Source organism: Roseibium aggregatum (genome assembly GCF_017309185.1).
GTDB classification, from domain to species: domain Bacteria; phylum Pseudomonadota; class Alphaproteobacteria; order Rhizobiales; family Stappiaceae; genus Roseibium; species Roseibium aggregatum_B.
This window is the reverse complement of the sequence record NZ_JAEKJZ010000008.1, coordinates 1-57,040: the sequence shown is the minus strand read 5'-3', so window position 1 is coordinate 57,040 and position 57,040 is coordinate 1. Positions and strand designations below refer to the sequence as shown.

The following is a 57,040-nucleotide window of genomic DNA, read 5'->3' as shown; positions in this document are numbered from 1 at the left end:
AGTCTTCGTTCTTCTTCAGAAGGATATGGGAACCCTTGACCCATTCGACGAACTTGAACGGACCGGTGCCGATCGGCGTGTTGTTGGCCGGGTTGGTCTTGTAGTCGGTGCCTTCGTAGATGTGCTTGGGCACGATCGGCATGGTGCCGCCTTCGAAGATGCCGATGAACGGCCCGAAGGGTTCCTTCAGCTTGAAGACAACGGTGTTGGCGTCCGGCGCGGTGATCGACTCCACGTATTTCAGGGAGTTGCGAAGACGGGCATGGCTTTCGCGCAGGAAAATGTCGGCGGAAAAGACCACATCGTCAGCGGAGAAGGGCTCGCCGTCATGCCATTTGACATTGTCGTAGAGATGGAATGTGTAGGTCAGGCCGTCTTCCGCGATGTCCCAGGATTTCGCCAGCTGCGGCTGCGGTTCCAGGTTCTCGTCGTAGCGCAGAAGGCTTTCGTAGATGTTGCCTGCGACCATCTGGGTCGGTCCGTTCTGGACGAGACCCAGCATGAGGCTGGGCGGCTCGGGCTGGATGACGACATTCGCGCGTCCTCCGGAAACCGGCTCGGCGGACGCCGTCCCGGCGGCCACGGCGAGAATCGCGGCCATACTGGCAAGTCTTTTCAGCATTCTTGAGTTCCCCTCGGTTTCCGGCGCTCGGACCTGGTTCGATTTGGTCTCTTTTCGCGCCGTTTGCTGATGGTTCGGGTCTGGAAGTGCCGAACCTTGTGATCAGTTCACAAGGTCTGGATAGTGCTTGATGGCGAGACGCTGGAAGGCATCCCACTGTGGATCCGGTTTGTTGCCGGAATGGTGTTTGTCCCAGCTCTCGTATTGCTGGGCGGTCTTTTCGGCGAGTTCCGCGTCGATCTTTCGCGGGGTGCCGCCGGAGGACATGATGGCAAGCTGCGCCTTGCAGGCCCGCTCAAGGTTGAACATCAGGGCAAAGGCCTCGCCGACCGTGCGGCCGCAGGTCAGAAGGCCGTGATTGCGCAGGATCATGACATTGCGGTCCCCGAGATCGGCGACGAGCCGTTCCCGTTCGCCGAGATCGAGCGCGATACCCTCGTAGTCGTGGAAGGCGGTCCGGTTATGGAACTGAAGGGACCACTGGTTGAGCGGCAGGATGCCTTCCTCCATGGAGGAGATCGCGACGCCCGCCGAGGTGTGGGTGTGCAGCACGCAATGCACGTCCGGCCGGGCGGCGTGAACGGCGCTGTGAATGGTGAAGCCCGCCTTGTTGATGCCCGCGCCGTAGGCGTCGCGCAGGATGTTGCCGTCGATGTCGACGGTCGCCAGGGTCCCGGCCGAAACCTCGTCGAACCTGAGCCCGTAGGGATTGATCAGGAACGCGTTCTCGCCCTCGTCTTCCGGCGCCTTGGCGGAGATGTGGGTGAAGATACTGTCGTCCATGTTGAAATGGGCGATCAGCCGGTAAGCGGCGGCGAGTTCGATTCGTTCCTTGGCCTGGCCGTCCGTGCTGGGAATCGCTGAAATTTGTGTCATGACCTAAGATCTGCCCTGCTGCCGCGGATGCGGCATCTTGAAGGTTGTCCGGAGGCGGGTGCCCTGTTCCGTTCCGTATTTTTACGTGCTACGCAAACATAGCCGCGACAAACTGTCAATTGTCGACAAAAAACAATTTTTAGGCAAGGATAGCCGTCTTTCCCTTGAGCGCTGACCGCGATTGCACGGGAAATATGCAACCTTTCCGGCGCCTTTCTGCGCCGGCGAGACGCGTTTTGAGGGTGATCGGTCCCTTGAGGCGAAGCTGGAACGAACACGCTGTCCGGTTTTTGGGCAGCACCGGAACTGGGCAAATTAGGGCATGTTTTCAGCACTCGAAACAACGGACCTCGTGCAGCAGATCGCCCGGGAAATCGGCAACGCGATTGCCGAGGGACGATTGAAGCCCGGCGAGCGGCTGACGGAACTGAAGCTGTCGCGCGAATTCGGTACAAGCCGGGCCCCGGTTCGCGAGGCGGCACGGCTGCTGGAGAGCCAGGGCCTGGTCGTTTCGAGTCCCCGCCGCGGCTTCTTCGTGCGCACGCTGACCGCCGACGACCTCGACGACATTTACGAATTGCGCCTGGGGCTTGAAATCCATGCCGCCGACCTGGCCATGCAGCGGATTGGCGACACCGAGCTGGACGTTCTGACAGAGCAGGTGAACAAGCTGTTCAAGCTCGCCGACGCGGGGTCCATAGAAGAGCAGATCTTCGAGGATTTCACCTTTCACCGAATGCTGTGCGCCTTCGCCGGGAACGCGCGTCTGCTCAAGGTCTATGACGATCTCGCCGTGGAAATGCGCACCGGCATCACGCTGATCGGCAAGCTCTACGACGACCCGCACCGGATCGCCGAAACCCACCGGCCGATTCTGGAGGCGCTGGAAAAGCGCGACCGGGCGGAACTGAACGAGGCGCTGCGCCATCACATCGGCGTGGCGCAGGAGCATGTCGTCACGTTGTTCAAGGACACCGGGGTATAGAATTCGTTGATCGCACCATTGTGTTTCGCCGTGGTGCTATGGGATACAGACCGGCTAAAGCGTTTCCCTTCCCCTGGGTGTGAGGACAAGGTGCGTGGCAGTGATATCCGTTTTCGATATCGGCGGTTCCAAGATCGCGTCTTCAACGGTTTTTATGGCAGCATCCGGCCGTTTGCCCTCTGACGGCGTGTCCTCGATCCCGACACCCGTCGAGGACTATGCCGCATTGCTGCGGACGATCGTGGGGAACGTGCCCAGTGAGGCGGAGGCGGCCGGAGTTTCGATTGCCGGACTGGTCAATCCGAAAGCCGGCGTGGTCCGGGCGGCCAACATTCCCTGTCTCGCGGGGCGTCCATTCCGGGAGGATCTGGAGCGCGAGACGGGTAAGCCGGTGTTTCTGATCAACGATGCCAACGCCTTCGGTCTTGCGGAAGCAAGCCTTGGAGCGGGCGCGGATCACTCATCCGTTTTCGCGGTTATCCTGGGAACGGGTGTCGGTGGCGCCGTCGTCGTGGACGGGCATCTCCTGCAAGGGGCAGGCATGCTGGCCGGCGAATGGGGCCATGGACCGGCGTCCGCGATGCGGACGGGAAGACCTTTGCCGCGCTGGAGATGCGGTTGCGGCCAGACCGGGTGCATCGATGTCTATGGGGGCGCGCGCGGCCTGGAGCGGCTGCACCTGGAATTCACCGGTCGGCGGAGCTGCAGTTTCGAGATCTTGAGGGACTGGGAAGCCGGAGATGCTGGAGCGCTGGAGACGCTGGATATCTATCTGGACATCGTCGGCGGCGCGCTGGCCGGCATCGTCAACCTGATCGATCCCTCCATCCTCGTCGCAGGCGGGGGGCTCGCCGGAAACGACAAGCTCCTGCGTGCACTGGAACAGGAAATGCGCGCGCGCATTCTGACGCCGGACCAAGCCCCGTCTCTGGTCGCGGCCAGCCTCCCCGGAAACAGCGCGCTTCTGGGGGCGGCCCTTTTCGCCTCCGGCGAGCTGTCGAAAAGGTAAGCGGCGAGGGGGGCCGGGTCTGAGCTCTCCCATCCGTCAGCGTTGATACCGGCAAGGGTTTCGCGGATGCCGGGTCACGGGGTTTCAAAGAGAGCCTTCTCCGCGTTCAGATAGACGGACATCAGTTCGAGATCCTCAGACAGCAGTACCATGTCCGCCCGCGCGCCGGGCCGCAGCGTGCCGATGTCCGTGTCCCTGCCGATCAGGGCGGCCGGAACGGAGGTCGCCATGGCAAGCGCCTTTTCAAGGGGAAGGCCGCACAATTCGACCACGTTCCGGATCGCCGTGGTCAGGTCCAGATGCGCGCCTGCCAGCGTGCCGTCGGCAAGGGTCAGGCGGTTGGTCTCCCGCCGGATTTCGCGGCCATTAAGCGTGAAGCTGTCGATGTCCGACCCGGCGGTCGCCATGGCGTCGCTGACCAGAAAGATCTGTCCGGGTCCCTGTTTGGCGTGGAGCGCCACGGACATGGAGGCCGGATGGACATGGATCCCGTCGGCGATCAGTCCGGCGGACAGCGCGCCGAGTTGAAGGGCGGCGCCGACGACGCCCGGTTCGCGGTTGCCGAGTTGGCTCTGGGCGTTGAAGAGGTGGGTGACACATCTGGCGCCCGCCTCGGCAGCCGCCGCTAAGTCCGAATAGCAGCAATCCGTATGCCCGATCGAGACAAGAACACCGGCGTCGGAAAGAGCGCGGATCTGCTCAAGTGTCACGGCTTCCGGCGCAACCGTCACCTTCAGAACAGGAAGGCGCTTCGCCGCCTGAACGAGCGCGTCGAGGTCGCCTGCCGTCATCGGGCGGATCAGGGTTGCATCATGCGCCCCCTTGCGCGACAGGGCCAGATGAGGGCCTTCCAGATGAAGCCCGGCGATGCCCGGAACCTTGCTTGCCGCCAGCGCCACCGTCTCGACCGCCCGGGCCGTGACCTCGGGCGTATCGGTAATGAGCGTCGGCAGGATGGACGTCGCGCCGGAGCGCGCATGGGCCTGGGCCATTCGGGTCAGCGTCTCGACGGTCGGAGCGGAATTGAACATGACGCCACCGCCGCCATTCACCTGCAGATCCACGTAACCGGGGGCAAGAATGCCGCCGTCCAGCACGATTTTTTCGGTGGTGCCGGGAACTTCATTGAGCGCCTGGATTCCAAGAACCCTGCCGTTCCCGGTCACAAGCGCAGCGTCTTCATGAAACTGCGAACCGTCGAAGATCTCGGCGCCGACGAATGCTTTCCTGCTGCTGGTCATCGTGTTTCCGTGGCCCTGTTCGACTGGCCGGTCGGCTTTGCCGGTGACCGGAACCTTATACGACGGGCCGGTCGCGGCAAGGTCTAATACCAAGGATACGGGTCCACATCATTCAGCTTTCAGGGGGGGGGAGCCCACCCGCCCTGATGCCGGAGAAGAGCCTATCCAGGCGTGACGCGCTCGATGGCGATGTTAAGGAGAACCTGCCGCTTTTCGATCTGGGCGACCTCGATGGCCCGTTCGAGCGCCGCCGGCAGTGCTTCGCCGTCGGATACCGTCTCGGTATAGGCCCGGCTTGCCTCCGCCGTCTTGGTGAAATCCGGGCTCGGCCGGAGCGAGGTCAGTGGGACGTCGTTCGCCTGGCTGGCGAGACCGCCCCGGTAGGTTCCGACGACCGAGTGCCGCACGGCGCCCCATTCCTCGTTGTTCAGAACCAGTGTGATCACGGGCAGTTCGAGGGCCTCGGCGACCTGATGGCACGCGGTCGGATTGGCGAACATGTAGCTGCCGTCGCCCATGGTCGCGAAGATCAGGCGGTCGGGATCCGCGAGCTGGGCTCCGAGCGCGGCCGGAAGGCCCCAGCCAAGACCGCCCGAATGAGGTTCCTGGAAGTAGCTGTTGTGACTGTCCAGATCGAGCGGCTCGAGCGGGCAGCCAAGCTCCTGAAAGACGGTTGCCTTGTGTCCCTTGATCGCCTTGCCGAGGCAGTGGCTGACCCACTCCTTCGACATGGGGCTGCCCTTGCCCCGCTCCGCGATGTCCACGACGGTCTTGCGTCTGGCGGCGGAGTACTCCGAAATGCGCTGGCGGCGTTTTTCGAGCGAGGCGGCGTTGCGCGGCAGGCTGCTCATTTCCTCAATCAGCGCCACCAGTGAGGTCGCGGTGTCGCCGGCAAGCGCAAGGTCTGCCTGGAAGTTGCGGATCGGGGTGCGGCTGAACAGCGGGTCGGGGCCCAGGTGGATGACCTTCACATCGTCGCGAAGGGTGACCTTGTCCGGCCACCAGGGCGCGAGCGAATTGATCACCAGAACCACATCGGCCTGGGCCAGAAAATCCTCCGGTGCCGCGCCGATCTGCATCGGGTGGCTCAGAGGAACCGAGAGCTTGTTCGCCCAGTAGTGCGACAAGGGAATGGCCCACTCGCTCAGCAAGTCGCCGAGCGCGGCAAAGGCCTCTTCCGATCCGGCGCCGCGCTGGCTGATGACCAGCGGGTTTTCGGCCTCCGCCAGCAGCTTCGCGGCCTGTGCCAGCTCCTCCCGCGCGGGCGCGGTAACGGCCGGCGCCATGCGAGACGGCGCATCGAGCCCTTCCGGGGGTGTTTCCTCGCACAGGACTTCTCGCGGAAGGCTCAGGTAGACCGGGCCCTTCGGTGTGGAATTCGCGATGGCCCAGCCCCGGTCGAACAGTTCCGCGACCTGCTCGGGAAACCGCAGTTCGTAGTCCCATTTGGTGACCTCGCGCACCAGGGCGGTCTGGTCGAACATTTCCTGGCCCCAGCCGATGGGAACGGTGCGGGCACCGAACCGTGTGCTCTCCATCACCGGCGTGCGCCCGGACATCAGAAACATCGGGATCTGATCGCACCAGGCATTGATTGCCCCCGTGGCGCCGTTGGACAGGCCCACGTTGGTGTGCAGCATGACCGCCTGGATCTTTCCGGAGATGTGGTAGTGGCCGTGCGCCATGCCGAGCGCCACATGTTCGTGCGGCACCGTCACATGCGTGGGCAGTTCGATGCCGCTTTGCGAGGCCGCGATCAGACCTTCGATGATCGGCGGAAAATCGGTTCCGGAATTGACGAAGACATAGTCGATGCCGAGCGCTTTCAGCTTTCCGAACAGGGCGCCTCCGGCCGTGAGTTTCGGGTTTTCGGATAGTTCGGGCATGTCGGGTCTCCACTGAAGCGCTGTCGCCGGTTTTGCGCATGGTGAATGAGAGGCAGGATGAGATCGGATTAAAATCTCAAAATATAAGATTTATATTTCATATTTTGAGTTAGTTCGTTATGATCGTCAAGATTGTCCGGATCGATTCCGGGCGGTGCGAGACAACTCAACCGAAACACGAGGTTTGACCGGGTGAGCACGCCGTTAAACGGATCCCTGATCAAGGCGTTTGAAATACTGGCATTGTTCGACGAGGACCGGCCGGAAGCCTCTGCGGCGACCGTGGCCAGGCAGCTTGACCTCAATGCCTCCACGGCCCACCGGTTCCTGTTGACGCTGGAGCATGTCGGTGCCCTGACCTCCGTGCGCCGGGGTGTGTTCGGCCTGGGCCCCAGGCTGGAGCAGCTGGGACGTCTGGCCGAGCGCATGAATCCGTTGCCCGCCTTCGTCAAACCGCTTCTGGACGATTTGAGTCGCGAAATGGCTGAATCGGTCATGGTCTGCCGGTTGAGCCGTCTCGGCCCGGTTTGCGTCGCTGTCGCGGAAAGCGGCCGGCCTGTCTCGGTCGTCGTGAAAACGGGTACCGCCTTGCCGTTTCGGCACACGGCGCAAGGCAAGCTCTGGCTGGCCTTCATGCCGGAAGAGGAGCGTAGCGCGCTGCTCCAGCAGACAGCCATCTTGAACGGACAGGCGCCGGAGTCTTCCGACATGGAAAAGCTGGCGCGGGAGTTGAACGAAATCCGGGAAAGAGGCTACGCGCTGAACCTTGGCGACAATGAACCCGACATTGCCGCCGTCGCGGTTCCGGTAAGGAGCGGCACCGGGGAGATGATCATGTCCTTGTCCGTCTTCGGCATGTTAAGCCGCTTTGACAAGACTTTCACCGACCGGGCCAGGCGCAGGCTTCTGGAGGTGTCGGATGAAATCGGCGGAAACTTTGTTTCGAAATATGGAAAGTATAACGCTCGATAACTCAATTTACATCACCATTTCAATTAATAAAGATGGTGGTTGGAGGATTGGAAAGTGACTGTAAATCCGCTGGGCCGTCTGTTCCGGCATTTTCACTTTTCAAGACCGGCCGGACCGTGCTCCGTTTGTCGGATGGCGTCCGGCGGATCGTCGCAACGGGGAAATCGGACCGGCTGGAAACACACGAAGCCGGCCTGTAAACGGATTTCCCGAGGAGGAGGAAATATGATCAATCTGAAAAAAGCGCTCTTGAGCGCGGCGCTGTTCGCCTTGGGCGCGACATCGGCCGGAGCAGCCGAGTACGAGTTCAAGCTGCATCACTTCCTGGGTGAGAAGTCTCCGGCGAACACGAAGATGCTTGAGCCCTGGGCCAGGCAGGTCGAGGAAAATTCCGGCGGCAAGGTCGCGATCGAAATCTATCCCGCCATGACACTCGGCGGCCGTCCGCCGGAGCTGATCAACCAGGTCCGGGACGGTGTCGTCGATCTGATCTGGACTGTGAACGGCTACACGCCGGGTCTCTTCCCGCGCACGGAAGTGTTCGAACTTCCCGGCGTTCACACCAACGATGCCGCGGCCACCAACCAGGCGCTCATGGAGCTTTATGAGACGGACCTGAAGGGCGACTACAAGGGCGTCGAGGTCATGTTCCTGCACGTTCACGCCGGCCAGGGCATTCACATGACCGAAACTCCGGTGCGCAGCCCGGCGGACCTGGCGGGCAAGAAAATCCGCATCCCGACCCGGACCGGTGCCTGGGTCATCGAAGCGCTCGGCGCGGCGCCGGTCGCCATGCCGGTTCCGGAATTGCCGACCGCCCTGCAGAAGGGTGTGATTGACGGGGCGTTCATTCCCTGGGAAATCATCCCCCCGCTGAAGATTCAGGAGCAGACGAAATACCAGATCGAAGGCGCCGACAAGACGCGCTTCGGCAACACGACGTTTCAGGTTTCCATGAACAAGGATCGTTGGGAAAGTCTGCCGGAAGACGTCCAGAAGGCCTTCCGGGACGCGTCCGGAGGAGACTGGCCGGTCCAGGTCGGTAAGATCTGGGAAGGAGCCGACGATTTCGGCATCAACCTCGCTGTCGAAGCCGGCAACGAGCACATTGTTCTGACCCCGGAAGAAACCGCTGCCTTTGACGAGGCGCTCGCGCCGATCGTCGACCGGTGGGTGGAAGAAGTCTCCGCGAAGGGCATCGACGGCGCCGCACTGGTTGAAAAAGCCAAGGCCGCGGTCAAAAGCCACACGTCCAACTGATGTCGGCATCCTACGCTCAAAGCGGCTCCGGATTTTTCGGAGCCGCCGCCCGGCTGATTACCGTCTGGGCGCTGCTCGGCGGCATTGTTCTGCTTCTGGTGGTGGCGGTGAACATGATTTCCATCATCGGATCGTCGATCTTCGGCTCGCCCTTTCCGGGCGATTTCGAGCTCACCGAAATGGGCGTCGCCGTTGCGGTCTTTTCGTTCCTGCCCTATTGCCAGCTTGTCGGTGCGAATGTCTCCGCCGATATCTTCACTTCGGCGGCATCCAGGCGGACCGTCGCCTTCTTCACCATGCTGGGGTCCCTTGTTGCGCTCGGGTTCGCGGTCCTGCTCCTCTGGCGCATGTATTTCGGTATGCTGGACCAGAAGGAATACGACTACACCACGACGATCCTCCAGATCCCCCACTGGCTGGCTTTCGTGCCCATTCTGGTTTCTCTCGCGTTGCTGGCTCTCGCCGCCTTCGTCACCCTGACGCGTGACCTGACAGTGCTGTCGAAAGGACAATAAAAAAATGACGGACGCACTTGTGCTCGGGCTGGGCGGCCTCGCGGTTCTCGTTTTCCTGATCGCGATCCGGATGCCGATCGCCTACGCAATGATCCTGGTCGGCGGGACCGGTATCGTCATGGTCAACGGTTGGCGGCCGGTTCTCAGTCAGCTCAAGACCCTGGCTTATGGTCAGTTCTCCATCTACGACCTGTCGGTCGTGCCCATGTTCGTGCTGATGGGGGCGATTGCCTCCAAGACCGGGCTCAGCCAGGCCCTGTTCCGCGGCGCCAATGCCTGGCTCGGCTGGCTGCGCGGCGGCACGGCCATGGCCGCGATTGCGGGCTGTGCCGGCTTCGGCGCCGTTTGCGGCTCCTCTCTTGCGACCGCCTCGACCATGGGCAAGGTCGCCCTGCCGGAACTCAAGCGTTACAATTACTCCGGTGCGCTCGCGACCGGAACGCTTGCGGCCGGCGGTGTGCTTGGCATTCTCATTCCGCCTTCCGTGGTCCTGATCATCTACGCGGTCATCGTCGAGGCGAATATCGTCACGATGTTCATGGCGGCCTTTCTTCCCGGTTTTCTCGCCGTCATCCTGTTCCTTTTGACGATCGCGATCTACGTCGCGATCAAACCGGAATCCGGTCCGAAAGGCGGCGTTGCCGGCCGCCGGGAATTCGTGGAGGCAACCGCCGGCATGATCCCCGTCCTGGTCATTTTCGGCCTGGTGATCGGCGGCATCTATTTTGGCTTGTTCAACCCGACGCCGGCCGCCGCGGTTGGCGTATTCCTTGTGTTCGCCTTCGGTATTCTGCAGCGCAACCTGTCCTGGAAGGACTTCATCGCCGCGCTCAAGGAAACCGCGGGCACTTCCGGCATGATCTATCTGATTATCCTGGGCGCGGAACTTCTGAAGATCTTCATGTCGCGCGTCGGACTGCCGCAGGAAACCGCGGCCTGGATCGCTGGCTCCGGACTGGAGCCGATGACGGTGATGGTGCTGCTCCTGATCGCGCTGATCCTGCTCGGCTGTCTCATGGACAGTCTTTCCATGATCCTGCTGGTGATCCCCTTCTTCTGGCCGGTTCTGGTCGAGATCAACGGCGGCCTGTATCAGGGTGCCGACGGGGCGGGCTACGGCATGAGCACGGAGGACCTGAAAATCTGGTTTGGCGTTCTGGCGCTTATCGTTGTGGAACTGGGCTTGATCACACCGCCGGTCGGCATGAACGTCTTCGTGATTTCGTCGCTGGCCCGCGACACGCCGATGATCGAGACCTTCAAGGGGGTGGCCCCGTTTTTCTGCGCCGAAATCCTGCGCGTGGTCCTGCTGGTCAGCTTTCCGGCGATCACGCTCTGGCTGCCGCACGTACTGCGGTAGCGCGATCGGTACAATCCGACCAGCCGTTGAGTTATTGAACCGTCCCGGCCCTGCGCCGGGACTTTTTATTTACGGGAGAAAGGGGTGCCGGATCTCCGCTGTGGCTTCCTCAGGAGCAGGGTGATCAGGGCGCCTTTCGATGCCTCAGGGGCGTACGGTGGAGAGGGCCTGGTCCTTCACGCGCTTTGAAAAGATCCGGGCGGACATCTCCTTCGCGGGCGTGATCACCTCGCTCGGGTCGAGGGCCACCTGCCAGTCGATCCGCACGGGACAGTGTTTCGTTAGAGCCTCGACAAAGGGGAGAGGGTCGGAGCTGGCGGCGGCGACGAGGTCCTTGGCCTGCGCGCGGGGCACGCCGGCTTTCGCCAGCACGAAGCTCGCGGTCTCCGCCATGATTTCCGGATTGGCGGCGAAGGTCGCCGCGATGGCGTCCGGCTTGGGGGAAAGGGTTTCGGCGAGGCTCTGCGCGTGGCGCAGGGCGGTGCCCGTTGCGAGCAGCATTTGCGGCAGGAAGTGCCATTCGAGCGGCCACTTGGCGCCGTCGCGCTCCTCGTTGGGATTGGCGGTGGCGGTCAGGCCGGCATGGGCCGCAATGGCGATCTGGTTGAGCCCCAGGATGGTCTCGGCCTGGATCGGATTGGCCTTTTGCGGCATGGTCGAAGACCCGCCGCCCGTGCCGCTCGACACCTCGGCGATGTCGCTGCGGCCGAGCAGCACCAGATCGCCCGCCATCTTGGCGAGACCGGAACTCACCTGTTGCAGCCAGCAGGCGAGGGCGAGGAGCGGGGATCTGTTGAGATGCCAGGACGGGCTCGGCTGAAGACCGAGTTCCAGGGCAAGCTTGTCCGATACCAGCATCCCGTCCGGTGCGATGGCGCCATTCACACCCGAGGCACCGCCGAACTGCACCTTCAGGACCGTTTCGCGCAAGCCTGCAAGGGCCTGTTCAGCGTCAATAAGGGGGTGGGCCCACTGGGCGATCCGGTAGCCGAGGGTGATCGGCGTTGCGATCTGGCTGCGCGTGCGCCCGGCAAGGAGCTGATCGGAAAATCGGTTGCTTGCCGTCTCGAGCGTATCGATCAACCGGGCAAGTCTCGCCTCATAGAGCCCGAAACAGGCCCTGAGTTGCAGGACCAGCGCCGTATCCATCACGTCCTGGGTGGTGGCGCCCCAGTGGAGCCACTGGCCTGCCTCGCCGCCGACCAGTTTGCGCAGCTGGGCAACGAGGGCCGGAACCGGCACGCCGGCGGAAAGCGTTCCGGCAGTCAGTCCGGCGGGATCTGGAGCGGCAGTCTCAAGCTTGCTGTCGATTTCCTCGGCCGCGGCGTGGGGAATGACCCCAAGCCGCCCCTGCACCCGGGCGAGCGCGCGCTCGAACGCGATCATATGGGCGATATCGCTGGCATCGCCGAAAAGCTCCGAGAGCTCCTCGTCCGAGAAGAGACCGGAATAGATCGGGCTGGAAAACAGGGATACGGGCATGGGTCACACGGAGGCTTGAGGAAAGGAAGCCGGGATCAGGCCGCTTTCAGCGGGATCTCGAGAATCTCGCGCGCCTGCTGCCAGGTTGCGACCGGCCGCTCGTATTTGTCGCAAAGCTCGACGGCCCTTTTGACGAGAGTGGCATTGGACGGCGCAAGATGATCCTTGTCGAGCCGGATATTGTCCTCAAGTCCTGTGCGGGTGTGCCCGCCGGAGGCAATGCACCACTCGTTGACCGTAATCTGATGGCGCCCGATCCCGGCGGCGCACCATTCGGCCTCCGGAGCCAGGCGCTGAACCGTCTTGATGTAATAATCGAACACGTCCCGGTCGACGGGCGTGGCGTTTTTCACACCCATGACGAACTGCACATAAAGCTTGCCGGGAATGCGGCCGTCCCTGTTCATCGCCGCAGCCTGGTGGATGTGGCTGAGGTCGAAGGCTTCGATCTCCGGCTTGATGTGGTGTTCGCGCATTTCGCTCGCGAGCCAGTCCACCAGATCCGGCGGGTTTTCGTAGACGCGTGTCGGGAAATTGTTGGAGCCGACGGAAAGCGAGGCCATGTCAGGCTCAAGCGGCAGCATGCCGCCGCGTGTCTTGCCGGCGCCGGAGCGGCCGCCGGTCGAGAACTGAACGATCATTCCCGGGCAGTGCTTTTCCAGCCCTTCTTTGAGGCGAGCGAATTTTTCCGGGTCGGAGGACGGCGTCTCGTCGTCGTTGCGCACATGGGCATGCACGATGCTCGCGCCCGCCTCGAACGCCTCCTGGGTGCTTTCCACCTGCTCGGCAACCGTGATCGGCACTGCCGGATTGTTTTCCTTTTTGGGGAGCGATCCTGTGATCGCGACGCAGATGATGCAGGGTTTGGTCATTTCGCTCTCTTGTCACCCGTTCGATCGGTCCGCCGGCAGCCTCAGACAGGCCGGCCGCTTCCTCGCAACGCCGGATATTCCCATCCTGAGGAGACCCGGAAGGTTCGGCTCGAAGGTGGGCGGCAGGCCCGGACACCCGGTGCCGATCCTTCGAGGCAGTCTTGCCGGCTTCCTCGGGATGAGGTTTTTGCATGTCTCCCGCAGTCTAGGCTGCGGAAAACTCTTGTCTAGATATCGAAGAAGACCGTTTCGTCTTCCCCTTGCAGCTTGACGTCGAACCGGTAGACCGTCTTGCCGTCCCGTTCGGTCTTCTTCGCGATCAGGGTCGCCCTGCGCTTTTCCCACTCGATCGTGTTGATCACCGGGTCGGCCGCGTTGGCCGCCGCTTCGTCCTCGAAATAGATCCGGGTCTGAAGGCCGATATTGATGCCGCGCGCGACGATCCACAGACTGATATGCGGCGCGGAGACCTTGCCGTTCAGATCGGTGACCGGGCCCGGCTTGATCGTGTCGAAGCCCCATTCGCCGGTTTCGAAGTTTGTGATCACCCGGCCCCAGCCGCGGAAACCTTCCTCAACCTCGCCCGGATGTTCCGGATGAGCGTAGATGCCGTCCGCGTTGGCTTGCCAGGCCTCGAGCAGCACATCCTTGATCGGCGAGCCGGTCGCGTCGATGACGAGGCCTTCGATGCGGATGCGTTCGCCCTTGGCGTTCGGTCCCGCAATGTCCCAGCCCAGCTCCTGGCGGTAGATGTCGAAACCGGCGGCGCCCGGTGCCAGACCGATATGGACGTAGGGACCGGCGGTCTGGGAGGCGGTCTGTTTCAGATAGTTCAGCTCCTGCGGCATGATCAGTTGCCCTCCAGGCGGTTTTCGAACAGGGTCGAGCGGCGTCCGCGCAGCACGATGTCGAACTTGTAGGCGATGGTGTCGAGGGGGATGGTGCCGTTGTAGTCGAGCTTTGCGGTCAGCTGCTCGATGGCGTCCGGATCCGGGATCGTTTGCACGATCGGGCATCTCGGGATCAGCGGATCGCCCTCGAAATAGCACTGGGTGATCAGCCGCTGTGCGAAGGCCGAGCCGAAGATCGACATGTGAATATGGGCCGGGCGCCAGTCGTTCACCCAGTTGCGCCACGGATAGGCGCCGGGCTTCACAGTTCGGAAGTAATAGTAGCCGTTCTCGTCGGTCAGCGTGCGGCCGCAGCCGCCGAAATTCGGATCGATCGGCGCGAGATAGGTGTCCTTCTTGTGGCGGTAGCGGCCGCCCGCGTTGGCCTGCCAGATTTCCACCAGCGTGTTGGGGATCGGCTTCGCGTTTTCGTCCAGCACGCGCCCGTGCAGGATGATCCGCTCGCCGATGGGGCTCTCGCCCGGCTTGGCGTAGTTGCCAAGAAGGTCGTTGTCGAGCGGATCGATGTCGTTATGCCCGAACCGGGGCCCGGTCATCTCGTTGATCGATGTTTCCAGGCTGATCAGCGAATACTGCGGCGACCGGGAGACGCTGGTCTTGTAGTCCGGCGTCTTGGCTGGCGGGTGCAGTCGTCTGTCCCACTGGTAATATGGACCTGGTTTCATGATCTCTCCTCCTGCTCAGACCGGGTCACGGGTCTATTGGCTGTTCCGTTCCATCTCGGCGTAGGTTTCCCTGGCGATCTTGAGCGCCTGGTTGGCGCGCGGAACGCCCGCGTAAATGGCGACATGCTGAAAGGCTTCGAGCACGTCCTGCTTGCTGGCGCCGGTGCGGGCTGTCGCCCGGATATGCATGGCGATTTCCTCGAAGTTGCCGAGCGCGGCAAGCAGCGCGAGCGTGAGCATGGACCGCTCACGCCGGCTGATGCCGTCGGACGCCCAGACGTTGCCCCAGGCGCCTTCGGTGATCAGCGTCTGAAACGGTTCGTCGAACTCCGTCTTCGCGGCCTCCGCCCGGTCCACATGCTCCTCGCCCAGAACGGACCGACGAACCTCCATGCCGTTGGTAAATCGATCAGACATGGAGGTCCTCCTTCAAGAAAGTCATGAGATGGTCGAAAAAGGCATCGGGCCTTTCGACGCAGGGCAGGTGCCCCGCTCCGGCGATCTCCACATAGCGGCTGCCGGGAACAAGGTCGGTCGTGGCCCGCACCAGGGCGGGCGGGCTGGCGAGATCGTCCGAGCCGCCGATGCCGAGAACGGGAAGGCGCAAGGCCGATGTCGCGGCCGTCAGGTCGGTTCCCGCGATTGCCTCGCAGCAGCCTATATAACCTTCGGTCGGCGTCCGGGTCAGCATGTGCCGCCAGGCAAGGCATTCGTCGCCGTTTCGGAAGCCTTCGGAAAACCAGCGCTCCAGAATGGGGTCGGCAAGGCTTTCAATTCCGCCGTCGCGGATACGCCCTATCCGCTCCTGCCACATGGCGGCCTCGCCCATCTTGGCCGCGGTATTGGACAGAACCAGGCCCTTCACCCTCTCCGGCTGACGGCTGGCGAGGCTCTGCCCGATCATGCCGCCGATGGAAAGGCCGACGAAAACACAGGAACTCACGCCGAGCCTGTCCAGCAGCTCTTCCGTATCCCGAACCAGGTCGTCCATGGTGTACGGCGCCTGCGGGCAGGACGACAGGCCATGGCCGCGTTTGTCGAAACGGATCAGCCGGTAGCCTTCGCCGCCCAGCCTGTCGATGAGCTTGTCCCAGAGCCTCAACTCGGTGCCGAGCGAATTGGCGAACACGATCGGCAGGCCCTTGGCATCGCCGTCCTCACGCCAGTGCAGGTCCGCGGATGTCAGGCGCGCGATCCTCATCAGTAGGGCAGCCCGACATAATTCTGCGCGAACCAGGTCTGCGCGGTCTCATTGTGATGCAGCGACTCGATCTCCGCCCGCTGCATCTTCAAGTCGAACGCGGACTGGTCCGGGAACCGGTGCAGCATGTTGGTGGTCGACCAGCTGAAGCGCTCCGCCTTCCAGATCCGGGCCAGGGCCTTTTCGGAATAGCTGTCGAGGCCCTCGCTGTCCTTGTCCTTGTAATACCGCACGAGGCCTTCCTTGAGGTAGTGCACGTCGGAGGCGGCGGTGTTGAGGCCCTTGGCTCCGGTCGGCGGCACGATGTGGGCGGCGTCGCCGCACAGGAACAGCCGGCCCCAGCGCATCGGCTCGCTGACGAAGGAGCGGAGCGGCGCGATCGATTTCTCGATGGACGGTCCGGTCACCAGCTTGTCGGCGACAGCTTCCGGAAGGCGCCGTTTCAGCTCGTCCCAGAAGGCCTCGTCGCTCCAGTCTTCCACCTTGTCGGACAGCTCGCACTGGACGTAGTAGCGCGACAGCTTCTCGTTGCGCATCGAGCAGAGCGCGAAGCCGCGGCTGGAGTTGGCGTAGATCAGTTCGTCATGCACCGGCGGTGTCTCGGAGAGTATGCCGAGCCAGCCGAAGGGGAACACCTTCTCGTAGTCCGTACGCACATTGTCCGGGATCGTCTTGCGGCTGATACCGTGAAAGCCGTCGCAACCGGCGATGAAGTCGCAGTCAATCCTCTGCTCGGCGCCGTCGAGGGTGAAGGTCACATAGGGCGCGTCCCGGTCGGCGTCGTGGATCTGGACGTCTTCGGCCTCGAAGATCGTTTTGGCGCCGACGGCATCCCGGGCATCGTAAAGGTCCCGGGTCACTTCCGTCTGGCCGTAGACCACCACGTTCTTGCCGATCAGTTTGTGAAAATCGACCGCGAACAACTCGTTCTCGTAGGAAATGCAGGTGCCGTTATGGATGAAGCATTCCTTGTCCATACGCTCCGCCACGCCGGCCTCGCGCATCATGTCGACCAGCCCCGTTTCCAGGATACCGGCGCGGATGCGGGCGAGCACATAGTCGCGCGTCTTCCGTTCCAGAATGACGGTTTCGATGCCTTTGAGATGCAAGAGCTGTCCGAGCAGCAGCCCGGACGGGCCGCCCCCCACGATGACCACTTGGGTGCGCATGTTTTCCTCCACGTATTATCGGTATATTGAATGTTCAAAATTGAGAAGTAAAATGAGATATTGAGCGGTTTTGTTTCTGGAAAAGGAAAGTAAGGTCCCGTGATCGACCGGCGTATCAAATTCCGTCACATCCAGTGTTTCGTCGAGATCGCCCAGGAGCGCAGTCTCAAGCTGGCGGCCGACAAGCTGGCGCTGACCCAGCCGGCGATTTCAAAGACCCTGAAGGAGCTTGAGGACATCGTCGGCGCGACGCTGATGACCCGCAACCGGGCCGGCATCGCGCTGACGAGGCCAGGCAAGGTCTTCCTGCATTTCGCGCAGATTTCCCTTGCCAGCCTGCAGCAGGGCCTGGAAGGGGTCGAGCGCGAGGGCGACCTTGCGCGCCCCACCTTGAAGGTCGGCGCGCTGCCGAGTGTCGCCACGAGTTTCATCCCGCCGGTAATGATCGAGTTTTCCGATCTGGCGCCGGATGTGATTGTCCAGATCGTGGACGGACCGCATGCCTATCTGATCGAGCGGCTGAAGATGGGCGAACTCGACCTGGTCATCGGCCGCCTCGGCCGCCCGTCGACCATGGAGGGGGTTTCCTTCACCCAGCTCTATTCGGAGACGGTCGATCTCGTGGTCCGCGCCGGCCATCCGCTGTTGGAAGCCCCGGACATCAAGCGCATCGTCGAGTGGCCGGTCATCTATCCGCCGGAAGGCGCCGCCATTCGCCCGCTGGTCGAACGCTACCTGATCGCCTGCGGCGTCGGTGAGATCCCGAACCGGATCGAGACCGTCTCCGGCGCCTTCGGCCGCGTCCATACGCGCCGCACCGATGCGGTCTGGATCATCTCCTCCGGCGTGGTCCAGAACGAAACCGCCGACGGCCACCTCGTCCGCCTGCCGTTCGACACCGGCATGACCAAGGGCCCCGTCGGCATGATGACCCGCCCCGACGGGCAACCGAACGCGTCCGAACAGGTCTTCCGGATCGCGATGCAGACGGTGATCGGGAAACTGGGGTTGTCGTCGTGAGGGCGATTAAATGGATGCCTGACGCCCTAACTGACCACGCCGGCGGAAATCGCGTAGCGGATCAGTTCCGTTGTGCTCCTGGTGCCGAGTTTCTTCTTGATCGCGGAGGAGGCGTTGGCCGCGGTCTTGTAGCTGACCCGGAGCGCATCGGCGATCGACTGAAGGTCTTTTCCCTGTCCCAGCAGGCGCAGAACCTGATGCTCCCGGTCCGTCAGCATCGACAGCGGGTCGGCGTGGCCACCGATCCGGGTGGTGGCGACGGCGACGGCCATGTCATGGGCAAGATAGATCTTCCCCGCTTCCAGCGTCCGAACCGCCTCGAGGAAATCTTCCGGTCCCGAGTTCTTGGGCAGGTAACCGGACGCTCCTGCGGCCAGCGCCTTGGTGACGAAGGCAGCCTGTTCGTTCATCGAGAAGATCAGGATCCGTGCATCCGGCGCCAGGCGCAACAGGGGATCGATCAGGTTCAGCCCTCCCAGACCCGGCATGCCGAGATCGAGAACGATCAGGCCGGGGGCGTGCGACTTGGCCTGGGCCAGGGCTTCCTGGTCCGTCAGGGCACGCACGACCGGATCGTAGTCCAGTTCGCGAAGAAGCTGGCTGCATCCCAGATGGGTCACCGGGTGGTCGTCAACGACGAGAGCCGATTTCATGATGCCTCCTGCAGGTCTTCCCGGGTGTCGGAAGATAACAGCAGCGGAACCCTGGACAGCAGTCTCGTTCCGCCGCTCTCCGTTTTTTCAATGATCAGCTTGCCGCCCACGGCATTGATCCGGTCACGCATCGCGGTGAGGCCCCGTCCTTCGCTTGTGTTGTCGCTCATGCCCGAGCCGTCATCTTCCACCTGCAGCACCAGAATGGTGCCGGTGCCGGATGTTTTCTGACCCAGAGACACAAGGATTTGGGTGGGGCTGCCGTGGCGAAGGGCATTGGTCACGCCTTCCTGGAAGAAACGGTAGACGGTCAGGTCGACGATCTCCTGTGTCTCCGGCAGGGCATCCGGCAGGTCCACCCGCCAGCCGACAGCGGGATGGGTTTTTCGGAACGCCTGGAACAGATCGGCCAGGGCATCGACAAGCGGCAGTTGGCCGATCGTCATGGGTCTGAGCGTTGTCAGAAGCCGGCTGTTCGAGGCCTGAATCTGGGCGACGATCGACTGGATCGCCGCCGCATCCTGGCCCAGGTCGGGATCGTCGTTTCTTGCAGCTGTCCGTGCGATCGCGGAGGCCTTCACCTTCAGGCCGAACAGACAGGGGCCGAACTCGTCGTGCAGCTCCATGGCGATTGTGCGCCGTTCCGCGTCTCCAAGCTCCACGATGCGGCGGTTCAATCGCGCCCGGTCCGCCTCCGCTGTCTCCAGGGCTTCGGAGAGGTCGTCAAATCCCTGAAAGATCGGCACAAGATCCGCACAGGCGCTGTGTCCCAGTCTGACGGACTGATGTCCGCCACCGAGTTTGGCAAGGGCCAGGCGCATCATGTCCAGGGGGCGTAACGTGCGCCTGATCAGCGCCACCATGGTCAGCGCGGAAACCAGCGCGGTGCCGGCAACAATCCAGAAGATGCCCGAAACGTCGTGCCAGACTTCGGCAATCTCGTCGCCGGGCGCTGTCGTCAGGGAAACATAGCCGTGAAGCGTGCCGTTCGCCTCGACCGGAATTCGCGTTTCCCTCAGCCCGGGCGTCACCAGCCGCGCGAACCAGGCGGGCGCGGCATCGGGGGCTTCCGCCTTGTCCATATCCCTGAGCGGCAGAACGCCCCTGCGTGCGTCAACGAGTGCGATCTCGACATGCCGGGGTTTCACCAGGGTCTCGGCAAGACTGGGCAGGACGTTTGACGGGGAAGATTGCTGCAGCGCGTAACCCAGGGACGAAAGGACAAGCGCTCTCGCGCTTTTCGCGCCCGATCTGATTTCGAGCTCAACGGCGTCTCTTGCATTTGTTACGAGGAGCGCCGTTGTCAGGGTCAGCGCGACCATGTGAACCAGGCATAAGCTCAGGACGACCTGATTTTGCAGATGCATTCGTGCGAACACGACCGTTTTCCCCCCTACGTCATCGCGCGATGGTAGCGCCAGAAACGGCGTCCGTCGATCAGAGAAGGGAATTTGGGAACATTCGGCAACCGGATTGCCGAATGTTCCCGTGAGCTTTTGGGAGGCACGGCGCGCTGAGCGGGTGCTAGCTTCATGGCGGTGAAATGTTGGGAAGGAGTGGGGGACATCGAACATTCGGCCATACGCCCGAGACGTCTGGTAAGCAGGCCGCAATGCCTGGGACTGAGGCTTGTATCTTCCATCCTTATGATGTTTGTGGCGACACTCCCTGCCGCGGCATCAGAGATTCAGGCCGCCGTCCTTCGGATCGATTATCCCGCGCTCCTTCCCCTTTCCCGGCTCGATCTTCCAGAGGAGGACCGGGCGTTCGCCGGTGCCGAGCTGGCGACGGAGGACAACAATACCACCGGTCGTTTCCTCGGACACACATTCGAAACCAGGACGGTGGCCGCCACCCCGGAAAACGCGCTTGCCGAGTTCCAGGCCCTGGTTGATGCCGGATACCGGCTGATTGTCGTCCTGGCCGGGGCCGACGACCTGAACGCCCTGGCCGACGCGGCGCCTGACGATGCGCTCCTGCTCAATGCGCGGTCCGGAGATACTTCGCTGCGGTCCGAAAACTGCCGGGCGAACGTGGTTCACGTCGCGCCAAGCGATGCCATGCGTGCGGACGCGGTCAGCCAGTTTCTGGTCTGGAAGCGGTGGACGGATTGGTTTCTGATCGGTGGTTCGAACGAGAAGGACCTTCGTCTGGCCGAGGCCTACCGCAAGGCGGCGGAAAAGTTCGGCGCGCAAATCGTTGAAGAACGCACGTTTCAGGATACCGGCGGATCGCGGGTCTCCGATTCCGGGCATGTGCTGGTTCAGCGCCAGATCCCGACCTTCACCCAGAAGTCATCCGGGCACGATGTGGTCGTCGCCGCCGACGCAAGTGACGTTTTCGCCGAATACCTTCCCTATCATACCTGGGATGCCGCGCCTGTCGCCGGGGCGGCGGGCCTGCGTCCGGTCACCTGGGCTCCGACCCACGAAAGCTGGGGCGCGACCCAGATGCAGCGCCGGTTTGAGAAACTCGCCGGGAGGCACATGGGGGAGGAAGACTACCAGACCTGGCTCGCGCTCAGGATCCTTGGTGAAGCCGTGACGCGGACCGGGCAGGGCGATGCCGCGGCCTTGCGGGATTATATTCTCTCCGAGGAATTCGAACTGGCTGCCTTCAAGGGCGTGCCGGTGACCGTGCGCCCCTGGAACGGTCAGGTCCGTCAGCCGATCCTGCTGTCCAATGGCCGCATGACCGTGAGCGTCTCTCCGCAGGAGGGTTTCCTGCACCAGGCTTCGGTTCTCGACACGCTGGGGCTCGACGCTCCGGAATCCCAATGCAAGGAATTTCAATAAGGAGTACCCGATGACCGGACGCCTGCTCGCGACCGTCTGCCTTTCCGTGCTGCTCGCCTCGCCGGCCTGGGCCAACAAGGTTTTCGTCAGCAACGAAAGAGGAAACACCGTCACTGTCATCGACAGCGGCTCCTGGGAGGTTCTGAACGAGTTTCCGGCGGGGAACCGGCCGCGGGGAATAACGATCAGTCCGGACGGAAAACTGCTCTACGTCTGCGCGTCCGACGACGATACCGTGCGTGTCTTCGATACCGAAACCTACGAGCAGCTTTACACGTTGCCGTCAGGGCCGGATCCGGAACTCTTCATTCTCAATCCCTCGGGCAATCCCCTTTATATCGCCAACGAGGACGACAACCTCGTGACCGTGACCGACACGGAAAACCACTCGGTCATTGCCGAGGTGCCGGTCGGTGTCGAACCCGAGGGCATGGGCATCAGTCCCGACGGGAAGTGGGTCGTGAATACGTCGGAGACGACGAACATGGCGCATTTCATCTCCACCGAGGACTACCTGATCAAGCACAACGTGCTGGTCGACCAGCGCCCCCGCTACGCGCAGTTTTCAGCGGACGGAAAAAAGCTCTTCGTAACCGCGGAAATCGGCGGTACGGTCAGTGTCATCGAGTTCGATGAGGAGGGGACGCCGGGTATCACGCACAAGATCAGGTTCGAAGTCCCGGGAGTGTTGCCCGAATGGCTGCAGCCCGTCGGGGCCAAGATCACCGCGGACGGGAAATGGCTGTTTGTGGCGCTTGGACCGGCAAACCGGGTTGCGGTGGTGAACGCAGAAACCAATGAAGTCGAGAAATACATCATCGTTGGCCAGCGTGTCTGGCAACTCGCCTTCACGCCGGACGAGAAATACCTGCTCACGACGAACGGAAACTCCAACGACATCACCGTGATCGATGTCGAAGCGCAGGAGGCCATCAAATCCATTCAGGTGGGACAACAGCCTTGGGGCGTCGTCGTGCAGCCGAATTAATAGAATTAATAAATGATGGGGAGAGAAATCTTGATGAAATCGATATGTGCCGCCGTTCTTCTGACGGGTCTTGCGGCGCCAATGACGGCCTCGGCAGCACCCCTTTGCGACAATCTTGGTTTTGCGGGGCTGCTGGCCGCCTGTAACCGGGGGGAGCCGATCGAACTGACACTGGCGTCGGGCAAGCCGCTGTCGGAAAAAGGGACCTACACCCTTCAGTCGGGCGCCTATTACAAGCTCATGATCACCGCGGACGGATCGGCTGAACTTGCGATTTCCGGCCCCGATTTCTTTCGCGCCATCTGGATGAACGAGATCGTTATCAACCAGATCGAAGTTCGGCCCATGGCGGTGGACAGTCTCGAGTTCGATGCCGCGGGCACGGCTGAACTGTCGTTCGTCGCCATCAAGCCCGGCAGCCATGTGCTGAGAATTCCGGGGTCAACAGGTGACTCCCAAAAGGTCACATTCAACATTCAATAACGGGAGGTTTTTTCAATGAAGACAGGGATAGTCGCTATCGCCGCAACGCTGGCCTTTTCGGTCGCCGCCTATGCGGCGGGCAGCGGAGACGAAGAAGTCAGCGCGGAGACCGAAGCCGCGATCATGGCGAAACTCACCGCCATGGAGTGTCAGATGGCGCCGGATGACATCGAGGTCACTGAGGACGGTTACGAACTCGATGACGTGATCTGCAAGGGCGGCAAGCAGTTCGACATCGAACTCGACAAGCAACTGAACGAAACCGGTCGCCGGGCCGAATAAAGCGAGTCAGGCCGATCTCCCCGGGGCATGGGTTTTCCGGGGAGATCGGCGCAGTTTTCCATCCGGCCCTCTTCGCGGTCGCTGCCCAGCCACGGGCTCCATCCTTACCCCCGCCCCCGGTGCCCCCTCGGCGCCACGCCAAACTCCTGACGGTAGGCCCGCGTCATCGCGCTGGCGTTCCGGTAGCCGCAGCGTTCCGCGATTTCGGCGATGCTGAGCCGCGTCAGTTCCACCAGCCGGCGTGCCTCGCGCAGGCGGATGGCCTTGTAGACGGCGAGTGGGGTCATGCGCATGTCCTTCCGGAAGCATTCCTCCAGAACCTTCTGATCCACCTTCAGCCGGCGGGCCACGTCCGGAATGGGGAGCGGTGTCTCGATGGAGCGGCGCATCAGGGCGGTGGCGTTGCGCACCAGTGCGTCGGAGGTCAGCCGCTGGATCGGGTCGTGCAGGTCGAGCCGGTCGCCGTGCATGAACAGGGCGGCAACCTCCAGGGCGAACATCGGGCTGTGCCGGCGCTTGATCAGTTCAAGCGTGAGCTCGATGGCCGTGGATGCACCACCGCAGCTTGCCAGATCGGGTTCGATGACAAAGCGGTCCTCGACGGCGTCCACATGGGGAAAGGTTTCCGAAAAGGCGCGGAACTCGTCCCAGTGAATGGTCGCCCTGCGGCCGTCGAGCAGCCCGGCGGCGGCCAGGAGCCACGATCCGGCGTCCATGCCGACGAGGGTCTTGAAGCGCGTGCGGGCGGCCCTGAGCGACCGGCTCATCCGGGGTGTCGCATAGTCCGCGTAATGGTAGCTCGGAATAAGGAACAGGAAGTCGCCGCCGGGCTGCGCCGCGCTCAGCGATCCGGTCTCGATCGGCAAGCCGCTGGACGAACATACCGTTCCGCCGTCCAGGCTGAAGATCTCCCAGGCATAGAGCGGCTGCCTGGCGATTGCGTTGGCGGCGCGGAAGGGCTCTATGGTGTTGGCGAGGCAGTGGTTGGAAAAGGCCTCGAACAGCAGCACGGAGATTTTCTGGGTCGCTCGCGAATTTTCCGAAAACTGCATGATTTTGATCCAAAACGGCATGGTTATCCGAAGGCCCTTGTCACATGCTCCCGGCGACCAGGCAAGAGGAAGCGCACGATGCATTTTGGCTTGAGCGAAGAACAGGAAATGATCGTTTCGACGGTCCGGGCCTTCGTTGAAAACGAGATCTATCCCCACGAGCAGATGGTGGAGAAGACCGGCCAGGTGCCGCCGGAACTCGGCGAGGAGATCAAGCAAAAATGCATCGATCTCGGCTTCTATGCCTGCAACTTCCCCGAGGAGGTCGGCGGCGCCGGGCTCAGCCATCTGGACTTCACCCTGGTGGAGCGCGAACTCGGGCGCGGTTCCATGGCGCTCAATCACTTCTTCGGCCGGCCGCAGAACATCCTGATGGCCTGCAACGACGAGCAGCGTGAGCGCTATCTTCTGCCGGCCGTCAGGGGCGAGAAGATGGATGCGCTGGCCATGACCGAGCCGGATGCCGGTTCCGACGTGCGCGGCATGAAGTGCCAGGCCGTCCGCGACGGCGGGGACTGGGTGATTTCCGGATCGAAGCATTTCATCTCCGGAGCGGAACACGCGGATTTCTTCATCGTTTTCGTCGCGACCGGCGTCGATGAGACGCCGAAGGGCCCGAAGAAGCGGATCACCTGTTTTCTGGTGGACCGGGGCACCCCGGGTTTTGAGGTGCGCGACGGCTACAACTCCGTCAGCCATCGGGGCTACAAGAACTGCATTCTTTATTTCGACCAGTGCCGTCTTTCCGACGCGCAGGTGCTCGGCGAGGTCGACGGCGGCTTCGAGGTCATGAACGAATGGCTCTACGCCACCCGGCTGACGGTTGCCGCGATGAGCGTCGGCCGGGCGCGTCGCTGTTTCGACCACGCGCTGTCCTATGCCGCCGAGCGGAAGCAGTTCGGCCAGCCCATCGCCCGGTTCCAGGGGGTGAGTTTCCAGGTCGCCGACATGATTACGGAAATCGACGCGGCCGACTGGCTGACGCTTGCCGGGGCCTGGCGCCTGGACCAGGGCCTGCCCGCCAACCGGGAAATCGCCAGCGCCAAGGTCTACGCCACCGAGATGCTCGCCCGCGTCACCGACACCACACTCCAGATCCACGGCGGCATGGGGCTGATGGACGATTTTCCCATCGAGCGCTTCTGGCGGGACGCCCGTGTGGAGCGGATCTGGGACGGCACCAGCGAAATCCAGCGCCATATCATCAGCCGCGACCTCTTCCGCCCGCTGGGAGCCTGAGCCATGCGCCCGCTCGACCGGCTGCTCAGGCCCAAATCCATCGCCGTGATCGGCGGCGGCGCCTGGTGCGAGAACGTGCTCCGGGAATGCCGTAAGTTTGGCTTCGAGGGCGACCTCTGGGCGGTCCATCCGAAACGACAGGACTTCGGCGGCGTTCCGGCCTATCGCTCGGTCCGGGAGCTGCCATACGTCCCCGATGCCGCCTTTATCGGCGTCAACAGGCACGCCACGGTGGAGATCGTGCGTGAACTGGCTGAAGCCGGCGCGGGCGGGGCGATCTGCTTCGCGTCCGGCTTTCGTGAGGCGATCGCCGAGCTGGCCGACGGTGGCGACCTGCAGGCCGAACTGGTGGAAGCCGCCGGCGACATGCCGTTTCTCGGACCCAACTGCTACGGCCTCCTCAACGCCACCAACGGCGCCGCGATCTGGCCGGACCGGCACGGACTTCTCGGCGTGCCGCGCGGCGTGGCGATCCTGTCGCAATCCTCCAACATCGCGCTCAATCTGACCATGCAGACGCGCGGCCTGCCGATTGCCTGTCTCGTGACAGTCGGCAACCAGGCCCAGACCGGCCTGTCGAAGATCGGTGAAGCGCTGCTGGAGGACGAGCGGATCACGGCCATCGGCCTTCATATCGAGGGGATCGACGACCTCAAGGCCTTCGAGCGCTTCGCCCGTGAAGCCCGAAGGAAGGGCAAGCCGGTCGTCGCGCTGAAGGTCGGCAAGTCCGAGCAGGCCCAGGCCGCCGCCATTTCCCACACCGCCTCGCTGGCCGGCAGCACCGCCGGATCGGACGCTTTGATGACACGGCTGGGCGTCGCCCAGGTGCACAGCCTGCCGGCCCTGCTCGAAACGCTGAAGATCCTGCATGTGACGGGAGGACTGCCGGACGGAAAGCTCGTCTCGGTCTCCTGCTCCGGTGGCGAGGCCAGCCTGATCGCCGATATGGCCCATCACCGCAAGCTGAGTTTTCCGCCCTTGAGCAGCACCCAGAAGGAAAGACTGGCGGACGTGCTCGGTCCCAAGGTCGCGCTCGCCAATCCGCTCGACTACCACACCTATATCTGGGGCGACGCCGAGGCCACGGCCCGTATGGTTGCGGCCATGATGGCGGGTGAGGCCTCGCTCGGCATCGTCATCCTCGATTTTCCGCGCCCCGACCGCTGCACGTTCGAGGACTGGTTCAAGGTGATCGATGCGGCGGAGGCAGCCCAAAGGACGAGCGGCAAGCCGGTCGCGGTCGTCAGCACGCTTGGCGAAACGATGCCGGAATCCATCGCCGTCGATCTCATGGCGCGCGGCCTCATCCCCCTTGCCGGTCTGGACGAGGCGCTCGCGGCCATCGAGGCCGTTGCGGCGATTGCCGGGCCGTTACCGGAAGAAGAGATCTTTTTCGCCGAGGCTCCTGCGGAGCCTACGCTTCTGAGCGAACATGCGGCGAAGGCGGTGTTGAGCGAATTCGGGCTGAGCATACCGAAAAGCAGCCTGGCCGAAGGCGCCGACGCGGCTGCCGCAACGGCGGACGAAATCGGTTATCCCGTGGTTTTGAAGGGAACGGGGTCGGCGCATAAATCCGACATCGGTGCGGTTGCCTTGAACCTCCGTTCGGCGGACGAGGTCAGGGCGGCGGCGGCCCGGATGCCGGAGACCCGCTTCCTCGTGGAAGAGATGGTGACGGGCGCGCTCGCCGAGATATTGATCGGCGTGGTTCGAGATCCGGCCCACGGATATGTCCTGACCCTTGCGGCGGGCGGCGTCCTGACGGAACTTCTGACCGACTGTGCGTCGCTGCTCGTTCCCGTCTCCCGGGAGCAGGTGAAGGCCGCGCTCGGCGAATTGCGGCTGGCGCCGGTGCTCGGTGGCTACCGGGGAAGACCGGCCGCCGACATGGAAAAGATAGTCGATGCCGTCATGGCGGTGCAGGCCTGTGTCCTGCGCGGCAACGTGGCGGAAATAGAAGTCAATCCTCTGCTCTGCGGCCCGGATTTCGCCGTGGCCGCGGACGCATTGATCAGATGGGGAGAAGAACATGACGGATAACCCGGTCAAAACCCGGCGCGAGGGACCGATTCTGGAGGTCACGCTCGATCGGCCGAAGGCCAACGCCATCGATCTGGTGACCAGCCGGATCATGGGTGAGGTCTTTACCGAGTTCCGGGACGATCCGGAGGTGCGCGTGGCCATCGTCACGGGTGCCGGTGAAAAATTCTTCTGCCCCGGCTGGGACCTGAAAGCCGCGTCCGAGGGCGACGCGGTCGATGGCGATTACGGCAAGGGTGGCTTCGGCGGCCTGCAGGAGCTTCGCGGCCTCAACAAGCCGGTGATCGCCGCCGTCAACGGCATTTGCTGCGGCGGCGGTCTGGAGTTGGCGCTCTCCGCCGACATCATCCTGGCGGCGGACCACGCCACTTTCGCGCTGCCCGAGATCCGCTCCGGCACCGTCGCGGATGCCGCCACCGTCAAGCTGCCCAAGCGTATCCCCTATCACATCGCCATGGAAATGCTTCTGACCGGACGCTGGATCGACGTGGAGGAAGCCGCCCGCTGGGGCCTCGTCAATCACGTCTATCCCGGATCGGACCTGATGGCCGAGGCCTGGAAGCTGGCGGAGCTGCTCGCCTCCGGCCCGCCGCTGGTCTATGCCGCGATCAAGGAAGTGGTGCGCGAGGCGGAGGACATGAAGTTCCAGGACGCCATGAATCGCATCACCAAGAGCCAGTTCGCCACCGTCGAGCGCCTCTACCGCTCCGAAGACCAGCTCGAGGGCGCCAAGGCCTTCGCCGAAAAACGCGATCCGGTCTGGAAAGGCCGCTAGGAGAATAATATGCCATTGAATATGAACCGCGACGTCTTCATCACCTGCGCCATCACCGGCTCCGGCGGCACGCAGGACCGCTCGCCGCATGTGCCACGCAGCCCCAGGGAAATCGCCGACAGCGCGATTGACGCCGCCAAGGCGGGTGCGGCGATTGTCCATTGCCATGTCCGGGATCCCGAGACAGGCGTTGCGTCGCGCAAGGTCGAATACTACCGGGAAGTGACCGACCGTATCCGCTCCGCCGATGTCGACGTGGTGCTGAACCTCACCGCCGGCATGGGCGGCGACATCACCTTCGGCTCCACCGAGGCGCCTCTGCCGGTCAATGAAAACGGCACCGACATGGTGGGGGCCACGGAACGCATGGCGCATATCCGCGAGTGCCTGCCGGAGATCTGTACGCTCGACTGCGGCACGATGAATTTCGCCGAGGCCGACTATGTCATGACCAATACGCCGGGCATGCTGCGCGCCATGGGTTCCATGATGACCGAACTCGGCGTCATGCCGGAGATCGAGGCCTTCGACACCGGCCATCTGTGGTTCGCCAAGGAACTCGTCAAGGAAGGCACGCTTGCCTCGCCCGCGCTCGTGCAGCTTTGCATGGGCGTGCCGTGGGGCGCACCCAACGACCTGAACACCTTTATGGCGATGGTCAACAACATCCCCAACGACTGGACATGGTCCGCCTTCAGCCTCGGCCGCGACCAGATGCCTTACGCCGCCGCCGCGGTTCTGGCCGGCGGCAACGTCCGCGTCGGCCTGGAGGACAATCTCTTCCTGGAAAAGGGCGTGCTCGCCACCAACGCGCAACTGGTTGAAAAGGCCGTCGGCATCGTCGAGGGCCTGGGCGCCAGGATCGCGGGCCCTGAAGCCGTGCGCGAGAAACTGGGTCTGACCAAGCGCGCGCCGGCCGCGCAAGGAGCGTGAGCGTGAGCCGCAGGGTTCTGATCACCGCGGGTGCCGCGGGCATTGGCCGCGCCATCGCCGAGCGCTTTCTCGCCGATGGCGACAGGGTCGCGGTTTGCGACGCCGATCCGGAAGCGGTCGCGGCGTTCTCCGCCGCTCATCCGCAGGCCATCGCCGCCGTGGCCGATGTCACGTTGGAAGCGGACATGGACCGGTTTCTGGCCGGGGTGGAACAGGCCTGGGAAGGCGTGGACGTGGTCTGCTCCAATGCCGGGACAAGCGGCCCGGCAGGCGCGATCGAAACGCTGGACTATGCCGAGTGGCAGCGCTGTCTGGAAACCAACGTCCATGGGTCTTTTCTGACCTGCCGCTGGGCGGCCCGGGTGATGAAGGCTCAGGGCAGCGGTCTTATCGTGTTGACCTCCTCTACGGCGGGCCTTTACGGCTATCCGTTCCGCTCACCCTACGCTTCCGCCAAATGGGCCATCGTCGGCCTGACCAAGACGCTGGCCATGGAACTCGGCTCTCACGGCATCCGCGTCAACGCGGTCTGTCCCGGCGCGGTGGAAGGCCCGCGTATGGACCGGGTCGTCGCCATCGAGGCGGCGGCGCGCGGCGAGAGCGAGGAGGTCATCCGCGCCTCCTACGTTCAGGGCGTTTCGCTCAAGACCTGGGTAACCGCCGAGGAGGTCGCCGGCACCATTCACTTCCTGGCCTCGCAGGCCGGCGCCCGGATATCCGGACAGATTCTGGCCATCGACGGCCACACGGAGACACTCGCACCATGACCGGAAAAGCAAGCATTATCGGTGGCGGCGTGATCGGCGGCGGCTGGGCCGCGCGGTTCCTCCTGAACGGCTGGGACGTCGCGGTCTTCGACCCGGACCCGGAAGCCGAACGCAAGATCGGCGAGGTGATCGCCAACGCCCGCCGCAGCCTGCCGTCTCTTTACGACCGGCACCTGCCGTCGGAAGGCAGCCTCACCTTTCACGACACCCTGGAAGCCACCGTCGAAGGCGCGGACTGGATCCAGGAAAGCGTTCCCGAACGGCTCGACCTGAAGCACAAGGTCTACGCCGACCTGAACCGGCTTGCCCCGGAAAAAGCGGTTATCGGTTCCTCGACTTCGGGCTTCAAGCCGTCGGAGCTGAATGCGCAAGGCGGGCGCGCCGTCGTCGCCCATCCGTTCAACCCGGTCTATCTGCTGCCGCTGGTGGAACTGGTCGGCGAAGCTTCGGAGACCGCCCGCGCGGCGGAGGTCCTGCGCACCATCGGCATGTTCCCGCTCACCGTGCGCAAGGAAATCGACGCCCATATCGCCGACCGCTTTCTGGAGGCCGTCTGGCGCGAGGCGCTCTGGCTGGTCAAGGACGGCGTCGCCACGACGGAGGAAATCGACGAGGCCATCCGCATGGGCTTCGGCCTGCGCTGGGCGCAGATGGGTCTCTTCGAGACCTATCGCATCGCCGGCGGCGAGGCCGGCATGAAGCATTTCATGGCCCAGTTCGGCCCCTGTCTCACCTGGCCCTGGACCAAGCTGATGGACGTGCCGGAGTTCACCGACGAGCTGGTCGACCTGATCGCGGGCCAGTCCGACGATCAGTCCGGCCACCGTTCGATCCGCGAACTCGAACGCCTGCGGGACGACAATCTCGTCGGCATGATGCGCGCCCTGAAAAAAAGCGGCAGCGGTGCGGGCGGCGTGATTACCGCCCACGAGGCCTCCCTGCCGATGCCCGAGGCGGTGGAGCTTCCGGTGACCGTCGACCGCCAGATCCCCCAGACCTGGACCGACTACAACGGCCACATGAACGAGACCCACTATCTCGAGGCCGCTTCGGCCGCGACCGACCGCTTCATGGAGCTGATCGGCGCCGACGCGGACTATATCGCTTCCGGCAAGAGCTACTTTACCGCCGAAACCCATATCCGCAACCTCGATGAGCTGAAGGCCGGCGAGCGCCTGATCGTCCGCACCCAGCTTCTGAGCGGCGCGGGCAAGAAGATGCATCTCTTTCATTTCATCGAGGACGGCGACGGCAAGCTCGCCGCCACCATGGAAACCCTTCAGATCCACGTCGACCTCAACTCCCGCAGCACCTGCGAGCCGGAGCCGGACGTCGCCGCGAAGCTGGCGGATTTCACGAAGGCGCATGAGGCCTTGCCGATGCCGGAAGGAGCGGGGCGGTTCGTCGGGCAGAAGCGGGGCTGAGGCTGCGGACACCACCGCTGTCACTTGAAAATCGGGAAACGCCGCAAGAAGAGCCCTGCTGGGGGCTGTCGCGCGGCGTCCCGGAACGTCTCAGACCTGGGCGTAACCGCCGTCGACGAAAATCTCGCCGCCGGTCATGTAGCTGCTGTCGTCGGAGGCGAGAAAGGCCGCCACGGCGGCGGTTTCGGATGGATCGCCCATCCGGCCCAAAGGTGTTTCATTCCTGAACCCGGTGACAATGTCGTCCTCCATGCCGGTCTGTGCGAAGAGATCCATGACCTTCTGCGTTTCTGTCGCCCCTGGGGAGAGGACGTTCACGCGGATGTCAGTGCCCTTGAGGTCCAGTGCCCAGCTTCGGGCGAGGTTACGGACGGCCGCTTTTGAAGCGCTGTAGACGCTCATTGCGGGCGTCCCGGTCACACCGACGGTCGATCCTGTCAGAATGATCGATCCGCCGGTCTTGAAAAGCGGGAGCGCTTTCTGCACCGTGAACAGCGTGCCCTTGACGTTGATGTCGAACGTCCACGACAGGTGTTCGGGCGTGATCTGTCCAAGCGGTGCGAAGTCGCCGACACCGGCATTGGCGAACAGGATGTCGAGGCCGCCTTTTTCGGCTTTTACGGTTTCGAAGAGATGGTCGAGGTCATCCATATCGGTGGTGTCGCCACGGATGGCGCGCGCGTTTGCGCCAAGCTCCGCCAGGGCCGCGTCGAGGGTGTCCTGCCGCCGGCCGAAGATATAAACGAACGCGCCTTCGGCGATGAACCGCTTTGCCGTCGCCAGGCCGATGCCGCTTGCGCCACCGGTGATAACCGCTGTCTTGCTTTCCAGTTTACCCATGGGTCAAACTCCTTTTCCTGAGGGTGATCTCAAGCTAAGAAGTGGTTTCTCTTTCACAAGTATGCACCTTTTGGTAAGTACCCGTAAATGACCGAAGAAACCTCCGAACCGGCTCCCTTCATCTGTGGCCTCGACGCAACGCTGCGTATCGTCAGCGGCAAGTGGAAACCGCTGATCCTGTTTTTTCTGGGTAAGGGACCGAAACGCTACGGCGAACTCAAACGCGACGTGCGGGGCGTCAGCGACAAGATGCTGATCCAGCACCTGAAGGAACTCGAGGCGCACGGGGTGATCGTGCGGACCGACTACCACGAGATACCGCCACGCGTGGATTATATGCTTTCCCCCTTCGGTCAAAGCCTGGTTGAAGCGATGGTCCCCATGTGTCGCTGGGGCGAAAACAACACGGAGGCGATCGCGTCGGCGCTCAAGGCTCAGATGAAAGGCGATGCCCGTTAGGGTTCGGTCTGGCCGTTCGCGCGGAACCCGTCTGTTGCCAGGCTCTCGGTTTGTAAGACGACCACCCTTCGCGGTGCATCGACCGCCAACGTGCGTTTGACGGAGTTGACTGGTGCAGACGTGCCTTTCCCCAAGGACATGCACAAAAAGTATACCTGCCAAAAAGATTTGCAAAAAGTGGATTCGCTCACTAACGTGCCATGCTTGTGCAACTGAGAATGAGCGCGGCGGATAGGCTGCGCCGATGAGGCGACTGGAGGTTTATATGTTTTACGGCAAGATCGTTGCGGCGGCACTCGTGGCTTTCGGAGCGACGGCTGCGGCTGCGAGCGACAAGACGGATGTTTCCTTTGCGCTGGACTGGAAATTTGAAGGTCCCGCCGCTCCGTATTTTGCTGCGATCGACAACGGCCACTTTGACGCAAAGGGCCTGAACGTCGAAATCACCGCCGGATCCGGCTCCCTGGACGCCATTCCGAAAGTGGCGACCGGCGCGTTTCCCGTCGGCTTCGCCGACATCAACAGCCTGATCAAGTTCCTGGATCAGAACCCGGGCGCGCCCGTGATCGCGGCCATGATGGTCTACGACAAGCCGCCCTTCGCGGTCATCGGCCGCAAGTCTCTCGGTGTCGAAGGTCCGGGCGACCTCGCCGGCAAGGTTCTGGGCGCACCGCCGCCGGACGGCGCGTGGGCGCAGTTTCCGATTTTCGCCGCCGAAAACGACATCAACATGGACGACATCAAGGTCGAGCCGGTCGGGTTCCCGACCCGTGAGCCGATGCTGGCCGAGGGCAATGTCGCTTCCGTTACCGGCTACTCCTTCAGCTCTTATCTGAACCTTGTTCGCCTGGGCGTCCCGGAAGAGGATATTTCCACCATCCTGATGGCAGACCACGGGCTCGACCTTTACGGCAACGCCGTGATCGTCAACACGGACTACGCCGCCAAGAACCCGGAAGTCGTCAAGGGCTTCCTGGAAGCCGTCGCCATGGGCTGGAAAGACGCGATTGCCGATCCGGCGGCCGTCATTCCGTCCCTCGTCAAGCGCAACCCGGCAGCCGACGCGGCGCTTGAGCAGCGCCGTCTGGAACTGTCGATCGACGCCAATGTCGTCACGGATTACACGATGGCGAACGGCATGGGCGGCATCGATGCGGACCGCATGGCCAGCGCCATCGAGCAGATCGGCCTGGTCTATGACTTCCAGAACGATCCGGACGCCAGCCTCTATTTCACGGACGCCTATCTGCCTGAGGGCGGATTTCCCCTGAAATAATAAGGCCGTGGGGGCGAGCTGCCCCCACCACCATCAAGGGTGTCATGACAGCACTGATTGAAATAAAAGGCGTGCGCCATGCCTACGCGACGGCGGCTGGCCCATTGCCAGTTCTGGACGGTCTCGAGGTTTCCGTCGAAGAAGGCGGCTTCTGCGCCGTCGTCGGCCCCTCCGGCTGCGGCAAGTCGACCTTGACCCGGCTCATCGCCGGCCTGATGCGTCCCGACGAAGGCGAGGTCTGGCTCCACGGCAAACAGGTGCGCGGGCCGAGGTCGACCGTCGGAATGGCGTTTCAGAACCCGGTGCTGCTCGAATGGCGGACAATCCTGAAGAACGTCATGCTGCCCCTGGAAATCGTCCCCAACGGTCTGAAGGGCAAGGCCGCTGTCGACCGCGCGCGCCATCTTCTGTCCCTTGTCGGCCTGGAGGGGTTCGAGGACAAGCGGCCGTCGGAGTTGTCGGGCGGCATGCGCCAGCGCGCGTCCCTGTGCCGGGCGCTGGTGCACCAGCCCGAGGTTCTGATCCTGGACGAGCCCTTCGGGGCGCTGGACGCCTTCACGCGCGAGGACCTTTGGCAGACCATGCATGACCTGAAGGCGAAAGAGCCCTTCACGGGGGTGTTGATCACCCACGATCTCCGCGAATCCATCTTTCTGGGCGACCAGGTCATTGTGCTGTCCGGACGTCCCGCGCGCACGCAATATGTCATGAACATCGACCGTTCGGCGCCCGCAAACCTGGAAGACCTTTACACCGCGGAAGCGGCCGAACGGCTGTCGATCCTGCGGCACCAGATCGAGATCGCCCAGGGCCGCGTTCCGGAGGAGGCTGCGTCATGATGCGACGACTGCGCAACGTGGCCGTTCCGTTTATCGCAATGCTGGTGTTTCTGGCCCTCTGGGAGGCACTGGTCTGGCTCAACGGCTGGCCCAACTACAAGATGGCGTCTCCCAGCGACCTTTGGCCCGCCTATACGCGCTACTGGCAATTGTTCCTCGTGATGGGCTGGCAGACGTTGTGGCGCACGGTCGTCGGCCTGTTGCTGGCCGTGATCGTCGGCATGGCCTTCGGCATGATCATGGGCTTCTCGCGCACCATGCGCGAAGCGCTCTATCCCCTTCTGGTCGGCTTCAACGCCATTCCAAAGGCGACGGTCGTTCCCATCGTGGCGCTCATGTTCGTCGGCATGCATGACTTCAACACGATCCTGATCGCCTTCATGATTTCCTTCTTCCCGATCGCCGTTTCCGTGTCGATCGGTCTGTCCACACTGGAGCCTGAATACCGCGATATCCTCAGGTCCCTGGGCGCCTCGCAAACCACGATCTTCTGGAAGATCGCCCTGCCGAAAACATTGCCCGAGTTCTTCGGGGCATTGAAGGTTTCCGTCACGCTGGCCTTCATCGGAACCAACCTGATGGAGATCGTCAGCCCGCATGGCCGCGGCCTGGGGGCGCTGTTCGACAGCGGCAAGATCAACTCCGACTACCCGCTCATGTTCGCGGTCCTGATTGCCCTGGCGGTGCTCGGCATCGTCCTTTACTACGTTGTCGTCGGTCTCGAGAAGATCTTCGCCGGCTGGGCGGTCCGCTCCCCGCACTAGGGTCCGTTCCCCACAGACCCTAGGTGTTTGATCCAGGATAGGTCCAGCCAGGCACGAGCCGCTTTGTTCCTTTGGTCTTCGGGACCTTGGAATTCAAGGCTGGTTTAATTCCAACGGATCGTTTCGTCGTTACACGCCTGACGAAGTCTTCTGCCGCACGGTCCGCAATTTCGAGATCAGGGAAAACAACGCCGGCAAGACCAGAATTGCGAGCGAGACCATAATCAGCACACAGGAAATCGGACGATCGAAAAAGACAGAGATATCCCGATGAATGAGCAGCGTGCGACGCAGATTTTCCTCCAGAAGCGGGCCAAGCACCGCGCCGAACGCCAACGGCAACACCGGGATGTTCAACCTGATGAAGCTGAAGCCAACCGCACCGAAGAAAATCGCCACCCACACGTCAATAGCCGCGTTGCGCACGGAAAAGGCGCCCAGAAGGCACAGGATCAGTACGCCCGCGGTCAATAGTCTCTGAGGGATTGCCAAAATCTTGCGATAGACCGGAATGCCGATGGCGCCGGCAACGAGGGCCGTCAGTAGGATCGCGACAAACAGAGCGCCATAGATGGTGATAATCAGGTCTGGCTGGTTTTCAAAAAGGCCCGGTCCTGGCCGCAAGCCATGCAGCAACAGGACGCCGATCAAGACCGCCGTTATGCTGTCGCCCGGGATCCCCAGTGTCATCATCGGGATCAGGGCGCCGCCGACACAGGCATTGTTCGCAGCTTCCGGGGCCACAATACCGCGCGGAATACCGGTGCCGAATGTCTCGGGTTTTTTCGACAGGCGCTTTTCGCAAGCATAGGCAAGCGCCACTGCGATCGCCGAGCCCGCTGCGGGAATAGCTCCCACAAACGTGCCAATGACGGAACCCCGCAGCGCCGTCGGAAACTCTTGCCTGAGCGCCGTCCATTTGGGCCAGGTTCGCGCCGGGCTTTCGGGAACCTGGCTCGCGTCGTCGTCAGACCGGGTCAGCAACGACAGGACCTCGGCGATACCAAAGAGCCCGATCGCAAGTGGAATGATATCGATTCCACCCTGCAAATCCGCAGTTCCGAAGGTGAACCGAGGCACATCGGTAATCTTGTCTCGTCCGACCAGGCCGACGATAAGTCCGATTGCTCCGGCGGCGAGCCCGCGAAGTGTGTCGCCCGACGATGCATAAGCCACCAGCGCCAAGCCGAAGAACACGACCGCTGCATATTCGGCCGAACCGAATTTGAGCGCGTAATTGGCTATCACCGGCGCCAGCAGCACGAGGATTACCCATCCGATGATGCCGCCGAAAATTGAAGCAATCAGCGCATAGGCCATGGCCTCGGCGGCTTTGCCTTTGCGCGCCATGCTGTGCCCGTCCAGCAAGGTGATCATCGCGCCGGGTGTTCCGGGAATATTCAGCAGAATGGCGGAGACGGATCCGGCATAGACGCTGGAGAAAAACACCGCGAGCATGAGGGTCATCGCCGCCGGGGTTTCCATCCCGTAGGTGAAGGGGAGCATAACGGCCAATGCCATGGTCGAGCTTACGCCCGGCAAAGCCCCGAAGACGAGCCCGAGGACAACCCCGGTCAGTGCCAGGAACAGACTGTACGGGTTGAACAGATCTGCGAGGATTGTCGTGAAGAGATCGTGGATCATAGCGGTACCGAGAGCCCGAAGCGAAACACGCCGAAAAGCCCCAGCCCGACAAGGGCGCCTGTCGCAGCGGTGACTGGCCACCTGGAGGTTTCTGTTCGGCCCGCGAGAAGAGCCAGGGCCGCGCCGATGACGATCAGCGCAGTGGCGGCTCCGAACAACGCGCGCAGCGGCAGGAATGTAACGAGAATGGCAATGGCCGCTGCGGCGGGCCAGAGCGAGAAGAGCGAAGCAGCCATTTCAGGCGGGCGCCGGCGCCACATCCCGAGTCCGCCCCGTAGTGTAAGCGCCACCCCGGAGAGCCCCAGGGCAATCAACAATATGACCGGCAAAAAGGCGGGGCCGGGGTCGCGTCCGAAATCTTCATGCAGGCGCCCGGCCTGGGCGGTATGATAAATTGCCAAGCCGAACGACAGGATGAGGCACAGCCCGCCCGCAATAAGATCGTTAAGGCTCTCACGCGGGTCGGGTTGCTGATCTTTATTTGGGGTTGGTGACAAGCCCCGCCTCCTGAAGCACAGGGTAGACCTGCTCATCGAATGCCGAGATCCGGGCGCTGGCCGCTTCGGCGCCAAGCGGTTCGATCATGTAACCTGCCGCATTGGCCGCCGCGACGAATTCCTCCGAGGAAAGCACCTCTACCAACGCGTCGGACAGTATTTTCGCGACGTCTTCCGGCAGACCCGCCGGGGCAACGACAGCCCGGAAATCTCCCGCGAAAACCTCATAGCCCTGATCGGCAAATGTCGGGATCTCGGGTGCCAGAAAATGCCGCGAGCCGGCCATGACGCCCAGAATTCGCACATCTCCAGCCGCGGCATGTTCCAGGACCTGGGGTACAGGTACGGTGGCGCTTTCGACCTCTCCGCCCAACAGTGCCGTGACCGTCGGGGCATAGCCTCCATAAGGCACTTTGTTCAGCTCAAGCCCCAGGGCAGACTCCATGATCGCCGCGGAAATATAGGAGGCGCCGCCCGGGGGATCGTTTCCGTTGGGCACATCGCCCGGGGCTTCCTTTACCGCAGCGATATACTCATCCAGCGTTTTATAGGGTGTGTCGGCGCCCACTGTCAGCGCGCCAGGATCCGGACCAAAGAAAGACAGCACCTCGAGTTGGTCCATCATCACAGGTTCATCGGTGGTGTATTGCTGGATTACGCTCGACGATCCCAGCATCCCTATCGTGTAGCCATCGGCATCGGCTCCGGCCAGTTCCCGCATGCCGGTCAGGCCGCCGGCACCGTCATAATTCTCGACGACGATCGGCACCCCCAGAACGCCGCTAAGACGCTCGGCAACCAGCCGGCTGGTGGTGTCTTGCCCACCGCCCGCAGGCCAATTGACCACCCAGGTAATCGGGCCTTCAGGAAAAGACTGCGCCATCCCATGGGTCGGGAGGGCGTTCAGCATCGCGGCAAAGGCCAGTGTTTTTATCAATTTCAAGGGAGGTCTCCTTTCGAGGTGGAAATGTGAGGGTGTGTGTCCAATCTCGCTGCATAATTAATTGACCAGTATCTGTAGCTCTAGTATACAAGAGATACAAAATCAATTATCGCAAGATATGCAAAATTATGCAGAACGCGGAAAATCTGCCGAGAAAATGAGCAAACAAGCATCAGAAGTTGCCCAGGGCCTGGCAAAACAGAAGGGCCGAACTCTCAGTGCGATCGTCGAATTGCAGATCGAGCAGGACATTATTGACGGGCTCTACCGCCCCGGAGACCGGTTGGACGAAGAGGAGCTGGCCGAGCGGCTTTCAACCTCTCGCACGCCCATCCGTGAGGCCTTGCGCAAGCTGGCTGCAATCGATCTGGTCACGATCCAGCCCCGTTCGGGAGCGCGGGTCAGCCGTCCCAACATGGCGCAGATCATCGAATTGTTCGAGGTCATCTCCGCCCTTGAGGGGTTTGCGGCCAAGCTCGCGGCCACCCGTGCAACGGATGAGCAATTGGCAGCCATCATAGCCGCGCATGACACATGCGAAGAACTGGCAGTCTCCGGCGATGCGAAGGCATATTTCGATGCCAACGGCGTGTTTCACAGAGCCATTTGGACGGCCGCCAACAACCTCATGCTGATTGATCAGATAACAGCGGTCGACAAACGCCTGGCGCCCTACCGGCGGCAGATCACGTTTCACCCGGGCCGCAAGCAAGACAGTCAGTCCGAACATGCGCAGATCGCCAGGGCTCTGGCCGAGCGGCAGCCCGAAATCGCGGAAAAGGCAATGCAGGAACATGTGATGATCCTGTCCGACGACGCGTTGCAACTGGCCCGCGACTTGCGGCTTTAAGAGACAAAGGAACCCGCCGTATGGATTTGGAGCTCCGCGGAAAAACCGCGCTCATCACCGGTGCCTCCATGGGTATCGGCGCACATATTGCAGAAACACTCGCCGCGGAAGGGGTGAACCTGCATCTGGTCGCGCGCAGCGGCGACAAGCTGGAGGCGCTCAAGGCCCGGATCGGCGAGACCTGTGATGTCGGCATCACGTTGCATCCACTCGATCTGACCGGCGAGGGCGCAGCAGAGAAGCTGGCCAGTGCCATCCGGAAAACGGATATCCTGGTCAACAACGCGGGCGCGATTCCCAGCGGCGACTTGTGGGATGTGGACGAGGCTGCCTGGCGAAAAGGATTTGATCTGAAGGTCTTCGGCTATATCAACATGTGCCGGGTCTTCTACACCAGGATGAAAGAGGCCGGCGGCGGGGTGATCATCAACATTATCGGCAACGGCGGCGAGGTGCTGGACCGCGACTATATCGCCGGGGCCTCCGGGAATATCAGTCTGATGGGATTCACCCGGGCTCTTGGCGGATATGCCCTGGACGACAATATGCGCGTCGTGGGCATCAATCCCGGTCCGGTGAACACGGATCGCATCTATAACATGCTGCGCAAATGGTCCGAAAAAGACCTCGGTGATCCGGAGCGATACATGGAACTGGCCGCGAATTATCCACTCGGTCGCCCGGCTCACTGCCGAGAAATTTCGGATCTTGTGGCCTTTTTGGCCTCCGATCGTTCGGGCTATACGACGGGTACGGTCTTTACGGTCGACGGCGGCATTTCGGCAAGGACCTCCATCGTATGAGACGGCTAGGACTTCTGATCCCATCTTCGAACGTGGTGCTCGAGCCTCTGGCCGTCAAACGATCCGATTTGCAGGTCCATGTCACACGGCTGGGGGTGTTGGACGTCAAGCTCGACGCTGATTCCCTCGCGCAATTTGCCATGGACAAGCAGGTCGCTGCCGCGAAACTGCTTTGCGATGCCAAGGTCGAGGCAATTGTTTGGGGCGGAACGTCGGCCAGTTGGCTCGGCATTGAGCACGATGAGACTTTCGTGCGCCGCGTGGAAGCGGAAACCGGTGTGCCGACGACCACCACCGTGCTCGAGATCAACCGGCAGCTCGCCGCGCTGGGCGCGAAACGAATCGGAGTTGTCACTCCCTACACGGAGGACGTGGCAATGCAGATCAATCGGAACTACGCCGCAATGGGATATGAGATTGGCGGCTGGAGGCACGACGGCGGAGATCTCAGCAATGACTTCGCAAAAATTCCCGAAGATACAATCCAGAAAATGATCGAGGATGTCGCCCAGAATGATGTCGAGGCTGTCGTGATCATGTGCACGAATGTGGCTGCGGCAGACTTGGCCGATCGACTGCAGCCGCGCCTGGGCATCTCCATTATTGACAGCGCAGCGGCAACCCTGGATCTGTCGTGGCAACAAATCTCCAGGTGAATTCAACAATCTAAATCTGCTGATTCGGCCGCTTAAAAGGGCGGCGTCTGGTGAACAAAAGCCGCGCTTCAATGAGGCGGCACGGGTGCAAGATACGACCTGACAAACCGCCTCAGGAGAGGCGCCTCCGGCCCACGTCACCACCCGTTACCGTGACAACCCGGCTTGACACATCGGCGGACCGGCGGTCCGCAGCAGCTTGCTGAACCCATCTGTTTTTCAAGAGGGATCGAACCTGACCGGTTTGTTGCAGACCGCTGCTGCCGCTGCGCCGAAATCAAGGTTTGGCGCTCCAGGTTTGAAAACATTCGTAGAACTGATTCACCCCTATCATCAATCTCAAGTTGAAAGTGCTGCGGTCCGGAATCAGCCCTCAGAATCGAGGCGCTACCGGCGCGTTCCTGAGACGCGTTATTCGAAATTCTACCTAGAATTACTATTTATAGATATTTAATGGTTTTAGATAATATTGATTAATTACTGTAAATGAGAGTATTAATACTGTAAATTATGCGGAGTGCTGTATCGGCCGCATGATGAACGGGCTGTGAAGGTAAGAGTAGATGTGGGTCGGTCACAAGTTCCCGGGAATTGCAGTCCTGCTTGTTATCTTGAGCGGCTGCCAGTCGGGCAATTTGGGAGATCTTTCGACTTACGGCGACGACGCCTTCACAAACGACGACCTTTCCGGTGTCGCCTATTACAGGGACGACGAACTTCTGAAACAGGCGCAAGTCCAGTTCAGGGCGAAGAACTACGGCAAGGCCTACTCGATCTACAAGAAGGCTGTTGAACTGTACCCCAAGGATCCGGTGGCCTGGATCGGGTATGCCGCCTCCGCCGACATGGTCGGCCGTTTCGACAATGCGGACAAAGGCTACAAGGTTCTGGCCGGAATGATCCCCGGCCGCCCCGAATACCTGAACAATGTCGGCTATTCCTACCTTCTGCGTGGCAATCTGGTGGCGGCGCGCCGCTATTTCCTGAAGGCATACGACATCGACCCGAACAATGAGACCACGGCAAACAACCTGGAGCTGTTGGGCAACAGTGTATCGTTTGCGAAGCGGGGCTGAATGAAACACAGCAGGATTTCCCCCGACGATACGGCGGTCAGGTATCTTGGGGTGCCGGGCTGGAGCCGGTTACCGCTTTCGGTCGAGCCGCCGGAAGCCGGCGGGCATTATCTTCCGAGGCATGTTCGCCTCCTGATCGCGCTGAACATCGTTTCCGGTGCGCTTGCCCTGTTGCTGCTCGCGGGGCTGGTTCTTTCGTGGTCCTCCAATGCGGAGTTGAACACGGTCAGACAGGAATTGAAGGATCTGCAGCGGTTCGAGAAGCGGATTCTGGCGCGCCTGGACACCATGAACAACGGCGTTCAGCACAGGCTGGCCAAAATCGATCGCCGCATGGGGGTCATTCAGTCCGACGTTGGTCTTGTCACAAGGGGCCGCAGGGATCCGGCCGTGACGGTCGAGAGCATCGCCACCATGGTCCGGGACAGCGGAGGGTACTTCGGAACCGCCACGGCCGAGCTTCTGCTGGCGCCCGAGCTGTCCGAGCAGAGCACCCAGCGGTTTGTCCCGGATCGATCGACGCCCGGTCTGTCTTTCTCCGATGGCGGTGCGCCCGAGGGAGACGCATCCCTCTTCAAGCGGGTCGTCACCGAGGACGGGAAAGTCAGGTATGAAATGAGGAGATAGGGTGACGTGGCAGCGTGAAATACCGTTTGCGGGCTGCTCCACCCTCCGCCGTGGATGCCTTTTTCTCCCCCTGGATCTCCGACCTGCGGCGGCGCCCCGACCTGATGCTTGAAACAAACGAAACTGTGAAGGGACGTGGTTCAACGTGACGCGACAATTGACCAGCCTCGGCAATCCCCGATACCTGCGGGCCAGGACGACCCTGATGGGCGCCGTCATGGTCATCGCTCTTGCGGTCGGCCTCTGCAGCATATCGCCGGCGCGCGCCCAGGTCGACGAAATCACGCTCGTCAACAGCGGCAGCGTCTCGAAGGTCACCATGCCCCCGGGCACGACCAGGACCGTCAGGACCGACCGCACCTTTTCGGACCTTGTGGTCGGCGATCCGGAAATCGCCGACATTGTCCCGCTTTCCAGTCAGGTCCTCTATATTCAGGGCAAGTCGACCGGGTTGACCAACATTTCGATCTACAACGAGCAGAAAGCGCTGCTCGGTGTGATCGAGGTCCGTGTTCAGCTGAATTTCGATGAGGTTGCCCGGGCCGTGCGTGCGGTAGCGCCAACCGCACAGGTCCGGGTTTCCAATGTCGGCAACCGCATCCGGCTGTTCGGCAATGTCAACAGCGCAACCGACTTGACCAAGGTCCTGGAGGTTGCGCAGCAGTTTTCGGAAGCCCCGGTGATCAACGCGCTCAGCGTGCGCGGGCCGCAGCAGGTCGCGCTGGAAATCAGGGTTCTGGAAGCCAGCCGCTCGATCGGACGCGACCTTGGGGTCAACTGGGTCGGACGGTCCAGCGATGGCAACGTCAGCACCTCCGGTGCCCGGGTTCAAACCGGCGTCGACGAAACCACGGGCGGGTTGATCGCCATTCTGGGGTCCGGTGCCAGCGTGGCCCAGCAGGGGGCTCTGCCCTTCGGAACGCTGGTTGCCAAGGTCCTCGAGACCGCGGGTCTGCGTATCGACACCATCATCGACGCGCTGGAAGGCAAGGGGCTGGTACGCCGGCTCGCGCAGCCCAACCTGACCACGATCAGCGGTGAAGCCGCCCGGTTCCATGTCGGGGGCGAAGTGCCCATTCAGACGGCGACCTCGAGTGCCGGCGGTGTCGCGACATCCACCGACTATCGTCCGTTCGGCGTCCGGTTGGAATTCGTTCCGACAGTCCTCGACGAAAGCCGCATCAACCTGCGTGTCATGACCGAGGTCAGCGACATTGACGGATCGATCAACGTCAATGGCAATCCGGGGTTCCGGTCCCGGCGGGCCGAAGCGGTGATTGAACTTCGCGATGGCCAGAGTTTCTCCATGGCAGGGCTTCTGGACAATATCGACCAGCGGGATATCAATCAGATTCCCTGGCTGGGACAAGTTCCCGTGCTCGGCGTTCTCTTCAGGTCGACAAGCTTCCAGAAACGGGAGACGGATCTTGTCATCGTCGCAACGCCGCGTCTCGTACGCCCCGCCAATCCAAGCGAAAACCTGGCGTCTCCGCTGGACAGGACCCGGCCGGCCAACGACGCGGAAATGTTCGCGCTTGGCCTTCTGGAGGTCAACAAGGACATGCTGCGCACCTACCGCGAGGGAAAAGGCCTGATCGGCCCCTACGGTCACATTGTCGACCTGGAACTGGAGGCTGGCTATGTCTACAAGAAGAACTAAATGGATCTTCCTTGTCCTCCCGGCAGTCCTGCTTGCAGGCTGTGCGGACTACATGAGCCATCGCGACACGGTTTCTTTCGGCGCCGGGGACGCGATGCAGACCAATATCGCCATTCACACCGTCAATCCGTTTCCGCCTCAGGCCTATGAAACGGATCTGGATCGGGACGGAGCTTCGGTGGCCAATGCCCAGGAACGGTACCTGATACCAGGCGATCCGGAAGTCCCCGGAAGCGAAAACCGGGCCGCGGAACTGCCGTAAAATCGATGGTTCCCAGCCGCTCCGCGGGCGCAAAACGGCTTCGGTATCAGGGTGCTAGTACCTGGGCAGCTTCGCCGCCACGATATATTGATTTTAATTTTTACTTTTTCGTAAGTCTTGTCTTGATGTGTTGATCCTAGTGTTAACCGGAAGGAAAGTTTCCTCTGGACGCACTGGAATTGAAAATGAAGATCGTTCGCATACTGGTCCTCTTGTTTGCAGCAGGTGCAGGCTTCATGGCGTTCCGTCTCGTGATGAACAACAAACCCGAGGCACCTCAAGTCGTCGTGGTCCAGGCGGAGCCCGAGGTGGTCCTGAAAGGTGTCCTGGTCGCTGTGAAGGACATCCCCCTGGGCAAGAAGCTGAAGTCGGCCGACTTCACCTGGCGTGAATGGCCGGAGGATACGATTTCGGAAGGATTGATCACCAGAAGCGGCGATTCAGCGGCCGGCAAAAGCTATGTGGGGATGATCGCCAGAGGCCACATTTTTTCAGGCGAGCCCATCCGGGCTGAGCGGCTGATCAGCACGGACAAGGGGTACATGGCGGCGATCCTGCCGAAGGGAAAACGCGCGCTTGCCGTCCGGGTGGAACAGGAAACGTCGGCGGGCGGTTTCATCCTTCCCGGAGACAAGGTGGATGTGATCCTGACCAGAAAACTCGGCGACGAGAAAATGATGAGCGACACGATCTTGCACAACATTCGCGTTCTGGCCATCGACAGCACGACGGCGGCCGAGCGGGAAACCAAGAACCTTTCGCCCAAACGAACCGCGACGCTGGAACTGAACCCCGATGAGTCGGAAGTCATTGTTCAGGCGCAGCAGGTTGGAAGCATCGCCCTGGCTCTGCGCAGTGCGGAAGATTCGTCTGATGACCTGGCAACGGAACCGGCAAAGAAAAAGGATGCGAAGTTCGTGCGCGTGGAATCCGGCCGCTGGACCGTCGTGGCTGATTCTTCCCTGTTCTGATCGGCACAGCAGGTTGTCCTCATAACCCCGGCATCTTCCGGATCGGCTCCCTGTCCGTCTCCCCGCCGGCGAAATCGTCGAAGGCCTTGGCGAGCCGCTCCGCGGCCCGGCAGGAAAGCTTCTCAATTTCCGCTTTGGGCCGGGAGGGGACTGGTCGCTCAGGAGCGAGAATTAACCGATAGCGGATGCTCCCTTGGAGTGCGTGGCCGGCTGCTCGCGGCCCTCTGCTGACATTTACCCGCTGACAGGGTGCTGTGGCGCAACGCTTTGAACAGGCCATTCATTACGCTGTCGCGGACCGTAGCGTCATTTCTCAGACAGGAAGATCAAGCTGATATTCGAGATTGCAGTTGAACCAGACATGCAGCTTGAGCCTTCCAAAGTCGTGCCGCATCTCTATACTCCCGCAAGTCTCTGACCCTACCGGGATATTTGAAAGCGTGATCTGCTCCCGAAATCGCACCGACCAATAATGCCGAATACTGTCTCCGGAAAGTCATCAATCGCAGATGCGCCAGTCCCACTGGCAAGCCGCGTGCAGTCGGCAATCGTCGAGGATGCCATGCATCAGGCGCGTCTTCAGCCCTGGGTCGAGATGGAGTGTTATCAGCTGAGCAACGGTCGACGGCTGGCGACTTTTGACAGCCTGGATCTGGGAAGCCAGCAGATTGTTCGAGAGCGTCAGGAAACCGACATCCAGAAACTGGGCCGGACTCCCCCTGATTTCTGCACCATTTCAACGTGCACGACGGATCTGGATTTCCGCTTTTCCGAGCACTGTGGCGAGCAGGCAGACATGATTTTTTTCATGCCGGCCAACATCGAATACGACATCTACGTCTCGGCCGGTGGAAACTGCGCCTACGCAGGTTTCAGCCAGGAGGAATTTCTGGGCGGCGCACGAATCCTCAACCCCTCCTTCTGGGAGACCCCTCCGAAGAGCGTCATGCCCTTGACCTCCAGAGGGCAAGCCAGTTTCCTCCAGGCCGTCGATTTGTGGCTCGAGACTGCCCGTGAGGCATCGTTACAGGGTCACGCGCCGGCCCAGGAGACCTTGCGTTCGCACATCTTGAACGCGGTTCTGGATATTATAGCCACTGCCGGCGACGCTCCGCCGCCTTCGGTCAACGAGCGCATGCGGGCCCTCCAGATCGGGCGCAAGGCCAGGAGCTTCGTCTACGACCGCCTGGGTGCCGACGAACTGCCCACGATTGTCGAGATCTGCGCCGACCTCGGTGTTTCCGAACGATCGCTCCGCTACGCCCTCCGTGAATACGTCGGCTTGTCTCCGGTTGCCTATTTGCGCGCATGCAGATTGAACAAGGTAAGACATTTGCTGGCGGCATCTGATCCCATGGAAACCACCATCACCCAGGTTGCGATGCACTACGGTTTCCTGCACCTCGGACGGTTCGCGGTCGACTACAAACGCATGTTCGGCGTAGCACCGTCAGAAACCCTCAACACCTGATTTCGTAGGTCAGATTACTTTCCACCGCGCAAATTTGCCGAAATCGGATAGCTCTGCGCATCTCTGATTTTTATTTTTCAACCAATGACTTGAGGCGGCAGAAGATAATTTTTCTGCCGTCATTCCTGACTCTTGGCCGATTACCGGCCTCTTTGAGGTTCTTGGTCCCGCAATGCATTTGTTGTCCGCCCCGAGTTTGCAGAACGTCCCCCATGCCCGCAGACCTTCCCTCCAGCGCAGCAATGCCCTGTTTCTGGCAACAGCATTGACAGGCGGCCTCGTGATGTCTCCCGCGCTGACGGATCCGGCGCGGGCACAGTCGCTTGATTGGGACGGCGCAGGAGCAACTGCAAACGGCACTGTCGAAGGCGGGTCCGGCACCTGGGATGCCGCGACCCAGAACTGGACGAGTGACGGCGGGACCACGAACACCGCATGGACGTCCAATGCGAAGGCCGTTTTCGGCGGAACTGCCGGGACGGTGACCGTGAATGGCACCCAAGATGTGCAGAACATGACTTTCGATGTCGATGGTTACACCATCAGCGGCGGCGCGCTGAACTATTCCAACACCGATCCGGATCCTGTGACTGCCCCCATCACGGATACGGATCGCGGGATCATGGTCCGCTCGGGCACCGCAACAATTACCAGCGATATCACTTCGACAAACGGATTAAGCAAATCAGGCGATGGCACGCTGGTGTTGTCGGGTTCGAATTCAATCGGTGGTTCACTGGACGTATTGGGCGGTAATCTGGTGGCCACGGGGCCGAACGCTCTCAACGGTGTCAGCAATCTGTTTCTCCAGGACACCCTGATACTTGCCGATGACAACAGCATCCTTACAACCGTCACGGCGGATCTTGGTGGGGCGACGCTAAATCTGAATGAGTTTATCATACAAGGCTACGGTGAACCGACGGTGAGCAACGGGACGCTCTCGATATCCACGCTGGGTCAGATCGGGAATGCCGTGATTGATACGGTTCTGACGGGGAGCGGCCGTATCGATGCGATGTATGGGGGCACGGCGACCCTGAACCAGGTCAATACCTATACAGGCACGACGACAATCGGGGCGAGCAACCGGATCAATATCTCTGGAACCGGCGCCATCCGGAACAGCACCGTCATCACCAATGCGGGCACACTGGATGTCAACGGTGCCGGCGGTGACGGGTTGACCGATACTGCTGTTATCGAGAACACGGGCACCTTCAGCCTGACCGGCAGTGACGAGACCATCGGCGCAATCTTTGGCGCGGGTAATATCAACCTGAACGACAATACGCTGACCTCCGGAGACGGCACCGACCGCGAAATCTCGGGCGTCATCTCCGGAAGCGGAAATTTCAACTATCGCGGAACCGGAGCGCTGACACTGTCGGGCGCCAACACGATGACAGGGATCATCTCCAACACGAGCACTGGCACGATCAATCTCACCGGCAGCACGGCGGGCGGCATGTCGATGGCCGCCAATGGCAGTATCGACAACACCGGCTCGATCGGCGGCAATGTCACCATGTCCGACGGGACGTTCGACAATGGCGATCTTCCGGGCACAGACACAGGAAGTGTTGGCGGCACCGTGCGGCTTACTGGCGTCAATGCCACCTTCAACAACAACGCCAACAGCGGCATTGCCGGAACGGCGACGGTGGACAATGGCGTGCTCAATGGCAATGGCGGCACATTTGGCGATGTGCTTGTCAGCGACGGAACGTTCAACATCAATGCCTCGACGACGGCCGGCACCGTGACAAACAACGGCGGAGAGATTCTCGTCGAGGCGGGCGGCGTGACGCTGAACACCAACTTCGTGCATCAGGACGGCACCACAAGGGTCGCCGCCGGCGGCACCCTGACGGATACGGACGGCGTGATCGCCATCAACGGTGGCGAGGTGCAGAACAATGGTGGCGGCACCATCAGCAGCGCGGTCTCGGTCAGCGGTGGCACTTTGACCGCCAGTGGCGGGACGTTTGGCGGGAATGTCACGGTCGGCGGTACGGGTACGTTCAATGTCGACGGCAACACCGCCGTCGGAACGACGACGTTTACCGCCGGCAATATTGACATCGCGATGGGGAGCACGCTGCAAACAGATCTCGTTCAGAGCGGCGGCACGACGACGATCCAGTTTGGCGGGGAGTTGACCGATAGCGGCGGCACGACACTTGCCGGCGGCGAGATTGAGAATCACGGGACCATTTCGAATTCAGTGACCATCACTGACGGTACGCTTACGAACTCGGGCGGCATTATCAACGGACTGACGACCGTTCAGGGCGGGACGCTGAACACCTCGGGTGGGATTTTCGTCGGTGGAGTGACCGCGCAGGGCGGGACACTGAATGCCTCGGGTGGTGTTTTTGTCAGCGGTGTGAGTGCGCAGGGGGGGACGGTGAATGTGACCGTGTCGCAGACCCTTGATCTCACCAACAATGGTTCAGTGATCAATATCGACACGGGTGTGAACCTGACCGATGACCTTGTCAACAACAGCGGCACGCTGAACAATTCCGGAACTCTCACCGGCAATCTGACCAGCAGCGCGACCGCCAATTCGACCGGGACCATAACCGGCGACGTCATCAACTCCGGCACGATGCAACTGGCCGGCACCCTGACGGGCACGCTGGTCAACAACGGGACGGGTACCGTCACCACCACCGGCAATCTGACCGGCATCACCAGCCTGACCCACAACGGTTCCGGACTTGTGACCATCGACGCCGGACATACGCTGTCCGCCTCGTCCATCACCCTCGGCGCGGGCGCGACCGGGGGGCTTACGGTCAATGGCAGCACGGGGGCCGCCATCACCCTCAACGGCGGGACGCTTCGGGGCTCCGGTACGGTCGGCTCCCTTACCGCGAATTCGGGCAGCACGATCGCGCCTGGAAATTCGATCGGAACGCTGAACGTGTCCGGCAACACCGGCTTCGGGTCGGGCTCGACCTATGCCGTCGAAGTCGACAAGGACGGCAACTCCGACCAGGTGGCGGCAACGGGCACCGTGACCATCAACAGTGGCGCGACGGTCGATGTCACGGCTGAAAACGGCACGGACGATGGTTCCACTTACGCCGTCTCTACCACCTACACCATCGTGACCGGGGCGACCGGCGTGAGCGGTACCTTCGGCTCGGTCACCGAGAACTTCGCATTTCTGGATGCGGCGCTCGGCTACACCGCCAACACCGTGACCCTGACCCTCTCCCGCAACGCCTCAAGCTTTTCATCGGCAGCCAGAACGGCGAACCAGCGATCCACTGCGATTGCCGTCAGCAGCCTCGGGGCAGGCCAGGGTGTTTTCGATGCCATCGTCGTCATGAGCGAGAGCGGTGCCCGTACAGCCCTCGACATGCTTTCGGGTGAGATCCATGCCTCATCCGCCAGTCTTCTTGTCCAGGAAGGGGTCTTCGCGCGGGATGCGGTGAACCATCGCATTCGCGATGCCTTCGACGGCATCGCATCGGGCGGCCAAGCGCTTCTTGCCTTTCACGGCGACAGCTCTGCTCCGGGTGTCATCCCTTCTGCGCAGGACGGGCCGGCCGTCTGGGGCGAAGCCTACGGCAGCTTCGGAGCCGTGGATGGCGACGGCAATGCCTCCGGTCTCGACCACGTCAATGGCGGCCTTTTCGCCGGTGTGGATGTGGCGGGGCCTTACGGGTGGCGTACCGGCTTGTTCGCCGGATACGGCACCAGCCAGTTCGACGTCGATGCACGCAGTTCTTCCGGCGACGCCACCAATCTGACCCTCGGCGTCTACGGCGGACACCAGGCCGGTGCCTTCGCCACCCGGCTCGGCGCCAGTTTCAGCCTCCACGACGTCACCACCACGCGGCGGGTCAACGCCGGGAGCCTGGTCAACACCCTTAGGGCCGGCTATCTGTCCAACACCGCCCAGGCCTTCGGCGAAGTGGCCTACCGTTTCTCAACCCCCCTTGCCGAACTGGAACCCTTTGTCGGCGCGGCTGTGATCCATCACGCCACTTCGGGCTTTTCCGAGACCGGCGGAGCGGCCGCCCTGACCGCCTCCGCCAATTCGCAGGTTACGGGGACCACATCGCTGGGTCTGAGGGCGGAGCACAAAGCCGTCCTCAAGGACGGCAAGGCGGTCTTCGTCACCGGCGCGCTCGGATGGGAGCATGCGATCGGCGACACCACCCAGCCCGCAAGCCTGCAGTTTGCCGCCGGTGGCGACCCCTTCCTGATTTCCGGAACAGCGTACGACCGCGATGTTGCCCGTCTGGAGGCAGGTCTTGCTTTCGCCTTTTCCGACCGCACCCGTCTGGATCTCGGATATGATGGCCGCATTTCCCCCGGCAACCGGATTCACAGCTTCAACGCCAGGCTCTCCGCCCGCTTCTGACCGCAACGCAGCCTTGCCGACGGAAATCAGCGGGGAAAATCAGGGATCAAAAGAGAAATGGCGGGCCCGGTTCGAGACGAACGGCACGGTGCCATGTGTGACTGCCGGCAGCGCCGACATAACGTTTATGGGCCGGCAGTTGCTTTACCAACTGAAAACGGTGGTGAAAGACACAGGGCAACACGGCAAGGCGCTGAACGCCCATCGCATCCCGGTGTAAAAGTGAGCGCAAGTGGTCTGTGGCGAGTGTGGAGGTGTGCCCAGGGAACTCGTTCGACGGGGCGCAGCTAACGGTTGGGAATGCTGCTAAGCTGAGATTGACGGCTATGTTGAAAACTCGCGTTGCGCAATGGACGCTTAAAATCTGGAAGGTCCAAATCTGTGATTGAGCAAATACTTGAAACGCTGAAGTTTCTTGTTGCCAACCCAGCCATTGCAGCATTTTTTGTAGTTATCGTATTGATTGTGTATCTGCTTCGGAAACGGAGCTTTCAAAGTGTTCTAACCAGACAGTCCGAGTTGTACAGGTCAGGCTGGGTTACTCCGGCTGGGAAGGTCACGCGCGTCCATGAAACGGGAGGTGGCGAGGATACCATTCTGGTAATGCGCCCACCCCGCCGTCAGTCGATGGCTGCCGTTTGGAGCTTGCTGTTTTTTGGGGCATGCGCAGCGTTCATGTGGTTCGTGCAGCTCTCAAACCAAAGCGAACAGACGGCAAAAAACTGGTTCGGTTTCGCGATCGCAAGCGCTTTCTCAGTAATGGCTATTTTTTTGTTTGCCACATCCTTTAGCCGTATTCATGTCTCAGCGGTTGACATTGTTCAATACCGACTACTGCGTCGTTCCAGAAAGTTCCTGCTCAAGGAAATCAGTGCAGTTGAGCTGGCTGGCAAAAGCCCTTCGAGTGGAGTGAAACTTGTCTTCTTTGATGGAAGGCACGTCAGGCTACCGGCCAACTACGAGGGCTATGCGGAGGTTTTGGACAACATCCAACGTGCCCACCCCAGCTTGCCAAAACTGCTGGCGATGGGCCGTATTAGAGACATGGCAATCGAGAAACGAAAGAAGCATCGCAACACCCGATAGCCTACAATTTTTTGAACGCTCCTTTGCCAAATACCTGATTTTGCGATTTCTGTCTCGAATTCACCTAAAGCGGTCGTTTGTGTCCAAAGCAATCTAGTCAGCAAAGTCTGCACATTTAAAACGAGACACGGACGCAACAAATGTCCGCATTGAAGCTTAGCCTCCAACGCGGCGAACGACCGCAATGGCAGCGCAAAGAAGCCACCAGAAGATGTCTCCGGGAATGACGCTGCAGGCGCAATTCACCTTATGTCGTTCTGCTCACAACCCCGGCATCTTGCGGACCTGCCCCAAATCCGTCTCCCCGACGGCGAAATCGTCGAAGGCCTTGTCGGTCACCTCGATGATGTGGCTGTCGATGAAGGGGGCGCCTTCTGCGCCGCCCTGTTCCGGCGACTTCAGGCAGCATTCCCACTCGAGAACGGCCCAGCTATCGTTCCCGTCATGGCGCTCATGTTCAGGGGCCTGATCGCCCTGGCCCGGCTCGGCATCATGCTTTACGACGTCGTCGCTGGCGTTAAGAGGGTCTTCGCCGGCCGGGCGGTCCGCTCACCGCACCAGCAAAGCGCGGGTGGGGGTGCCCATAAAGTCATTGAAGCGGACACTCAAACAGAGCAAGCCTACCGTAGCTTTCGGCCTATAGCGGACATTCACCTGCCGAAACGATACCGCGGCGCAACCCGCTGAACCGGCCATTCGTCGCACCGTTAAAGACCATTGCCGTAAGATAGCGGCTGTGCGGACTTTGCTGCGGTTCGCTCAAAATGAGCGAATGACCTCTTTCGGGGGCTCAGTCAAATTCGATTGTTTCGCCTGTCGCAAAACGCACGGGTTGTGGCCACCTCATCCGTGATCAAGTGCTCTGCGATGGAAATGAGGACCATATTGAAAAAAGTAAAGCAACTACCCATAACCCTCCCAAAAGCAAAAATGTAACGGGAAGAATAGTACTGTACGTCAGCTTTATTGAAAGGAAATTCGCATTCTCACAGTCGTCACTAGCAATAATAATTTTCATGCTTTTATCGCCAGTTAGGTCTGCCAACCTAGCTTGTTGGGCCTTCATTGGCTGTTCGTCACAATCGACAAGTTGTTGGTTCCGGTTGTCTAGTAGAAGGAACAAGATTGACATAATAACACCAAACAATGCCGCCGCGATTGACAAACCAAACGCCCCGTCGTGAAAAGTCGCACCGAATGCAGCTCCAGCAATTCCGGTCGCAGTAAAAAAATATCGAAAACCGTGCAGACGTTGTTGCGCATGATAGGTGTACAAACTAGTCGCGTGGGAAAGTGCTTGTTCGTTAAATATCACTTTTGCTTTTGAATCAGTCATCTTTGACCTCAACTCGTCATAGAAATTCAATATCTCGTCATCGCTCGACCAAATCGTAGACACGCCCTGTGTTTTGACTTGGCAAAGACTTACTCTGTCAGGCTCCGATACATTATTCCTAACCCTCTCCAATTCATATCTGAGATCGTCGACGAAGTAGACATGACTATCGGGGTACAGATCTAGCAGGTGCTCGATTTGAAGATGTTTGGAAATTCTGCCAACGCAGAAAACCTGGTTGGGTTTCAAGTCATGCTGATGCAAGAAGTGAAACAAGCGACGAACAGCAGAAGGTGAAGAACGCGAAGTTAGAACATACCATTCTCCTTCGGCTTCTTGTATTCGCTTCGCAATCCCCAACGCCCACCCGGGCTCAACTTCTTCGCCAGCAATGTCAAGAATTGTTTGTTGGGCGACGTGTCGCAGATAACGCGCTTCACGCTCATGGGACGCTTCATCCGCACCTACACCACTGTAGTGCAAGCCAATAGAATGCGCCAAGTCTTTAAGCTCGTGCTCCTCGGCAGCGCGATCAAAAGGCATCTCATAAACGAAATTATCGGCGGAACTCGCAAGAGTGCCATCGAAATCAAAGACCGCTACGGTTCTTGGCTCTAGCGCCCCTCCATCTTGGAATAAAGCGTTTTCAAGTTGATCAGTAGAGAGCACGCAGGCAACCAAAGTTTTATTTTAGATTACAATGACCGAACAGTTCTTTCATTTCAGCAACGGAGTTATTTGCTGGCCAAAAAACATTTACCAGAACCTGTACGTCAAGAGCAGCGGCATTGCAGCTCAGAGTAAGCCAACTTCAACCACGGAAAAAACTGTACCACAGCACCTTAACGAACTTGCTTTGGTTTTGTCACGTTTTTTGACACTTCTTGATTAGTAGACGTTTGTGCGAAACGCAGTATCGCGCACTTTTGGGCTCGAAGCGGCCTTGCCGCAGGGCAGCGTGCCAGTCCTGGTCTTGTCAGGTGCCAAGTCGACACAAACGGCCTGGAGCTGACCTTTCGCAGCGGTCCGGGTGTTGCGATGCAACTACACCAAAGCGGACGTCAACCTTCTTCTGAATGCTGGCCTTTCTCAATCCAGCCAGCAATTGCGTCGTGAAGCAACCATGGTGATGGCGCGCTACACGTGATCTTTGAAGCATCAGTTGCGGTAAAATGGCACCATTCTTCGTCATCGGATACCCATTCACCGATGATCTCTCCGTCGGTCCTCAACACCTCTCCTTTGAAAGCTCTGTTGTGGTAGCCGAGCATAATAAGATCGTGACGCACCATTCCTCCGTCGTCGACAAGGTCACAGATCATTTTAAACTGGGCGCATACGCTGTCTTCGTCGTTCCCCGAGATTACTCCGACCTCGAAGGTGCGGAATTTCAACTTTCCAGTGAAATACCCATCGGTATTGCCCAGCTGAATCTCACAAGACATCTCGCCATGATTTAAGATCTCTAAATACATGCTTCAGGCTCTCGATTGCGACAACGTTTCGTTGATCCGCTTGAACAAGGCTTCGAAGGCATCCAAAGTCTCTTCAGAGAGCGTGGCAACCCGCCTCGCTCGCTCGCGTAGGAGGACTTCGGCAGGGGCGTTATGATCATACCTGTCCACACCCTCCTTGCGCGCGATCTGGCGCACGATTGGATCGGTACCGGTGAGATCCGCTGCCTTGAGCTTCTTGCCGAATGCGGCGTTGTAGAGCGCCACATAGTCATCCTTGCCGAAAAGGTCCTCAATATCGGCCATTTTGCGGTCGGCAATCTCACCAATAGTGATGATCCGCTTCTCACCGAGGAAGCCAGCCTTGGCGAGGGCAGTCAGCTTCTGGTGCCCCTCCTTCCGAGCGTCCACGACGACCGTCACGTCAAGGTGGTTGCCCAAAAGCGCTACGAAAGCCGGAATGATGTCAGCACCGCCCAGAGGCATGATCGACCAGCGCTTGTCTAGCCCCTCGCGCCCATCCTCCAATAGCCGTTCTGAGATTGTCTGCATGAAGAGGAAGTCGGATGGCCCCTCAACCACTAAGTTGTCCTTGGCGATGAAGAGGTGCTGAGCAATGTCGTAGCCTAGCGCGGCCTGGAGCGGGAAAAGCGTGTCGCTGTCAGTGGTCAGCACGTCCGAGGTCGTAACGGAGCCTTGTTCGCGGCCCCGGTCTTCAACAAGGCGCGCCCGTTCAAGGTGGTCGGGTTGAATCATGAAAGGCGAATGGGTCGTGTAGATCACCTGACAACGCTTCGACAGACGCTCCTCAATGAAGTGTAGAAAGTCCTTCTGGGCTTTGGCATGGAGCCCGAGGGCGGGTTCATCCAGAAGGATAATCACCGACGTGTCGTCAAATTCATACCGGGAAAAGGCTATCAAAAACGAGAAAAACCACCTGAAGCCAGAGGATCGCTCATCAAACCGGAGCGAAAGTTCGTGCTGGTCATCCCTCATGCGGATGTGCAACTCGTCAATCACGGTTGTCGTGCCGTTGTCGACCGGCTTTTGCTTCAGAGTTAGATCCATCTCCACCCGCAGGTTGCGATTAGTGGACCAATAATCGAGGACCTGCCCACGCAGCTCGTTTGCAACGTTCTCCAATTCGCGCTTCCGAGTCTCGTAGTCGGTATCTAGTAAGTGGTCTTCTTCAAACTCAGCAAGCTTCAGTAGGGCAAGCGCCGTCTGGTCCTGCTCATTCAGGTCATCCTCATCTGCCGCAAGCAGATTGCGAATTTGAACAGTGCTGGGGAGGCTGCTGTATTCAGAAAAATAGAAAAAGCTTGGTATGCGGGCGAAAAGTGCGTGCCAAACGGCTTGCCGTAAACTCTGGCCGTTAGGGAGCAAATCCCTGATTGCCCTGGTAATATCGCTGAGCGTAGGCTTCACTTCGTCCGGATCATCACCTTCTGGGGTGAGTTTGCCGACTTCTTTGCGCAATGCGTCGAAGGTCTTGCACGCCTTTAGAGGGAAAAGAGGATTAGGCAGGTCAATTTGCGCAAGTAGGTCTGAATAGCCCCGCGTTTTCTAGACGCCTTTGGTGTTCATTTTCCGCTGCCGTTCGAACTCGACGGGTGACAGCATCCCGTTCCTGGCGTGTTTGCGCTTCGGGTTGTAGAACATCTC

Annotated in this window: 54 protein-coding genes and 1 pseudogene (1 of these 55 cut by a window edge); 33 read left to right on the top strand and 22 right to left on the bottom strand. The window is 61.0% G+C overall.

The window, feature by feature from the left end:
• Both JF539_RS25775 and JF539_RS25770 read right to left on the bottom strand, forming a co-directional pair.
• Positions 1 to 622: the 5' end (the start) of an ABC transporter substrate-binding protein gene (locus JF539_RS25775; RefSeq protein WP_209017605.1), read on the bottom strand. It extends 929 nt beyond the left edge of the window; the window shows 622 of its 1,551 coding nt (coding positions 1–622); its start codon is at positions 620 to 622; the stop codon falls past the left edge of the window.
• Positions 623 to 724: 102 nt separating this feature from the next.
• Entirely contained in the window at positions 725 to 1,498 is a 774-nt protein-coding gene (locus JF539_RS25770; RefSeq protein ID WP_207144027.1) for a class II aldolase/adducin family protein, read from the bottom strand.
• Between the two features lie 322 nt (positions 1,499 to 1,820).
• Here JF539_RS25770 and JF539_RS25765 point away from each other — a divergent pair, with 322 nt between their 5' ends.
• Positions 1,821 to 2,483, top strand: a complete 663-nt coding sequence (locus JF539_RS25765; RefSeq protein ID WP_207144025.1) for a GntR family transcriptional regulator — start codon at positions 1,821 to 1,823, stop codon at positions 2,481 to 2,483.
• 94 nt (positions 2,484 to 2,577) lie between these two features.
• Complete coding sequence (locus tag JF539_RS25760; protein WP_207144023.1) at positions 2,578 to 3,492, top strand: ROK family protein; 915 nt, start codon at positions 2,578 to 2,580, stop codon at positions 3,490 to 3,492.
• A 74-nt stretch (positions 3,493 to 3,566) separates the two neighbouring features.
• Here JF539_RS25760 and nagA read toward each other — a convergent pair whose 3' ends face one another.
• Both nagA and JF539_RS25750 read right to left on the bottom strand, forming a co-directional pair.
• Positions 3,567 to 4,733, bottom strand: coding sequence for an N-acetylglucosamine-6-phosphate deacetylase (gene nagA, locus JF539_RS25755; protein ID WP_207144021.1), 1,167 nt, complete (start codon positions 4,731 to 4,733; stop codon positions 3,567 to 3,569).
• A 161-nt stretch (positions 4,734 to 4,894) separates the two neighbouring features.
• Positions 4,895 to 6,619, bottom strand: coding sequence for a thiamine pyrophosphate-requiring protein (locus JF539_RS25750; RefSeq protein WP_207144019.1), 1,725 nt, complete (start codon positions 6,617 to 6,619; stop codon positions 4,895 to 4,897).
• A 192-nt stretch (positions 6,620 to 6,811) separates the two neighbouring features.
• On the opposite strand from JF539_RS25750, the gene JF539_RS25745 reads away from it, so the two are divergent.
• The 4 genes from JF539_RS25745 to JF539_RS25730 all read left to right on the top strand — a co-directional run bounded on the left by JF539_RS25745 (position 6,812) and on the right by JF539_RS25730 (position 10,726).
• Positions 6,812 to 7,591 carry an IclR family transcriptional regulator gene (locus JF539_RS25745; RefSeq protein ID WP_207144017.1) on the top strand — a complete coding sequence of 260 codons (780 nt, stop codon included), beginning with the start codon at positions 6,812 to 6,814 and terminating at the stop codon, positions 7,589 to 7,591.
• 225 nt (positions 7,592 to 7,816) lie between these two features.
• The gene (locus tag JF539_RS25740; protein WP_207144015.1) at positions 7,817 to 8,851 is read left to right on the top strand and encodes a TRAP transporter substrate-binding protein; all 1,035 of its coding nucleotides are present in this window, start codon (positions 7,817 to 7,819) and stop codon (positions 8,849 to 8,851) included.
• On the top strand, positions 8,851 to 9,366 hold the full coding sequence (locus JF539_RS25735; protein ID WP_207144013.1) for a TRAP transporter small permease: 516 nt from the start codon (positions 8,851 to 8,853) through the stop codon (positions 9,364 to 9,366). The genes JF539_RS25740 and JF539_RS25735 overlap by 1 nt, the downstream gene beginning before the upstream one ends.
• Positions 9,367 to 9,370: 4 nt before the next feature.
• On the top strand, positions 9,371 to 10,726 hold the full coding sequence (locus tag JF539_RS25730) for a TRAP transporter large permease (RefSeq protein WP_207144012.1): 1,356 nt from the start codon (positions 9,371 to 9,373) through the stop codon (positions 10,724 to 10,726).
• 144 nt (positions 10,727 to 10,870) lie between these two features.
• Here the strand turns inward: JF539_RS25730 and JF539_RS25725 are convergent, their stop codons facing one another.
• The 7 genes from JF539_RS25725 to pobA all read right to left on the bottom strand — a co-directional run bounded on the left by JF539_RS25725 (position 10,871) and on the right by pobA (position 17,026).
• Positions 10,871 to 12,208 carry a lyase family protein gene (locus JF539_RS25725; RefSeq protein WP_207144009.1) on the bottom strand — a complete coding sequence of 446 codons (1,338 nt, stop codon included), beginning with the start codon at positions 12,206 to 12,208 and terminating at the stop codon, positions 10,871 to 10,873.
• A 35-nt stretch (positions 12,209 to 12,243) separates the two neighbouring features.
• Positions 12,244 to 13,080 (bottom strand): 3-keto-5-aminohexanoate cleavage protein, encoded by an 837-nt coding sequence (locus JF539_RS25720; protein WP_207144007.1) that lies wholly within the window; start codon positions 13,078 to 13,080, stop codon positions 12,244 to 12,246.
• Positions 13,081 to 13,307: 227 nt separating this feature from the next.
• Positions 13,308 to 13,928, bottom strand: coding sequence for a protocatechuate 3,4-dioxygenase subunit alpha (pcaG, locus tag JF539_RS25715; protein WP_207144005.1), 621 nt, complete (start codon positions 13,926 to 13,928; stop codon positions 13,308 to 13,310).
• Positions 13,929 to 13,930: 2 nt separating this feature from the next.
• On the bottom strand, positions 13,931 to 14,656 hold the full coding sequence (pcaH, locus tag JF539_RS25710) for a protocatechuate 3,4-dioxygenase subunit beta (protein WP_207144003.1): 726 nt from the start codon (positions 14,654 to 14,656) through the stop codon (positions 13,931 to 13,933).
• A gap of 33 nt (positions 14,657 to 14,689) precedes the next feature.
• Entirely contained in the window at positions 14,690 to 15,073 is a 384-nt protein-coding gene (gene pcaC, locus JF539_RS25705) for a 4-carboxymuconolactone decarboxylase (RefSeq protein WP_207144001.1), read from the bottom strand.
• Positions 15,066 to 15,857, bottom strand: a complete 792-nt coding sequence (gene pcaD / locus JF539_RS25700; RefSeq protein ID WP_207143999.1) for a 3-oxoadipate enol-lactonase — start codon at positions 15,855 to 15,857, stop codon at positions 15,066 to 15,068. Before pcaD ends, pcaC begins: the two co-directional genes overlap by 8 nt.
• Positions 15,857 to 17,026, bottom strand: a complete 1,170-nt coding sequence (pobA, locus tag JF539_RS25695; protein ID WP_207143998.1) for a 4-hydroxybenzoate 3-monooxygenase — start codon at positions 17,024 to 17,026, stop codon at positions 15,857 to 15,859. The genes pcaD and pobA overlap by 1 nt, the downstream gene beginning before the upstream one ends.
• Positions 17,027 to 17,125: 99 nt before the next feature.
• Here pobA and pcaQ point away from each other — a divergent pair, with 99 nt between their 5' ends.
• A complete protein-coding gene (gene pcaQ, locus JF539_RS25690; protein ID WP_207143996.1) occupies positions 17,126 to 18,046 on the top strand; it encodes a pca operon transcription factor PcaQ in 921 nt (306 codons plus the stop codon).
• Between the two features lie 26 nt (positions 18,047 to 18,072).
• On the opposite strand, the gene JF539_RS25685 is transcribed toward pcaQ, so the two are convergent.
• Entirely contained in the window at positions 18,073 to 18,699 is a 627-nt protein-coding gene (locus JF539_RS25685) for a response regulator transcription factor (RefSeq protein ID WP_207143994.1), read from the bottom strand.
• The gene (locus JF539_RS25680) at positions 18,696 to 20,078 is read right to left on the bottom strand and encodes a histidine kinase (RefSeq protein ID WP_207143992.1); all 1,383 of its coding nucleotides are present in this window, start codon (positions 20,076 to 20,078) and stop codon (positions 18,696 to 18,698) included. Before JF539_RS25680 ends, JF539_RS25685 begins: the two co-directional genes overlap by 4 nt.
• Before the next feature lie 270 nt (positions 20,079 to 20,348).
• Between JF539_RS25680 and JF539_RS25675 the strand changes: the two genes are divergently transcribed.
• From JF539_RS25675 to JF539_RS25660, 4 genes are read left to right on the top strand one after another with little or no spacing between them, the layout of a single operon-like run.
• Complete coding sequence (locus tag JF539_RS25675; RefSeq protein ID WP_236042680.1) at positions 20,349 to 21,494, top strand: ABC transporter substrate-binding protein; 1,146 nt, start codon at positions 20,349 to 20,351, stop codon at positions 21,492 to 21,494.
• 10 nt (positions 21,495 to 21,504) lie between these two features.
• Positions 21,505 to 22,482 carry a YVTN family beta-propeller repeat protein gene (locus JF539_RS25670; protein WP_207143990.1) on the top strand — a complete coding sequence of 326 codons (978 nt, stop codon included), beginning with the start codon at positions 21,505 to 21,507 and terminating at the stop codon, positions 22,480 to 22,482.
• A gap of 33 nt (positions 22,483 to 22,515) precedes the next feature.
• On the top strand, positions 22,516 to 22,965 hold the full coding sequence (locus JF539_RS25665) for a hypothetical protein (protein WP_207143988.1): 450 nt from the start codon (positions 22,516 to 22,518) through the stop codon (positions 22,963 to 22,965).
• 15 nt (positions 22,966 to 22,980) lie between these two features.
• Complete coding sequence (locus JF539_RS25660; RefSeq protein ID WP_207143986.1) at positions 22,981 to 23,247, top strand: PepSY domain-containing protein; 267 nt, start codon at positions 22,981 to 22,983, stop codon at positions 23,245 to 23,247.
• A 104-nt stretch (positions 23,248 to 23,351) separates the two neighbouring features.
• On the opposite strand, the gene JF539_RS25655 is transcribed toward JF539_RS25660, so the two are convergent.
• Complete coding sequence (locus tag JF539_RS25655; protein ID WP_207143984.1) at positions 23,352 to 24,299, bottom strand: GlxA family transcriptional regulator; 948 nt, start codon at positions 24,297 to 24,299, stop codon at positions 23,352 to 23,354.
• A gap of 78 nt (positions 24,300 to 24,377) precedes the next feature.
• Between JF539_RS25655 and JF539_RS25650 the strand changes: the two genes are divergently transcribed.
• The 6 genes from JF539_RS25650 to JF539_RS25625 are packed head-to-tail and all read left to right on the top strand — an operon-like array spanning position 24,378 to position 31,477.
• Complete coding sequence (locus JF539_RS25650) at positions 24,378 to 25,538, top strand: acyl-CoA dehydrogenase family protein (protein WP_207143982.1); 1,161 nt, start codon at positions 24,378 to 24,380, stop codon at positions 25,536 to 25,538.
• Between the two features lie 3 nt (positions 25,539 to 25,541).
• A complete protein-coding gene (locus JF539_RS25645) occupies positions 25,542 to 27,578 on the top strand; it encodes an acetate--CoA ligase family protein (protein WP_207143980.1) in 2,037 nt (678 codons plus the stop codon).
• Positions 27,568 to 28,353 carry a carnitinyl-CoA dehydratase gene (locus tag JF539_RS25640; RefSeq protein WP_207143979.1) on the top strand — a complete coding sequence of 262 codons (786 nt, stop codon included), beginning with the start codon at positions 27,568 to 27,570 and terminating at the stop codon, positions 28,351 to 28,353. Before JF539_RS25645 ends, JF539_RS25640 begins: the two co-directional genes overlap by 11 nt.
• Positions 28,354 to 28,362: 9 nt before the next feature.
• Positions 28,363 to 29,286, top strand: a complete 924-nt coding sequence (locus JF539_RS25635; protein WP_207143977.1) for a 3-keto-5-aminohexanoate cleavage protein — start codon at positions 28,363 to 28,365, stop codon at positions 29,284 to 29,286.
• 2 nt (positions 29,287 to 29,288) lie between these two features.
• Positions 29,289 to 30,053, top strand: coding sequence for an SDR family oxidoreductase (locus JF539_RS25630; protein WP_207143975.1), 765 nt, complete (start codon positions 29,289 to 29,291; stop codon positions 30,051 to 30,053).
• Positions 30,050 to 31,477: a carnitine 3-dehydrogenase gene (locus JF539_RS25625; RefSeq protein WP_207143973.1), complete on the top strand. Its 1,428-nt coding sequence runs from the start codon at positions 30,050 to 30,052 to the stop codon at positions 31,475 to 31,477. Before JF539_RS25630 ends, JF539_RS25625 begins: the two co-directional genes overlap by 4 nt.
• Positions 31,478 to 31,567: 90 nt before the next feature.
• Here JF539_RS25625 and JF539_RS25620 read toward each other — a convergent pair whose 3' ends face one another.
• Positions 31,568 to 32,317 carry an SDR family NAD(P)-dependent oxidoreductase gene (locus tag JF539_RS25620; protein ID WP_207143971.1) on the bottom strand — a complete coding sequence of 250 codons (750 nt, stop codon included), beginning with the start codon at positions 32,315 to 32,317 and terminating at the stop codon, positions 31,568 to 31,570.
• 87 nt (positions 32,318 to 32,404) lie between these two features.
• Here JF539_RS25620 and JF539_RS25615 point away from each other — a divergent pair, with 87 nt between their 5' ends.
• The 4 genes from JF539_RS25615 to JF539_RS25600 all read left to right on the top strand — a co-directional run bounded on the left by JF539_RS25615 (position 32,405) and on the right by JF539_RS25600 (position 35,655).
• Positions 32,405 to 32,776 carry a winged helix-turn-helix transcriptional regulator gene (locus tag JF539_RS25615; protein ID WP_207143970.1) on the top strand — a complete coding sequence of 124 codons (372 nt, stop codon included), beginning with the start codon at positions 32,405 to 32,407 and terminating at the stop codon, positions 32,774 to 32,776.
• A 265-nt stretch (positions 32,777 to 33,041) separates the two neighbouring features.
• Positions 33,042 to 34,052, top strand: a complete 1,011-nt coding sequence (locus JF539_RS25610; protein WP_207143969.1) for an ABC transporter substrate-binding protein — start codon at positions 33,042 to 33,044, stop codon at positions 34,050 to 34,052.
• 44 nt (positions 34,053 to 34,096) lie between these two features.
• Positions 34,097 to 34,891 (top strand): ABC transporter ATP-binding protein, encoded by a 795-nt coding sequence (locus JF539_RS25605; RefSeq protein WP_207143968.1) that lies wholly within the window; start codon positions 34,097 to 34,099, stop codon positions 34,889 to 34,891.
• Entirely contained in the window at positions 34,888 to 35,655 is a 768-nt protein-coding gene (locus tag JF539_RS25600) for an ABC transporter permease (protein WP_209017603.1), read from the top strand. The genes JF539_RS25605 and JF539_RS25600 overlap by 4 nt, the downstream gene beginning before the upstream one ends.
• Before the next feature lie 129 nt (positions 35,656 to 35,784).
• Here the strand turns inward: JF539_RS25600 and JF539_RS25595 are convergent, their stop codons facing one another.
• From JF539_RS25595 to JF539_RS25585, 3 genes are read right to left on the bottom strand one after another with little or no spacing between them, the layout of a single operon-like run.
• Positions 35,785 to 37,299 (bottom strand): tripartite tricarboxylate transporter permease, encoded by a 1,515-nt coding sequence (locus tag JF539_RS25595; RefSeq protein WP_207143965.1) that lies wholly within the window; start codon positions 37,297 to 37,299, stop codon positions 35,785 to 35,787.
• Positions 37,296 to 37,796: a tripartite tricarboxylate transporter TctB family protein gene (locus JF539_RS25590; RefSeq protein ID WP_207143963.1), complete on the bottom strand. Its 501-nt coding sequence runs from the start codon at positions 37,794 to 37,796 to the stop codon at positions 37,296 to 37,298. Before JF539_RS25590 ends, JF539_RS25595 begins: the two co-directional genes overlap by 4 nt.
• Positions 37,777 to 38,739, bottom strand: a complete 963-nt coding sequence (locus tag JF539_RS25585) for a Bug family tripartite tricarboxylate transporter substrate binding protein (protein WP_207143961.1) — start codon at positions 38,737 to 38,739, stop codon at positions 37,777 to 37,779. The genes JF539_RS25590 and JF539_RS25585 overlap by 20 nt, the downstream gene beginning before the upstream one ends.
• Before the next feature lie 61 nt (positions 38,740 to 38,800).
• On the opposite strand from JF539_RS25585, the gene JF539_RS25580 reads away from it, so the two are divergent.
• The 12 genes from JF539_RS25580 to JF539_RS25525 all read left to right on the top strand — a co-directional run bounded on the left by JF539_RS25580 (position 38,801) and on the right by JF539_RS25525 (position 52,585).
• Positions 38,801 to 39,589 (top strand): GntR family transcriptional regulator, encoded by a 789-nt coding sequence (locus tag JF539_RS25580; protein ID WP_207143959.1) that lies wholly within the window; start codon positions 38,801 to 38,803, stop codon positions 39,587 to 39,589.
• A 20-nt stretch (positions 39,590 to 39,609) separates the two neighbouring features.
• On the top strand, positions 39,610 to 40,392 hold the full coding sequence (locus tag JF539_RS25575) for a short-chain dehydrogenase/reductase (protein ID WP_207143957.1): 783 nt from the start codon (positions 39,610 to 39,612) through the stop codon (positions 40,390 to 40,392).
• Positions 40,389 to 41,048, top strand: a complete 660-nt coding sequence (locus tag JF539_RS25570; RefSeq protein WP_207143955.1) for an aspartate/glutamate racemase family protein — start codon at positions 40,389 to 40,391, stop codon at positions 41,046 to 41,048. The genes JF539_RS25575 and JF539_RS25570 overlap by 4 nt, the downstream gene beginning before the upstream one ends.
• Positions 41,049 to 41,611: 563 nt before the next feature.
• Positions 41,612 to 42,124: a tetratricopeptide repeat protein gene (locus JF539_RS25565; protein WP_207143953.1), complete on the top strand. Its 513-nt coding sequence runs from the start codon at positions 41,612 to 41,614 to the stop codon at positions 42,122 to 42,124.
• Positions 42,125 to 42,751 carry a hypothetical protein gene (locus tag JF539_RS25560; protein ID WP_207143952.1) on the top strand — a complete coding sequence of 209 codons (627 nt, stop codon included), beginning with the start codon at positions 42,125 to 42,127 and terminating at the stop codon, positions 42,749 to 42,751.
• A 205-nt stretch (positions 42,752 to 42,956) separates the two neighbouring features.
• Complete coding sequence (locus JF539_RS25555) at positions 42,957 to 44,411, top strand: type II and III secretion system protein family protein (RefSeq protein ID WP_419247705.1); 1,455 nt, start codon at positions 42,957 to 42,959, stop codon at positions 44,409 to 44,411.
• A complete protein-coding gene (locus JF539_RS25550) occupies positions 44,392 to 44,673 on the top strand; it encodes a hypothetical protein (RefSeq protein WP_207143948.1) in 282 nt (93 codons plus the stop codon). The genes JF539_RS25555 and JF539_RS25550 overlap by 20 nt, the downstream gene beginning before the upstream one ends.
• Positions 44,674 to 44,858: 185 nt before the next feature.
• Complete coding sequence (gene cpaB, locus JF539_RS25545) at positions 44,859 to 45,644, top strand: Flp pilus assembly protein CpaB (RefSeq protein WP_207143946.1); 786 nt, start codon at positions 44,859 to 44,861, stop codon at positions 45,642 to 45,644.
• 535 nt (positions 45,645 to 46,179) lie between these two features.
• Positions 46,180 to 47,115, top strand: a complete 936-nt coding sequence (locus JF539_RS28080) for an AraC family transcriptional regulator (RefSeq protein ID WP_207143944.1) — start codon at positions 46,180 to 46,182, stop codon at positions 47,113 to 47,115.
• 283 nt (positions 47,116 to 47,398) lie between these two features.
• Positions 47,399 to 51,499 (top strand): autotransporter outer membrane beta-barrel domain-containing protein, encoded by a 4,101-nt coding sequence (locus tag JF539_RS25535; RefSeq protein ID WP_209017602.1) that lies wholly within the window; start codon positions 47,399 to 47,401, stop codon positions 51,497 to 51,499.
• A 13-nt stretch (positions 51,500 to 51,512) separates the two neighbouring features.
• Entirely contained in the window at positions 51,513 to 51,719 is a 207-nt protein-coding gene (locus tag JF539_RS25530) for a hypothetical protein (RefSeq protein WP_207143942.1), read from the top strand.
• 161 nt (positions 51,720 to 51,880) lie between these two features.
• Positions 51,881 to 52,585, top strand: a complete 705-nt coding sequence (locus JF539_RS25525) for a hypothetical protein (protein WP_207143940.1) — start codon at positions 51,881 to 51,883, stop codon at positions 52,583 to 52,585.
• Positions 52,586 to 52,846: 261 nt separating this feature from the next.
• Here the strand turns inward: JF539_RS25525 and JF539_RS25520 are convergent.
• From JF539_RS25520 to JF539_RS25505, 4 genes and pseudogenes are all read right to left on the bottom strand, one after another.
• Positions 52,847 to 53,020, bottom strand: a pseudogene (locus JF539_RS25520) (sugar phosphate isomerase/epimerase); the annotation flags it as partial.
• Positions 53,021 to 53,438: 418 nt separating this feature from the next.
• Positions 53,439 to 54,590: a hypothetical protein gene (locus JF539_RS25515; RefSeq protein ID WP_207143939.1), complete on the bottom strand. Its 1,152-nt coding sequence runs from the start codon at positions 54,588 to 54,590 to the stop codon at positions 53,439 to 53,441.
• Positions 54,591 to 54,982: 392 nt separating this feature from the next.
• Positions 54,983 to 55,396 (bottom strand): hypothetical protein, encoded by a 414-nt coding sequence (locus JF539_RS25510; protein WP_207143936.1) that lies wholly within the window; start codon positions 55,394 to 55,396, stop codon positions 54,983 to 54,985.
• Positions 55,397 to 55,399: 3 nt separating this feature from the next.
• Complete coding sequence (locus JF539_RS25505) at positions 55,400 to 56,854, bottom strand: ATP-dependent nuclease (RefSeq protein WP_207143934.1); 1,455 nt, start codon at positions 56,852 to 56,854, stop codon at positions 55,400 to 55,402.
• Between the last annotated feature and the right edge of the window lie 186 nt (positions 56,855 to 57,040).

Coding starts and splice junctions, on each gene's coding strand:
- JF539_RS25550 (WP_207143948.1), top strand. CDS start 44,392: ATGTCTACAAGAAGAACTAAATGGATCTTCCTTGTCCTCCCGGCAGTC.
- JF539_RS25625 (WP_207143973.1), top strand. CDS start 30,050: ATGACCGGAAAAGCAAGCATTATCGGTGGCGGCGTGATCGGCGGCGGC.
- JF539_RS25645 (WP_207143980.1), top strand. CDS start 25,542: ATGCGCCCGCTCGACCGGCTGCTCAGGCCCAAATCCATCGCCGTGATC.
- JF539_RS25615 (WP_207143970.1), top strand. CDS start 32,405: ATGACCGAAGAAACCTCCGAACCGGCTCCCTTCATCTGTGGCCTCGAC.
- JF539_RS25650 (WP_207143982.1), top strand. CDS start 24,378: ATGCATTTTGGCTTGAGCGAAGAACAGGAAATGATCGTTTCGACGGTC.
- JF539_RS25730 (WP_207144012.1), top strand. CDS start 9,371: ATGACGGACGCACTTGTGCTCGGGCTGGGCGGCCTCGCGGTTCTCGTT.
- JF539_RS25510 (WP_207143936.1), bottom strand. CDS start 55,396: ATGTATTTAGAGATCTTAAATCATGGCGAGATGTCTTGTGAGATTCAG.
- pcaC (WP_207144001.1), bottom strand. CDS start 15,073: ATGTCTGATCGATTTACCAACGGCATGGAGGTTCGTCGGTCCGTTCTG.
- JF539_RS25560 (WP_207143952.1), top strand. CDS start 42,125: ATGAAACACAGCAGGATTTCCCCCGACGATACGGCGGTCAGGTATCTT.
- JF539_RS25570 (WP_207143955.1), top strand. CDS start 40,389: ATGAGACGGCTAGGACTTCTGATCCCATCTTCGAACGTGGTGCTCGAG.
- pcaG (WP_207144005.1), bottom strand. CDS start 13,928: ATGCCGCAGGAGCTGAACTATCTGAAACAGACCGCCTCCCAGACCGCC.
- JF539_RS25725 (WP_207144009.1), bottom strand. CDS start 12,208: ATGCCCGTATCCCTGTTTTCCAGCCCGATCTATTCCGGTCTCTTCTCG.
- JF539_RS25565 (WP_207143953.1), top strand. CDS start 41,612: ATGTGGGTCGGTCACAAGTTCCCGGGAATTGCAGTCCTGCTTGTTATC.
- JF539_RS25770 (WP_207144027.1), bottom strand. CDS start 1,498: ATGACACAAATTTCAGCGATTCCCAGCACGGACGGCCAGGCCAAGGAA.
- JF539_RS25675 (WP_236042680.1), top strand. CDS start 20,349: ATGTTTGTGGCGACACTCCCTGCCGCGGCATCAGAGATTCAGGCCGCC.
- JF539_RS25765 (WP_207144025.1), top strand. CDS start 1,821: ATGTTTTCAGCACTCGAAACAACGGACCTCGTGCAGCAGATCGCCCGG.
- JF539_RS25750 (WP_207144019.1), bottom strand. CDS start 6,619: ATGCCCGAACTATCCGAAAACCCGAAACTCACGGCCGGAGGCGCCCTG.
- JF539_RS25685 (WP_207143994.1), bottom strand. CDS start 18,699: ATGAAATCGGCTCTCGTCGTTGACGACCACCCGGTGACCCATCTGGGA.
- JF539_RS25640 (WP_207143979.1), top strand. CDS start 27,568: ATGACGGATAACCCGGTCAAAACCCGGCGCGAGGGACCGATTCTGGAG.
- JF539_RS25670 (WP_207143990.1), top strand. CDS start 21,505: ATGACCGGACGCCTGCTCGCGACCGTCTGCCTTTCCGTGCTGCTCGCC.
- pcaD (WP_207143999.1), bottom strand. CDS start 15,857: ATGAGGATCGCGCGCCTGACATCCGCGGACCTGCACTGGCGTGAGGAC.
- JF539_RS25665 (WP_207143988.1), top strand. CDS start 22,516: ATGAAATCGATATGTGCCGCCGTTCTTCTGACGGGTCTTGCGGCGCCA.
- JF539_RS25660 (WP_207143986.1), top strand. CDS start 22,981: ATGAAGACAGGGATAGTCGCTATCGCCGCAACGCTGGCCTTTTCGGTC.
- JF539_RS25735 (WP_207144013.1), top strand. CDS start 8,851: ATGTCGGCATCCTACGCTCAAAGCGGCTCCGGATTTTTCGGAGCCGCC.
- JF539_RS25655 (WP_207143984.1), bottom strand. CDS start 24,299: ATGCAGTTTTCGGAAAATTCGCGAGCGACCCAGAAAATCTCCGTGCTG.
- JF539_RS25535 (WP_209017602.1), top strand. CDS start 47,399: ATGTCTCCCGCGCTGACGGATCCGGCGCGGGCACAGTCGCTTGATTGG.
- JF539_RS25555 (WP_419247705.1), top strand. CDS start 42,957: ATGGGCGCCGTCATGGTCATCGCTCTTGCGGTCGGCCTCTGCAGCATA.
- JF539_RS25610 (WP_207143969.1), top strand. CDS start 33,042: ATGTTTTACGGCAAGATCGTTGCGGCGGCACTCGTGGCTTTCGGAGCG.
- JF539_RS25635 (WP_207143977.1), top strand. CDS start 28,363: ATGCCATTGAATATGAACCGCGACGTCTTCATCACCTGCGCCATCACC.
- nagA (WP_207144021.1), bottom strand. CDS start 4,733: ATGACCAGCAGCAGGAAAGCATTCGTCGGCGCCGAGATCTTCGACGGT.
- JF539_RS25720 (WP_207144007.1), bottom strand. CDS start 13,080: ATGACCAAACCCTGCATCATCTGCGTCGCGATCACAGGATCGCTCCCC.
- JF539_RS25605 (WP_207143968.1), top strand. CDS start 34,097: ATGACAGCACTGATTGAAATAAAAGGCGTGCGCCATGCCTACGCGACG.
- JF539_RS25575 (WP_207143957.1), top strand. CDS start 39,610: ATGGATTTGGAGCTCCGCGGAAAAACCGCGCTCATCACCGGTGCCTCC.
- JF539_RS25600 (WP_209017603.1), top strand. CDS start 34,888: ATGATGCGACGACTGCGCAACGTGGCCGTTCCGTTTATCGCAATGCTG.
- pobA (WP_207143998.1), bottom strand. CDS start 17,026: ATGCGCACCCAAGTGGTCATCGTGGGGGGCGGCCCGTCCGGGCTGCTG.
- cpaB (WP_207143946.1), top strand. CDS start 44,859: ATGAAGATCGTTCGCATACTGGTCCTCTTGTTTGCAGCAGGTGCAGGC.
- JF539_RS25595 (WP_207143965.1), bottom strand. CDS start 37,299: ATGATCCACGATCTCTTCACGACAATCCTCGCAGATCTGTTCAACCCG.
- JF539_RS25740 (WP_207144015.1), top strand. CDS start 7,817: ATGATCAATCTGAAAAAAGCGCTCTTGAGCGCGGCGCTGTTCGCCTTG.
- JF539_RS25620 (WP_207143971.1), bottom strand. CDS start 32,317: ATGGGTAAACTGGAAAGCAAGACAGCGGTTATCACCGGTGGCGCAAGC.
- pcaH (WP_207144003.1), bottom strand. CDS start 14,656: ATGAAACCAGGTCCATATTACCAGTGGGACAGACGACTGCACCCGCCA.